This window comes from Micromonospora sp. NPDC049559 (genome assembly GCF_040676675.1).
In the GTDB taxonomy this organism is placed as follows: domain Bacteria; phylum Actinomycetota; class Actinomycetes; order Mycobacteriales; family Micromonosporaceae; genus JBFAPK01.
On sequence record NZ_JBFAPK010000008.1, the window covers coordinates 113,409 to 170,580 of the forward strand.

The 57,172-nt window shown below is 74.0% G+C and carries 51 protein-coding genes and 1 riboswitch (2 of these 52 only partly in view); of the genes, 30 read left to right on the top strand and 21 right to left on the bottom strand.

The window, feature by feature from the left end; translation table 11 throughout:
* From AB0J86_RS12495 to AB0J86_RS12515, 5 genes are all read right to left on the bottom strand, one after another.
* A protein-coding gene (locus AB0J86_RS12495; protein ID WP_363856356.1) for a Clp protease N-terminal domain-containing protein crosses the window boundary here: on the bottom strand, positions 1–142 show its beginning. 425 nt of this gene lie to the left of the window's left edge; only the first 142 of its 567 coding nucleotides appear in the window; it begins with the start codon at positions 140–142; its stop codon lies off the left edge, out of view.
* A gap of 10 nt (positions 143–152) precedes the next feature.
* A complete protein-coding gene (locus AB0J86_RS12500) occupies positions 153–371 on the bottom strand; it encodes a helix-turn-helix domain-containing protein (RefSeq protein ID WP_363856358.1) in 219 nt (72 codons plus the stop codon).
* Positions 372–505: 134 nt separating this feature from the next.
* Positions 506–1,411, bottom strand: a complete 906-nt coding sequence (locus AB0J86_RS12505; protein ID WP_363856360.1) for a carbohydrate ABC transporter permease — start codon at positions 1,409–1,411, stop codon at positions 506–508.
* Positions 1,408–2,319, bottom strand: coding sequence for a sugar ABC transporter permease (locus AB0J86_RS12510; protein WP_363856362.1), 912 nt, complete (start codon positions 2,317–2,319; stop codon positions 1,408–1,410). Before AB0J86_RS12510 ends, AB0J86_RS12505 begins: the two co-directional genes overlap by 4 nt.
* Before the next feature lies 1 nt (position 2,320).
* Positions 2,321–3,604 (bottom strand): extracellular solute-binding protein, encoded by a 1,284-nt coding sequence (locus tag AB0J86_RS12515; protein WP_363856364.1) that lies wholly within the window; start codon positions 3,602–3,604, stop codon positions 2,321–2,323.
* Between the two features lie 236 nt (positions 3,605–3,840).
* Here AB0J86_RS12515 and AB0J86_RS12520 point away from each other — a divergent pair, with 236 nt between their 5' ends.
* From AB0J86_RS12520 to AB0J86_RS12550, 7 genes are all read left to right on the top strand, one after another.
* Positions 3,841–4,542, top strand: a complete 702-nt coding sequence (locus AB0J86_RS12520) for an FCD domain-containing protein (RefSeq protein ID WP_363856366.1) — start codon at positions 3,841–3,843, stop codon at positions 4,540–4,542.
* 229 nt (positions 4,543–4,771) lie between these two features.
* Entirely contained in the window at positions 4,772–6,829 is a 2,058-nt protein-coding gene (locus AB0J86_RS12525; protein ID WP_363856368.1) for a DNA topoisomerase IV subunit B, read from the top strand.
* Positions 6,830–6,896: 67 nt separating this feature from the next.
* A complete protein-coding gene (locus tag AB0J86_RS12530) occupies positions 6,897–9,386 on the top strand; it encodes a DNA topoisomerase (ATP-hydrolyzing) (protein WP_363856370.1) in 2,490 nt (829 codons plus the stop codon).
* 185 nt (positions 9,387–9,571) lie between these two features.
* On the top strand, positions 9,572–10,369 hold the full coding sequence (locus tag AB0J86_RS12535; protein ID WP_363856372.1) for an SAM-dependent methyltransferase: 798 nt from the start codon (positions 9,572–9,574) through the stop codon (positions 10,367–10,369).
* 605 nt (positions 10,370–10,974) lie between these two features.
* Entirely contained in the window at positions 10,975–11,370 is a 396-nt protein-coding gene (locus AB0J86_RS12540) for a DUF4190 domain-containing protein (protein WP_363856374.1), read from the top strand.
* Between the two features lie 105 nt (positions 11,371–11,475).
* Positions 11,476–11,919 (top strand): VOC family protein, encoded by a 444-nt coding sequence (locus AB0J86_RS12545; RefSeq protein ID WP_363856376.1) that lies wholly within the window; start codon positions 11,476–11,478, stop codon positions 11,917–11,919.
* Positions 11,920–12,248: 329 nt separating this feature from the next.
* Positions 12,249–13,883 carry a phosphodiester glycosidase family protein gene (locus AB0J86_RS12550; RefSeq protein ID WP_363856378.1) on the top strand — a complete coding sequence of 545 codons (1,635 nt, stop codon included), beginning with the start codon at positions 12,249–12,251 and terminating at the stop codon, positions 13,881–13,883.
* Positions 13,884–13,960: 77 nt separating this feature from the next.
* Here AB0J86_RS12550 and AB0J86_RS12555 read toward each other — a convergent pair whose 3' ends face one another.
* The 5 genes from AB0J86_RS12555 to AB0J86_RS12575 form a co-directional block, all read right to left on the bottom strand.
* Positions 13,961–15,541, bottom strand: a complete 1,581-nt coding sequence (locus AB0J86_RS12555; RefSeq protein ID WP_363856500.1) for a Na+/H+ antiporter — start codon at positions 15,539–15,541, stop codon at positions 13,961–13,963.
* Positions 15,542–15,736: 195 nt separating this feature from the next.
* Positions 15,737–16,930: an ABC transporter permease gene (locus AB0J86_RS12560; protein WP_363856380.1), complete on the bottom strand. Its 1,194-nt coding sequence runs from the start codon at positions 16,928–16,930 to the stop codon at positions 15,737–15,739.
* Entirely contained in the window at positions 16,927–17,613 is a 687-nt protein-coding gene (locus tag AB0J86_RS12565; protein ID WP_363856382.1) for an ABC transporter ATP-binding protein, read from the bottom strand. The genes AB0J86_RS12560 and AB0J86_RS12565 overlap by 4 nt, the downstream gene beginning before the upstream one ends.
* On the bottom strand, positions 17,610–18,707 hold the full coding sequence (locus tag AB0J86_RS12570) for a peptidoglycan-binding protein (RefSeq protein ID WP_363856384.1): 1,098 nt from the start codon (positions 18,705–18,707) through the stop codon (positions 17,610–17,612). The genes AB0J86_RS12565 and AB0J86_RS12570 overlap by 4 nt, the downstream gene beginning before the upstream one ends.
* A complete protein-coding gene (locus AB0J86_RS12575) occupies positions 18,704–19,246 on the bottom strand; it encodes a hypothetical protein (protein ID WP_363856386.1) in 543 nt (180 codons plus the stop codon). Before AB0J86_RS12575 ends, AB0J86_RS12570 begins: the two co-directional genes overlap by 4 nt.
* A 141-nt stretch (positions 19,247–19,387) precedes the next feature.
* On the opposite strand from AB0J86_RS12575, the gene AB0J86_RS12580 reads away from it, so the two are divergent.
* Together AB0J86_RS12580 and AB0J86_RS12585 are read left to right on the top strand one after the other, a co-directional pair.
* Entirely contained in the window at positions 19,388–20,746 is a 1,359-nt protein-coding gene (locus tag AB0J86_RS12580) for a histidine kinase (RefSeq protein WP_363856388.1), read from the top strand.
* On the top strand, positions 20,743–21,432 hold the full coding sequence (locus AB0J86_RS12585) for a response regulator transcription factor (protein WP_363856389.1): 690 nt from the start codon (positions 20,743–20,745) through the stop codon (positions 21,430–21,432). Before AB0J86_RS12580 ends, AB0J86_RS12585 begins: the two co-directional genes overlap by 4 nt.
* A gap of 54 nt (positions 21,433–21,486) precedes the next feature.
* Here AB0J86_RS12585 and AB0J86_RS12590 read toward each other — a convergent pair whose 3' ends face one another.
* Positions 21,487–22,527 carry an LLM class flavin-dependent oxidoreductase gene (locus AB0J86_RS12590; RefSeq protein WP_363856391.1) on the bottom strand — a complete coding sequence of 347 codons (1,041 nt, stop codon included), beginning with the start codon at positions 22,525–22,527 and terminating at the stop codon, positions 21,487–21,489.
* A gap of 320 nt (positions 22,528–22,847) precedes the next feature.
* On the opposite strand from AB0J86_RS12590, the gene AB0J86_RS12595 reads away from it, so the two are divergent.
* On the top strand, positions 22,848–23,453 hold the full coding sequence (locus tag AB0J86_RS12595) for a response regulator transcription factor (RefSeq protein ID WP_363856393.1): 606 nt from the start codon (positions 22,848–22,850) through the stop codon (positions 23,451–23,453).
* Between the two features lie 178 nt (positions 23,454–23,631).
* Positions 23,632–24,234, top strand: coding sequence for a response regulator transcription factor (locus tag AB0J86_RS12600; RefSeq protein ID WP_363856394.1), 603 nt, complete (start codon positions 23,632–23,634; stop codon positions 24,232–24,234).
* 69 nt (positions 24,235–24,303) lie between these two features.
* Here the strand turns inward: AB0J86_RS12600 and AB0J86_RS12605 are convergent, their stop codons facing one another.
* Positions 24,304–25,419, bottom strand: a complete 1,116-nt coding sequence (locus AB0J86_RS12605; RefSeq protein ID WP_363856395.1) for a class I SAM-dependent methyltransferase — start codon at positions 25,417–25,419, stop codon at positions 24,304–24,306.
* A 103-nt stretch (positions 25,420–25,522) separates the two neighbouring features.
* Here AB0J86_RS12605 and AB0J86_RS12610 point away from each other — a divergent pair, with 103 nt between their 5' ends.
* The 6 genes from AB0J86_RS12610 (at position 25,523) to AB0J86_RS12635 (ending at position 30,407) form a co-directional block, all read left to right on the top strand.
* The gene (locus AB0J86_RS12610; RefSeq protein ID WP_363856397.1) at positions 25,523–25,948 is read left to right on the top strand and encodes a helix-turn-helix domain-containing protein; all 426 of its coding nucleotides are present in this window, start codon (positions 25,523–25,525) and stop codon (positions 25,946–25,948) included.
* On the top strand, positions 25,945–26,745 hold the full coding sequence (modA, locus tag AB0J86_RS12615; protein ID WP_363856399.1) for a molybdate ABC transporter substrate-binding protein: 801 nt from the start codon (positions 25,945–25,947) through the stop codon (positions 26,743–26,745). The genes AB0J86_RS12610 and modA overlap by 4 nt, the downstream gene beginning before the upstream one ends.
* A 98-nt stretch (positions 26,746–26,843) precedes the next feature.
* Complete coding sequence (locus AB0J86_RS12620) at positions 26,844–27,599, top strand: ABC transporter permease (RefSeq protein ID WP_363856502.1); 756 nt, start codon at positions 26,844–26,846, stop codon at positions 27,597–27,599.
* Positions 27,600–27,700: 101 nt separating this feature from the next.
* A complete protein-coding gene (locus AB0J86_RS12625; RefSeq protein WP_363856504.1) occupies positions 27,701–28,768 on the top strand; it encodes an ABC transporter ATP-binding protein in 1,068 nt (355 codons plus the stop codon).
* 332 nt (positions 28,769–29,100) lie between these two features.
* The gene (locus AB0J86_RS12630; RefSeq protein WP_363856401.1) at positions 29,101–29,241 is read left to right on the top strand and encodes a hypothetical protein; all 141 of its coding nucleotides are present in this window, start codon (positions 29,101–29,103) and stop codon (positions 29,239–29,241) included.
* The gene (locus AB0J86_RS12635; protein WP_363856403.1) at positions 29,241–30,407 is read left to right on the top strand and encodes a putative sulfate exporter family transporter; all 1,167 of its coding nucleotides are present in this window, start codon (positions 29,241–29,243) and stop codon (positions 30,405–30,407) included. The genes AB0J86_RS12630 and AB0J86_RS12635 overlap by 1 nt, the downstream gene beginning before the upstream one ends.
* A 172-nt stretch (positions 30,408–30,579) precedes the next feature.
* On the opposite strand, the gene AB0J86_RS12640 is transcribed toward AB0J86_RS12635, so the two are convergent.
* Together AB0J86_RS12640 and AB0J86_RS12645 are read right to left on the bottom strand one after the other, a co-directional pair.
* Entirely contained in the window at positions 30,580–31,329 is a 750-nt protein-coding gene (locus AB0J86_RS12640; RefSeq protein WP_363856405.1) for a CbtA family protein, read from the bottom strand.
* 21 nt (positions 31,330–31,350) lie between these two features.
* Positions 31,351–31,575 (bottom strand): CbtB domain-containing protein, encoded by a 225-nt coding sequence (locus AB0J86_RS12645; protein WP_363856406.1) that lies wholly within the window; start codon positions 31,573–31,575, stop codon positions 31,351–31,353.
* Positions 31,576–31,629: 54 nt separating this feature from the next.
* Positions 31,630–31,709, bottom strand: a riboswitch (cobalamin riboswitch).
* A gap of 130 nt (positions 31,710–31,839) precedes the next feature.
* On the opposite strand from AB0J86_RS12645, the gene AB0J86_RS12650 reads away from it, so the two are divergent.
* On the top strand, positions 31,840–32,409 hold the full coding sequence (locus tag AB0J86_RS12650) for a histidine phosphatase family protein (protein WP_363856408.1): 570 nt from the start codon (positions 31,840–31,842) through the stop codon (positions 32,407–32,409).
* Between the two features lie 65 nt (positions 32,410–32,474).
* Here AB0J86_RS12650 and AB0J86_RS12655 read toward each other — a convergent pair whose 3' ends face one another.
* The 6 genes from AB0J86_RS12655 to AB0J86_RS12680 form a co-directional block, all read right to left on the bottom strand.
* The gene (locus AB0J86_RS12655) at positions 32,475–33,212 is read right to left on the bottom strand and encodes a helical backbone metal receptor (protein WP_363856410.1); all 738 of its coding nucleotides are present in this window, start codon (positions 33,210–33,212) and stop codon (positions 32,475–32,477) included.
* A 113-nt stretch (positions 33,213–33,325) separates the two neighbouring features.
* On the bottom strand, positions 33,326–35,371 hold the full coding sequence (locus AB0J86_RS12660; RefSeq protein WP_363856412.1) for an ATP-binding cassette domain-containing protein: 2,046 nt from the start codon (positions 35,369–35,371) through the stop codon (positions 33,326–33,328).
* Positions 35,368–37,125: an ABC transporter ATP-binding protein gene (locus tag AB0J86_RS12665; protein WP_363856414.1), complete on the bottom strand. Its 1,758-nt coding sequence runs from the start codon at positions 37,123–37,125 to the stop codon at positions 35,368–35,370. Before AB0J86_RS12665 ends, AB0J86_RS12660 begins: the two co-directional genes overlap by 4 nt.
* Before the next feature lie 77 nt (positions 37,126–37,202).
* Entirely contained in the window at positions 37,203–37,334 is a 132-nt protein-coding gene (locus AB0J86_RS12670) for a SapB/AmfS family lanthipeptide (protein WP_363856416.1), read from the bottom strand.
* Between the two features lie 36 nt (positions 37,335–37,370).
* The gene (lanKC, locus tag AB0J86_RS12675) at positions 37,371–40,061 is read right to left on the bottom strand and encodes a class III lanthionine synthetase LanKC (protein ID WP_363856418.1); all 2,691 of its coding nucleotides are present in this window, start codon (positions 40,059–40,061) and stop codon (positions 37,371–37,373) included.
* A 275-nt stretch (positions 40,062–40,336) separates the two neighbouring features.
* Positions 40,337–41,866, bottom strand: coding sequence for a hypothetical protein (locus tag AB0J86_RS12680; RefSeq protein ID WP_363856420.1), 1,530 nt, complete (start codon positions 41,864–41,866; stop codon positions 40,337–40,339).
* Between the two features lie 137 nt (positions 41,867–42,003).
* Between AB0J86_RS12680 and AB0J86_RS12685 the strand changes: the two genes are divergently transcribed.
* The 11 genes from AB0J86_RS12685 (at position 42,004) to AB0J86_RS12735 (ending at position 55,523) form a co-directional block, all read left to right on the top strand.
* Positions 42,004–42,702, top strand: a complete 699-nt coding sequence (locus AB0J86_RS12685; protein WP_363856422.1) for a DUF305 domain-containing protein — start codon at positions 42,004–42,006, stop codon at positions 42,700–42,702.
* 158 nt (positions 42,703–42,860) lie between these two features.
* Complete coding sequence (locus tag AB0J86_RS12690) at positions 42,861–43,598, top strand: GntR family transcriptional regulator (RefSeq protein WP_363856424.1); 738 nt, start codon at positions 42,861–42,863, stop codon at positions 43,596–43,598.
* 130 nt (positions 43,599–43,728) lie between these two features.
* Positions 43,729–45,126, top strand: coding sequence for an extracellular solute-binding protein (locus AB0J86_RS12695; protein WP_363856426.1), 1,398 nt, complete (start codon positions 43,729–43,731; stop codon positions 45,124–45,126).
* Positions 45,101–46,057: a sugar ABC transporter permease gene (locus tag AB0J86_RS12700; protein ID WP_363856428.1), complete on the top strand. Its 957-nt coding sequence runs from the start codon at positions 45,101–45,103 to the stop codon at positions 46,055–46,057. The genes AB0J86_RS12695 and AB0J86_RS12700 overlap by 26 nt, the downstream gene beginning before the upstream one ends.
* A complete protein-coding gene (locus AB0J86_RS12705) occupies positions 46,054–46,890 on the top strand; it encodes a carbohydrate ABC transporter permease (RefSeq protein ID WP_363856430.1) in 837 nt (278 codons plus the stop codon). Before AB0J86_RS12700 ends, AB0J86_RS12705 begins: the two co-directional genes overlap by 4 nt.
* Entirely contained in the window at positions 46,891–48,018 is a 1,128-nt protein-coding gene (locus AB0J86_RS12710) for an ABC transporter ATP-binding protein (protein WP_363856432.1), read from the top strand. It abuts the gene before it with no gap.
* Positions 48,015–49,316: a CehA/McbA family metallohydrolase gene (locus AB0J86_RS12715; RefSeq protein WP_363856434.1), complete on the top strand. Its 1,302-nt coding sequence runs from the start codon at positions 48,015–48,017 to the stop codon at positions 49,314–49,316. The genes AB0J86_RS12710 and AB0J86_RS12715 overlap by 4 nt, the downstream gene beginning before the upstream one ends.
* Complete coding sequence (locus AB0J86_RS12720) at positions 49,307–50,317, top strand: sugar phosphate isomerase/epimerase (protein WP_363856436.1); 1,011 nt, start codon at positions 49,307–49,309, stop codon at positions 50,315–50,317. Before AB0J86_RS12715 ends, AB0J86_RS12720 begins: the two co-directional genes overlap by 10 nt.
* Positions 50,318–50,408: 91 nt before the next feature.
* Positions 50,409–51,551 carry a Gfo/Idh/MocA family oxidoreductase gene (locus tag AB0J86_RS12725; RefSeq protein ID WP_363856438.1) on the top strand — a complete coding sequence of 381 codons (1,143 nt, stop codon included), beginning with the start codon at positions 50,409–50,411 and terminating at the stop codon, positions 51,549–51,551.
* Positions 51,548–54,436, top strand: coding sequence for a hypothetical protein (locus AB0J86_RS12730; RefSeq protein ID WP_363856440.1), 2,889 nt, complete (start codon positions 51,548–51,550; stop codon positions 54,434–54,436). The genes AB0J86_RS12725 and AB0J86_RS12730 overlap by 4 nt, the downstream gene beginning before the upstream one ends.
* 208 nt (positions 54,437–54,644) lie before the next feature.
* Positions 54,645–55,523 carry a bacteriocin fulvocin C-related protein gene (locus AB0J86_RS12735; RefSeq protein WP_363856441.1) on the top strand — a complete coding sequence of 293 codons (879 nt, stop codon included), beginning with the start codon at positions 54,645–54,647 and terminating at the stop codon, positions 55,521–55,523.
* Positions 55,524–55,804: 281 nt separating this feature from the next.
* On the opposite strand, the gene AB0J86_RS12740 is transcribed toward AB0J86_RS12735, so the two are convergent.
* Positions 55,805–56,011, bottom strand: a complete 207-nt coding sequence (locus AB0J86_RS12740) for a hypothetical protein (RefSeq protein WP_363856443.1) — start codon at positions 56,009–56,011, stop codon at positions 55,805–55,807.
* Between the two features lie 297 nt (positions 56,012–56,308).
* Between AB0J86_RS12740 and AB0J86_RS12745 the strand changes: the two genes are divergently transcribed.
* On the top strand, positions 56,309–57,172 hold the 5' portion of the coding sequence (locus AB0J86_RS12745) for a phospholipase D-like domain-containing protein (protein ID WP_363856445.1). The gene runs 276 nt beyond the window's last position; only the first 864 of its 1,140 coding nucleotides appear in the window; the start codon lies at positions 56,309–56,311; the stop codon falls past the right edge of the window.

A 57,172-nucleotide genomic window follows, 5' to 3' on the forward strand; every position in this document is an offset into this window, starting at 1 on the left:
TCTGCTCGCCGCCGCCCTGCCCGCCGTCGGCGAGCGCGAGCAGCAGGTGTTCCGGGGCGACCTTCGCCGCGCCGGCGCCGCCGGCGATCTCGACGCTGTCGGTGACGACCTGGCGGACCTCTCTGGTGAACCGTTCGAACATGGCCTGCTCCCTACTCGCTCGTCCGGTGGGCGTGCTTCTGGTGGACGGCCTGGCGCGTGACGCCCAGCGCGTCGGCGATCGCCTGCCAGGACCAGCCGTTGGCGCGGGCGTGGCGGACCTGGAGGGCTTCCAGGTGTTCGACCAGCTTGCGCAGTGCGGCGACGGCCCGTAGCCCGGTGGTCGGATCGGCGGCGCTGACGGCGTTGGTGAGGTCCCGGTTGTCGTCCACGCTGTCAATTAAAGTTGACGCGCCGCCCGGTTGTCAACCTTTATTGACACCGCCGCCGGGTGCCGGCGGCAACGGAAACGGGCCGGCCCCTCCGCGTGGGAGGGACCGGCCCGAGCGCCGACCGAGGGGCGGTGCTACTTCACGGCGCCCAGGGTCAGGCCGGCGATGAAGTGGCGCTGGAACCGCAGGAAGACCGCCACCGTCGGGATCGCCGCGATGACCGAGCCGGCCGCGATCAGGTTCCACTGCGAGACGTACAGGCCCTGCAGGCCGATCAGCGCGGCGGTGACCGGCATCTTGCTGCCGGTACGCAGCACCGTGATGGACCAGAGCAGGTCGTTGAAGACCCAGGTGAACGCCAGTGCCCCCAACGCGGCGAGCGCGGGCCGGGTGAGCGGGAGGATCACCCGCAGGAAGACCTGTACGACGTTCGCGCCGTCGACCACGGCGGCCTGCTGGATCTCGTTCGGGATGGCGCGCATGAAGCCGTACAGCACGAAGGTGTAGAAGCCCAGCCCGAACCCGACCTGCACGGCGATCAGCGCCGGCAGGGTGTCGAAGACGCCGAGCACCTCGCTGAGCTTGGCCACCGGTACCAGCAGGATCTGCGGGGGCAGGAGGTTGCCGGCCAGCATCACCAGCAGGATCGTCCGGCGTAGCGGCAGCCGGTACCGGCTCAGCGCGAACGCCGCCATGGCCGCGAGCGCGAGCGAGAGCAGCACGGTCGGGATCGTGACGACCAGGCTGTTGATCATCGCGTGCATCTCGCCGCCGTCGGTCCACGCGTCGGCGAAGTTGCCGAGGGTGAAGGAGTGGGGCAGGCTGCCCATGCCGTTGGCCGAGATGTCGTCGAACGAGCGGAAGCTGGTGACGACGACCAGGGCGATCGGCAGCAGCCACAGCACCGAGAGCCCGCCGGCGCCGAGGTGGTACAGGCCGGTGCGCAGCGGATGGCCCCGGCGCGAGCGCCGGGTCGGTGCCGCGGGCGCCGGGCGGGTCGGGGCGGCGGCGGTGCTGGTACGGGCGTCGGTGGCGGTCACGCGTCACTCTCCCGGAAGGCGCGGACGAGGTAGGTGACGATCACCCCGAAGGCGAGGACGAAGATCGCCACGGCCAGCGCCGCGCCGTAGCCCAGGCGCAGCGACTGGAACGCGGTGCTGTACATGTACGTGCTGAGCAGCTCGGAGGAGTGGTACGGGCCGCCGCGGGTCAGCGCCCAGGCCACGTCGAACGAGCGCAGCGAGTCGATCACGATCACCGAGAGGACCACCGAGTTCACGCTCTTGAGCTGGGGCAGGGTGATCCTGGTGAACTGCTGCCACCACGAGGCGCCGTCGACCCGGGCCGCCTCGTAGAGCGCCGGGTCGATCCCCTTGAGACCGGCCAGGTAGAGCACCATGACGTACCCGATCTGCCGCCACAGGGCGGGCACGATGACCGCGTAGAGCGCGGTGCTCGGGTCGGCCAGCCAGGCGTGCTGCCAGCCGGCCAATCCGACCGCCCCGAGGAACTTGTTGATCATCCCGCTCGGCTGGTACATCCCCTGCCAGATCAGCGACGTCGCGACCAGGGAGAAGACCACCGGGAGGAACAGGGCGGCGCGGTAGAAGCCGACGCCCCGCCGCTCGCGTTGCAGCAGCAGCGCCGCACCGAGGCCGCCGACGGCCGAGAGCCCCCCGAAGAGGACCAGCCAGATGGCGGTGTTGCGCAGCGCCAGGTGGAACGTCCCGTCGCCGAGCATCTCGCGGTAGTTGCCGAGCCCGATCTGCTCGGGCGGCGAGATGCCGTCCCACTTCGTCAACGACAGGTAGAAGCCCTGCAGCGCGGGCCAGAAGACCCAGAACGCCTCGACCGCCAGCGGTACGAGGACGAGGGCCAGCAGCAGCGGGGAGACCCGGTGCTCGGCCGAGCGGCGGGGCCTGCGGCGAGCGGCGGTGAGCGTCGTCATGTCAGGCGGACCAGACCTTCTCGGCCGCCTTCTGCCAGTCGGTGAGGATCGAGTCGACCTGGTTCGGCTGCTGCAGGAACTTGATCAGCGCGGTGTCGGCGGTGGGCTGGAGCGCGTCGCTGGAGTCCCGGTTGAAGAACTGGGTCAGGTCGGCGGCCTTGCTCAGCATCTCCTTGCCCTTGGCCACCAGCGGCGTGCCGGCGTCCTTCGCGGCCGGGTTCGCCGGCAGCACCGTACCGGAGGAGCTCTTGATGTAGATCTCCTGCGCCTCGGGGGTGGCCATGTAGGTCAGGAACTCCTTCGCGCCGGCCACGTGCGACGAGCGGGCGCTGGCGAAGAACCCGTCCGTGGGCGCCTCCTCGGCGACCGGTACCGCCGGGTCGATCACCGGGAACTGGAAGAAGTCGATGTCGTCGAGGACGTCCTTGGGGGCCGCGTCGGCGAAGAAGGTACCGATCAACATCATGCCGGTACGCCCCTGGAGCAGCGAGGTCGTCGCGTCCTGGAACGGGATGGCCGTGCCCTGCGGGTCGAAGTACGGCAGGACCGTCTTCCACTGCTCGAAGACCTTGTGCACCTGCGGGTCGTCGAACCGCTTGTGCCCGGCGAGCAGGTCCCGGTGGTACTGGGCGCCGTTGATCCGGATGTTCAGGTAGTCGAACCAGGCCGAGGCGACCCAGGGGGTGTTGCCGCCCGCGCCGAGCCCGATCGGGGCCACGCCCTTGCCCTTGAGGGTCTGCGCGAGCGTGACGAACTCCGCCCAACTCGTCGGCGGTCGCACGCCCCACTTGGCGAAGTTCGACTTCCGGTAGAAGACGCCCCACCAGTAGTAGTTGGTGGGCAGGAAGATCTGCTTGCCCTTGCCGTCGCCGCTCAGCTTGCGCAGCGCGTCGGAGTAGCCGCCCATGCCCTGCCACACGTCGCTGACGTCGAGCAGGAGCCCCTTGTCCGCGTAGGTCAGCGCCACCGACCCGGCGTACCAGGTGTAGATGTCCGGCGGCGTGGCCGAGGTCAGGTACGTCGGCAACTGGGTGCGGAAGGTCTCGGCGGCGACGGTGTTCAGCGAGGACTGCGCGCCGCCACGCTTGTTGAAGGCGGCGGTCAGCGCCTCCATCGCCGTCTTGGCCTGCGGCGAGGAGAGGTTCGACTGGATCGTGACCGCGCCGCTCTTCTGGTCGGCGCTCTTGGGCGTGGCCGAGGTCGCGCAGCCGCCGAGCGCGGCCGCGGCTCCTACGGCCCCGAGCCCGGCGAGGAAGCTGCGGCGAGTGAGGTCCTCGTTACCCATCGGCTGGTCCCCTATCTATGTCGGGCCGCGGGGCGCCTGCCAGGGGGTGGCAACCCGCACGGGTGGATGACACCGAGGTTGCGTCCCTGATAAGCGCCTGTCAAGATATATTCCTAAATTATTATCGGATGACTTTGAGTGACGGACGGCTCACCGCCGTCGGCGAACAGTCGCGGCCAACGACGACCGTGATCGTCACTTCACGCCGGAGACCCCGGCGACGAAGGAGAGGTTCCGTGGCTGGCTACCAGCTCCGCGGCGTACACGGACAGACCGTGGAGACGCTCGCCCGACGCATCCTGTCCGGCCAGATCCCCGAGGGCGGCACGCTGGACCTGCTCGCCCTGCGCGCCGAACTGGAGGTCAGCCAGACCGCCCTGCGCGAGGCGCTGAAGGTGCTCACCGCCAAGGGGATCATCGAGGCCCGGCAGAAGCGGGGCACCTTCGTACGTCCCCGGGCCGCGTGGAACATGCTCGACGGCGACGTGATGCGCTGGCAGGCCGACGGCCCGCCCGACCTCGACCTGCTGGAGAAGCTGACCGAGGTGCGTACCATCGTCGAGCCGGCGGCGGCCCGGCTCGCCGCCGAGCGGGCCGGCGACGACGACCTGGCCGCGCTCGACGCCGCGCTGGCCCGGATGGCCGCCGCCAGCGGCCACGCCGCCGACGCGGTCGAGGCCGACCTCGACTTCCACCGGGCCCTGCTCGACGCCACCCACAACGAGCTGCTGATGCAAATGGAGCGGGTCATCGCCGCCGGGCTGGCCCAGCGCGACAACGTGGTGCACAGCGCCGACCCCGCCGACGACCCGGTCCCCAGCCACCGCCGCGTCCTGGACGCCATCCGCGCCCGCGACGCCGCCGCGGCCGAGCGGGCCATGCGGCAGCTCGTCGAGAAGGCCAGCGCCGACCTGCGGCGCATCGCCCGGCGGGGATAGCCGACCTGCGGCGCATCGCCCGGCGGGAATAGCCGGGCCGGCCGCTGGCGGGGCGGGTGTGGGGCGCGCCGCAGGTGACGGGGGCGGGCCGTACCGCCATGTTGTCGGGGCGGCGGGCTACGCTTCGCTGCGGCGTCCCGAGGGGGCGCCGTGTGGCGGATCATGTCCGGGGCGGGGAAATGCCCGCCCATGGGCGGTTCCGCCCGCCGAGACCGGGGAGTTCTACCAGGTGACTGCGCAGCCCGACACCCTCTACGGGGCCGACGACCTCACGCACCTCGAGGGGCTCGACGCGGTGCGCAAGCGACCCGGCATGTACATCGGGTCGACCGACAGCCGTGGCGTGGGTCACCTGGTCAACGAGATCCTGGACAACTCCACCGACGAGGGTGTGGCCGGCCATGCCACCCGGATCGAGGTCACCCTCCACGCCGACGGCTCGGTGCAGGTGGACGACGACGGGCGCGGCATCCCCACCGACATCCACGCCCGCTCCGGCCTCTCCGGCGTCGAACTGGTGCTGACCCGGCTGCACGCCGGCGGCAAGTTCGGCGGCTCCGGCTACAAGGCCTCCGGCGGCCTGCACGGCGTCGGCGCCTCCGCCGTGAACGCGCTGTCCCACCGCTACGACGTACGGGTCAAGCGGGGCGGGAAGGTCTTCGAGATGTCGTTCCAGCGCGGCGTACCCGGCGTCTTCGACGGGCCGGGCCCGGACGCGCCCTTCACCGAGGAACCCGGCCTGCGGCTCGTCGGGAAGATGAAGCGCAACGAGTCCACCGGCACCTCCACCCGCTACTGGTACGACGCCCGCTACTTCGAGACCGGCGCCAGCCTCGACGTCGAGGCGGTACGCCTCAAGCTGCGCAGCACCGCGTTCCTCGTCCCCGGGGTCACCTACGTGCTGCGCGACCTCACCGACGGCGAGCCGCGGGAGGAGGTCTTCCACTACCCGAACGGCCTGGCCGACATGGTCGACTACCTCGCGCCGGCGGCCGACCGCGCCGTCTCCGGCACCCTGGTCATCAGGGGCGAGGGGACCTACAAGGAGAACGCCGCCGACGAGAACGGCGTCATGCAGTCCGATGTGGTCCGCCGGGCCGAACTGGAGATCGCGTTCCGCTGGGGGACCGGCTACGACCGGACGGTGGAGTGCTTCACCAACACCATCCGCAACGTGCACGGCGGGACCCACCGCAAGGGCTTCGAGCGCGGCGCGGTACGGGCCCTGACCGAGGCGATCCGCAACACCCGTGGCCTGCTCAAGCCCAAGGAGGACGCGCCCGTCCTGGACGACGTCCTGGAGGGCATGACCGCCGTCATCCACGTCCGGATCCCCGAGCCGCAGTTCACCTCGCAGACCAAGGACGAGCTCTCCACCGCCGGCATCACCCGGGTGGTCCAGGGCACCGTGGAGCGCTTCCTCAAGTCCTGGGTGGAGGACCGCAAGACCCGCACCGAGGCCCGTACCGTCCTTCAGAAAATCGTGGACGCGGCCCGGGTGCGGCTGACCCAGAAGCAGCAGAAGGACGCGGCCCGGCGCAAGACGGCGCTGGAGGGCGCCGCCATGCCGCCGAAGCTGGTGGACTGCCGCTCGACCGGCATCGACCGCAGTGAGATCTTCATCGTGGAGGGAGACAGCGCCCTCGGCTCGGCCCGTTTGGCCCGAGTCGCGGAGTACCAGGCGCTTCTGCCGATTCGAGGCAAGATCCTCAACGTGCAGAAGGCGAACCTGGCCGACACGCTCAAGAACACCGAGGTGGCGGCGATCGTGCAGGTGCTGGGCGCCGGTACGGGGCGCACCTTCGACGTCTCGGCGATGCGGTACGGCCGGGTCATCCTGATGGCCGACGCGGACGTGGACGGCTCCCACATCCGGACCCTGCTGATCACGCTCTTCGCCAAGTACATGCGACCGGTGATCGAGGCGGGTCGGCTCTACGCGGCGATGCCCCCGCTCCACAAGATCACGACGAAGGGGCGCAACTCCGAGACCATTTTCACCTTCACCCAGGCGGAGATGGAGCAGACCGTCCGGCGGCTGGAGAAGGCCGGCCGACAGGTGATCACCCCGGTACCGCGGTTCAAGGGCCTCGGCGAGATGGACGCCGACGAGCTGTGGGACACCACGATGAACCCGGCCACCCGGTCGGTGCGGCGGATCACGCTGGACGACGTCGAGGCGGCCGAGCGCACGCTGGAACTGCTGATGGGGGAGAAGGTCGAGCCCCGCAAGAACTGGCTGATCGAGTCGGCGAACCGGGTCGACCAGGAGAACATCGATGCCTGACAGCGCCGGGCGGCGGATCCGCCCGCAGCGGTCGGGGCGTCGGTACCGTCGAGGAGAGCACTGAACGATGGCACGTGGCAAGAACACCGGGTCCAAGGTCGACCTGTCCGCCTTCGACCAGGCGGGCGCGCGCGTGCTCGACAACCCGCTCACCACGGAGGTCGAGGACTCCTACCTGGAGTACGCGTACTCGGTCATCCACTCCCGGGCGCTGCCGGACGCGCGGGACGGCCTCAAGCCGGTCCACCGCCGGATCCTGTACTCGATGATCGAGCAGGGCTACCGTCCGGACCGGGCGTACGTGAAGTCCTCCCGCGTCGTCGGCGACGTGATGGGCAAGTACCACCCGCACGGTGACCTGGCCATCTACGACGCGATGGTGCGGATGGCGCAGGGCTTCTCGCTGAACGTGCCGCTGATCGACGGGCACGGCAACTTCGGTTCGCCCGACGACGGGCCGGCCGCGAGCCGGTACACCGAGGCGCGGCTGTCGCGGGAGGCGATGCTGCTCGTCGGCGAGTTGGGCGAGGACACCATCGACCTCAAGCCGAACTACGACGGTTCGCTGCGGGAGCCGACGGTGCTGCCCGCGGCCTTCCCGAACCTGCTGGTCAACGGGACCTCGGGCATCGCGGTCGGGATGGCCACGAACATGATCCCGCACAACCTCGGCGAGGTGGTCGCGGCGGCCCGCTGGTTGATCCGGCACCCGGACGCCAGCCTGGACAAGCTGATGGAGTTCGTGCCCGGCCCGGACCTGCCCACCGGCGGTCTGCTGCTCGGCCTGGACGAGGTGCGCAAGGCGTACGAGACGGGTCGCGGCGTGGTCCGGATGCGCGGGCGGGTGGAGATCGGCCCGCTGGAGGGGAGCCGGGGCCGGCAGGCGATCACGGTGGTCGAGCTGCCGTACGGGGTGGGCGCCGAGAAGGTGATCGAGAAGATCACCGACGAGGTGAACAAGACCAAGCGGTTGCAGGGCATCGCGGACGTCAAGGACCTGACCGACCGGGAGAACGGCACCCGGTTGGTGATCGAGTGCAAGGTCGGGGTGAACCCGCAGGCGCTGCTGGCGGACCTGTACCGGCTCACCCCGCTGGAGCAGTCGTTCGGGGTGAACAACCTGGTCCTGGTGGACGGGCAGCCCCGTACGCTCGGGCTCAAGGCGCTGCTGGAGGTCTTCCTCCAGCACCGGTACACGGTGGTCACCCGGCGCAGCGAGTACCGCCGGCGCCGGCGCCAGGAGCGGCTGCACCTGGTTGAGGGTCTGCTGATCGCGCTGCTCGACATCGACGAGGTGGTCCGGCTGATCCGGGGCAGCGAGGACGCGCAGGCGGCCAAGGAGGGGCTGATGCGCACCTTTGACCTCTCCGAGATCCAGGCGAACTACATCCTGGACACCCCGTTGCGGCGGCTGACCCGCTACGACCGCATCGAGCTGGAGGTGGAGCGGGACCGGCTCAGCGAGGAGATCGCGGAGCTGTCGCGGATCCTCGACGACCCCAGCGTGCTCCGGAAGGTGGTCTCCGACGAGCTGGCGGCGGTGGTGAAGCAGTCGGCCACGGCGCGGCGCACCACGCTGGTCGACGGCGACCTCAAGGAGGTGCTCGCGGCCTCCGCGCCGGCCGGGCCACTGGAGGTGGCCGACGACCCGTGCCAGGTGATTCTCTCGGCGACCGGCCTCGTTGCCCGTACGGCGGCCGAGTCGGAGGAGTCGACCGAGGGGCACCGCCGCAACGGCCGGGTGAAGCACGACAGCGTCCGGGCGGTGGTCTCCTCGACGGCGCGCGGTCAGGTGCTGCTGGTGACGAACACCGGGCGGGCGTTCAAGACGGACGTGCTGCCGCTGCCGGTGCTGCCGGAGCGGGCCGGGACGGTGTCGCTGCGCGGCGGGATGTCCGCGCAGGAGCTGGTGCCGCTGCGGCCGGGGGAGCGGGTGGTCGGGCTCGCGCCGCTGGGCCAGCGGGACACCGACTCGCCGGGGCTCGCGCTCGGTACCCGCCAGGGCGTGGTGAAGATCTGCGCGCCGGAGTGGCCGGTACGCGCCGACGAGTTCGAGGTGATCGGGCTGCGCGACGGGGACGAGGTGGTCGGGGCGACCTGGCTCACCGACGGTGCCGAGACGCTCGCCTTCGTCAGCTCGGACGCGTCGCTGCTGCGCTTCGCCGCGAAGGCGGTGCGCCCGCAGGGGCTCAAGGGCGGCGGCATGGCCGGGATCAACCTGACGGACGGCGCGGAGGTGCTCTTCTTCGGCGCGGTCCGCACCGACGACCCGGAGCACGGCGAACCGATGGTGGTGACGTCGACGGGCCGGCAGGTGAAGGTCACCCCGTTCGCGGAGTACCCGGCCAAGGGGCGGGCCACCGGCGGCGTACGCGCGCAGCGGTTCCTCAAGGGCGACACGACCCTGGCCGTCGCCTGGGTGGGGGCGCGGCCGGTCGGGGCGACCGCGACCGGGGATCCGGTGGATCTGCCCGATGTGGACGGTCGCCGGGACGGCTCCGGTACGGCCGTGATGCTCGGGCCGGAGGTCGTGGGCCATCTGCTGGAGCGCGACTGACGGCGCCCGCCGGACGCCGCTGACGGGTCCGGCCCGGCGCCTCGGGCCGGACCGCGCGGCGGCAGTGCGGCCCGGCGGCGGAACGGTTCGACGACGGCGCGCCGTTGCGGCGGGGCGTGATGGATCTTCGTTCGCGGGGTCTATTACGCTTTGTCCGGCACCGGCGAACAGGGGAGGGCCGTCGAGTGGTTGAGGCGCGGGTACCGTCCGGGATCGACATCAGTCGCCCGAGCGTGGCGCGGATGTACGACTACTACCTGGACGGCAAGGACAACTTCGCCGTGGACCGGGCGGCGGTCGCGCAGGTCGAGGCGGCGATGCCGGAGGTACGGCAGCTGGCGCGCGAGAACCGCGCGTTCCTGCGCCGGGCGGTGCGGCACATGGTCGCGGCCGGGATCCGCCAGTTCATCGACATCGGGGCGGGGCTGCCGACCGCCGGGAACACCCACGAGGTGGCGCAGCAGGCGGCCCCGGACGCGCGGGTGGTCTACGTCGACAACGACCCGATCGTGCTCGCGCACGGGCGGGCGTTGCTCGCCACCGACCAGCGGACCACGGTGGTCTCGGCGGACCTGCGGCGACCGGCCGACGTGCTGGAGAACCCGGAGGTGCGACGGCTGATCGACTTCGACCAGCCGGTGGGGATCCTGTTGATCGCCATGACGCACTTCCTCACCGACGACGAGCGGGCGCCGGTGCTGGGGGCGCTGCGCGACGCGCTGGCGCCGGGCAGCTACCTGACCACCACGCACGTGACGGTGGACGGGCATCCCGCGGAGGCGGTGCGGGGGGTCGAGGACGCGTACCGGGCCACCCCGACGCCGATCTTCTTCCGTACGCACGCCGAGATCCTGCGCCTCTTCGACGGGTTCGAGCTGGTCGAGCCGGGGCTGGTCACGCTCGACGCGTGGCGGCCGGACCCCGCCGATCCGGCCCCGGAGGCGACCCGCTGGCTGTACGGGGGCGTCGCCCGCAAGCCCTGACCGGCGGTCTCTTCGCCCGTCCCGTTCCGCGCCCCCGTGCCCCGGTCGGCCGACAGGCTCCGCCGCCTTCTCGGCCGATCCGGGCAGGATAGCCGGGACCGGCGGCCGGTCGCATCCGAATGCCCATACCGGTCTGGGACCGGCCGGTGGTGGCCCAGACTCGGGTTGTTGGACCAATCGGCATCTCGGAGGCGTCTGAAGGAGCGGCCATGACCTCGATGACGCAGCGGATCAGGGGCTTTCTGAGCGGACCGCAGGGTCGCAGTCTGATGGAGCGCGGCCGACGACAGTTGCGGAAGCCGAGTACGCAGCAGAAACTGCGCCAGTTCGCGGAGCGGATGCGTGGCCGTTCGGGGCGCCGTCGCTGACGTTGCCGGCGGGCCGTGGCCGGGTGATTGCCGGGGACGGTCCGCTGACCCGTCAGGCGGCCCGGGTGTCCGCTGGTCCGGTGGGCCTGGGCGTTCGCTGACCCGTCGGGCCCGGGTGTCCACTGATCCGGTGGGCCCGGACCGGGGCCGCTCGCTGGTTCGGGGTGTCTCCGTCGGCGCCGGGCCGGATCCGACGGTGCCGTTGACCGGTTGACGCCAGCGACAAGGGGGAGAGGTATGTCTGCTTCCGGCCAGTCGATGCCCGGGGCGGCCGGCTATCCGGCCGGTCGTGGCGGTACCGCCGAGACGGCGGCAAAGACGAGTAGCGCGGCGACGTTCGCGCTGGTGTTCGGCGTAGCCGGTCTGATCAGCGCGCTCACGGTGATCCTGTCGGTACTGGGTCTGGTGCTCGGGATCATCGGAGTCGTGCTCGGCATCGTCGGGCTGCGGATGGCCCGCCGCCCCGGCGTGACCGGTCGCGGGGTCGCTACCGGTGGCCTGGTGCTGAGCATCCTGGCCGTTCTGGTCGGGGCCACGTTCGTGGCGGGGGCGACCACGTTCCTCAACGACCGGGGCGCGGTGGACCGGTTGCAGCGTGAGGTGGACCAGATGCGCGACGAGCTGCCCAGCTGACGCGGTTCGGTCGGTGCCGTGTCGGGTGTTGCTCCGGTTCGCCCGGCGGTGTCGCGCGTGCGGTTGGAACCGGGGACGGGGCAGCCGCCCGACCAAGGAGGCGTGATGGGTGCCGAAGCCGACTACTTCCAGCCGCCGGGCGGTGTGATCCTCACCCACCTGCTGATCGTGCGGGACGTCGACCGGTCCCGAGAGTTCTACGAGCGGGTGCTGGGCGCCGAGTGCGTCCGGGAGCGCATGCCCGCGGTGCTGCGGTTCCACAACAGCTACATCGTGATCAACACCGAGGGTGGCCCGACGGACGACAAGCCGGACGTGCAGGCGCGGGCGCCGCGCGACGCCGGCACGCTCAGCTCGGCGATGAACATCCGGGTCACCGACGTGCGCGCGGTGTACGAGCAGTGGCGCGCCCGGGGTGGGGAGTTCCTGACCGAACCGAAGGACCACGGGGTCGAGATCCGCTGCTACCTGCGGGATCCGGACGGGTACCTGATCGAGCTGGGCCAGGGCACCGGCATCCTCGCCGAGATGGGGCTGGCCGGGGCCTGACCGGGATCCGGCCGACCGGCGGCCCCACCCGCCGGCAGCGGTACGTCCGCGACCGACCCGGATCGACCTACTCCGATCAAGTGTGGTCCAATTGAGCCCTGTTGCCCGGCTTCGCGGTCACCTCGTTCCAGGGCCGGCTCGCCGCGCGGTGGCGGGAGCGAGTGTCCACTTCCACCATTCCGCCGACGAGCCGATCCCGGCTGAATTTGTACGACCGGCGCCGATATCGGTCATGGTTCCCCCGTGCACCGGCGCCGGCCAGGGGAGCGGTCGTGGGCCGATCCGGTCGCGGCCGCTCCCCCCGACCACTGACGAGAGAGGTGGAACTCGTGCGACGACCACGAGCGCACGTACTGGCCGGCGCGGCACTGGTGCTGGTGGCCGCCGTCACCGCACCGGCCGGTGTCGGCCACGCACGGCCCCCGACCGCCGGCGCGCAGCTACGCCTCGCGCTCGACCCCGGCACGACCGGCACCGCCACGACGACCGGCATCGCCACGACCGCTGCCGCGCCGCTCGCGACCACGGCGATCGCCCCCGGCCTCACCCTCAGCGACGTCAGCCTGAGCGGGCCGGTGAAGGGCAAGCTGCTCACCGCCGACCTCGCCGAATCGACGCTCAAGCCCAAATACCTCAACCCCGGTACCGTCGCCGCGACCACGGCGCTGACCACCCAGGCCGGCCGGGCCGGCGTCGTCGCCGCGGTCAACGGCGACTTCTTCGACATCGGCGCCACCGGCGCGCCGCGCGGCATCGGCATCGACGGCGGCAACCTGCTCAACGGGCCCGCCGCCGGCTGGAACGACGTCGCCGCCTTCTACGCCGACGGCCGCGCCGGCCTCGCGCAGATCTTCCTCGACGGGGTGATCACGCTGCCGGGCGGGCGGACGCTGACCGCCACCAACCTCAACTCCCCGAACATCGCCCACGACGGCATCGGCATCTACAACCCGCTCTGGGGCAGCCAGGCCCGCAGCCAGGCGCTGGACGGCGCCGCCCGGGCCCGCGAGGTCGAGGTGAGCCAGGGAAAGGTGATCCGGGTCAGCACCAGCGCCGGCGGCAAGGTGGCCGAGGGGAGCGTCGCGCTGCTCGGCGTGGACGCCGGCGCGGACGCGCTCTCCGGGCTGGCCGTCGGCGACGCGGTCTCGGTCGACTACCGGCCGCGCGGCGGCGACGGGGCGCAGGTCGCCATCGGCGGCAACCTCGTGCTGTTGCGCGACGGGGTGGTGACCACGCAGTCGCACCCGCTCAACCCGCGTACCGCGATCGCCTTCTCCGCCGATGGCCTGAAGGTGTGGCTGCTCGCCATCGACGGGCGCACCAGCGCCAGCGTCGGCATGACCTACGTTCAGCTCGGCAACTACCTGAAGTCGATCGGGGCGGACGACGCGCTGAACCTGGACGGCGGCGGCTCCACCACGATGGTCGCCCGGCTGCCGGGCAGCACCTCCCTCTCGGTGGTGAACACCCCGTCCGACGGCGCCCAGCGGCCGGTGCCGAACGGCATCGGCTTCGTCTCCACCTCGCCCTGCCTCGCCACCAGCTACGACCTCGGCGCGTACCCGCAGCTCGCCGCCGGTGCCACCGGCGTCGCGGTCACCATCGCGCAGTGCCTGCTCGGCGGCGGCGCGGCCAGCGGCACCCTCGACCCGGCGACGGTGGCGGCCGTCCGACAGTTCCAGACCGACCGGGGGCTGCCGGTCACCGGGGTGGTCGACGCGCACACCTGGACCGCGCTGCTCTCCGCCGGTGACCGGCCCACCCTGCAGAGCGGGTCGACCGGGGAGGCGGTACGCCGGTTGCAGCGGGCGCTGACCGCCGCGCTGGGCCGTACCGTCGGCATCGACGGCCAGTTCGGTACGCAGACCAAGACCGCGGTGACGGACTACCAGCGCTCGCGGGGCCTCGACCCCGACGGCCTGGTCGGCCCGCTGACCTGGGCGGCGTTGCAGGCCGGGCGCTGACCGGCACCGCCGCGCGACCCCGGTGGAGCGGACCCGCCGGGGTCGCACGGCTCGGGCCGCCGCAGAGCGACGGCGGGTCACTCCACCGGTTCGCGGCGGGCCAGGCGTACCTCCTCGATGTCCAGCCGGGCCTGTATCTGCCGCAGCACCACGTCGTCGATCCGCCGCTCGTGGCGCAGCCGCAGCAGGGTGGCCCGCTTGCGGCCGAGCAGTTCCAACCGGAGCGCGGCGTAGTCGGCGGCGTGCCGGACCCGCTCGTCCTCGGTACCCTCCTGCGCGCGCAGCAGTTGGAGATGCTCCTCGTACTCGGCCCGGATCCGCTCCAGCGGCTCTCCGGCGACGCCGAGCCGCGCCGCCACCTCCGGCAGCGCCGCCAGCGCCTCCTCGGTCGCCGCGGTCTCGGCCAGCCGGCGCTCCCGCTCGACCGAGGTGTCGGCGGGCAGCCGCGCCCAGCGCAGCACGGCCGGCAGGGCCAGGCCCTGCGCCACCAGGGTGACCACGATGACCCCCGAGACCACGAAGATGATCGTGTCCCGGGCGGGGAACGGGGCGCCCGTGCGCAGCGTCTCCGGCACGGCGAGCGCGGCGGCCAGCGAGACCGCGCCGCGGAAGCCGGCGGTGGCGCTGACCACCCGGGTACGGGCCGGGACCCGGCGCAGCCGCTGCTGCGGCCGGCGGTCCAGCGCCCGCAGCAGGTACGGCGTGGTGAAGTTCCACGCGAAGCGGGTACCGATCACCGTGGCCGAGATCAGCGCGACGGCGACCAGCGCCCGGGTCAGGCCGACGCTGGTCAGCTCCCGGACCGAGGCCGGCAGCTGGAGCCCGACCAGGACGAAGAGCGCGCCGTTGAGCAGGAACGTGGTCAGCGTCCAGAACCCCTGCGCCTGCTGGCGGGTCTCCGCGCCGATGACCCGCGGCCCCAGCTGGCTCAGGGCGAGCCCGGCGACGACCACCGCGACCACCCCGGAGGCGTGCGCGAGCTCGGCGAGGAGGAAGGCGCTGAACGGGGTCAGCACGCTCACCACGTTCTCGTGGGTCGGCTCGCGCAGGTGCCGCCGGGCCAGCACCGCCAGTCCGGCCACCGCCAGCCCGGCCAGCGCGCCGCCGCCGTACGCGAGGACGAAGAGCCAGGTCACGTGGAGGCCGCCGAGGTGCTCCTCGCCCACCGTGATGCCGACGGCGAGACCGTAGATCACCAGGGCGGTACCGTCGTTGACCAGGCTCTCCGCCCGCAGAATGGTGACGATGCGGCGCGGCAGCAGCCGGGCGAGCACGGCCACGGCGGTGGCGTCGGTCGGCGCCACCGCCGCGCCGAGGACCCACGCCGGGCCCCAGGCCAGCCCGAGGGCGTGCGCCACCGCCGCCACGGCCGCCGCCGTCGCGATGACCAGTACCGTGCTGAGCAGCACGATCACGCGCAGGTTGGTGCGGATCTCCCGCAGCGAGGTGGTGAGACTCTCCCAGTAGAGCAGGGCGGGCAGGAAGAGCAGCAGCACCGCCTCGGGCGGCAGGCCGACCCCGCGCAGCGCGGGCAGCAGCCCCAGCAGCGAGCCGACCGCCAGCAGCAGCACGGGCGGCACGACCCGCCACCGCCGCGCGGCGACGCTGGAGACCAGCACGGCGACGCCGAGGATGACGACGATCTCTAGCGCGAGCAGGAGCTTCCTCCGGGTGCGGCAGGCGGCTTACCGGGGCCACATGCTGCCAGAACGGCCGGGGGAGAGCCACCCGCCGCACGGGATCGCGGGGCGGGACCGTCCGGGCGGCGCCGGGCGCCCGCCGGAACCGCGCCGGCTATCTCGCGGGGCGGGACCGCCGGGGCGGGGCCGGACGACCGCGGGGGACCGCGCCGGCTACCCGGTACGCAGCGCGTCGGTCGGGGTGAGCCGGGCGGCGCGCAGCGCGGGATAGAGGCCGGCGACCGCGCCGACCAGGCACGCGGCGGCGAGCGCGAGACCGACCGCCGACGGCGGTACCAGGGGTTGCCAGCCGCGCTGGACGGCCAGCGCGTAGGTGGCGGCGGCGCCGAGCAGCGCACCGGTGACGCCTCCGGCGGCGCCGAGCAGCAGCGATTCGAGGAGGAACTGCCCGGCGACGTGCCGGCGGCCCGCGCCGAGCGCGCGGCGCAGCCCGATCTCGGTCCGTCGCTCCAGGACCGCGATGACCATCATGTTCGCGATGCCGACCCCGCCGACGAGCAGGGCCACCGCGCCGAGCCCGAGGAAGAGCGCCGTGCCGGAGTCGGCGACGGCCAGGCGGGCGGTGAGCGCGTCCGACGGCCGGCTCACCGCCACCTCGTCGGGTCGCTCCGGATTCGCCGCGCGGGCCAGCATGGTGGCGACCTCGACGGTACGGTCCTGCCGGGCGCGGACGTAGATCCGGCTGGCGGCGCCGTCGTGGCCGAAGTCCCGGACCGCGGCGGCGAACCCGACCAGCGCGGACCGGTCCACCTCGGGCGCGAGGTCGAGCGGGGCGAGGACGCCGATGACGGTGTACCAGTGCCCGGCGACGAAGACGCGCGGATCGCCGGAGAGATCCTCGACGCCGAGCCGCTGGGCGGCCGTGTGCCCGAGGACGGTGACCGGGAACCGGGCGGTCCCCTCGGTGAGGAACGTACCGTGGGTGAGCCGCCCGTCCAGGACCGCCAGCAGCGACGCGTCGGCGGCGCGTACCGCCAGCCCGCCGGACTGGGCCGGCGGCACCCGGTCGGTGCGGCGTACGGTCACCCCGGGCAGCTCCGCGGTCGGCGCGCTGGCCAGCACCCCCGTGGTGAGGCTGACGCCGCCGGCGGCGGTCGCCGGCAGCGGCTGCTCCTCCCCGCCCGGGCCCTGCCCGTCGGCCACGGTCAGCAGGTTGGTGCCGAGCCGGTCGATCCGGGCGAGCAGGTCGGACTGGCTGGATCGGGTGATGCCGAGCACCGCGACGAGCGCGGCGATGCCGATCCCGACGCCGAGCACCGACAGGGCGGCGCGGGCCGGTCGGGTGCGCAGCCCGACCGTGGCGACCGTCAGCAGGTCGGTGACGCGCAGGCGAGGCAGCAGGCTCATGCGGTGCTCCCGGTGTCGTGCGCGACGAGCCCGTCGCGCAAGGTGATCTTCCGGCGGGCGGCCCCGGCGACCTCGTCGCTGTGGGTGATGACCACGATCGTGGTGCCCTCGACGTTCAGCCGGCGCAGCAACCCGAGGACCTCGGCGCCGTTGGCGGAGTCGAGGTTGCCGGTGGGCTCGTCGGCGAAGAGGATCGGCGGCCGGCCGACCAGGGCCCGGGCGATGGCCACCCGCTGCTGCTCGCCGCCGGAGAGCGTGCGTGCCCGCTGGTGCGCCCGGTGGGCCAGCCCCACGCGGGACAGCGCCTCGGCGGCGTCGGCGCGGCGCCGCCCGGCGGGTACGCCCCGGTAGAGCAGGCCGGTCGCGACGTTGTCCAGCGCGCTGAGCTGCGGCAGAAGGTGGAACTGCTGGAACACCACCCCGATCCGGTACGCGCGCAGGCCGGCCAGCCGCCGGTCGGAGAGGCGCTCGATCGGCTCGCCGGCGATCCGGACCGAGCCGCTGGTCGGCCGGTCCAGCCCGGTGGCCAGGTTGAGCAGGGTGGACTTGCCGGAGCCGGAGGGGCCCACCACGGCCGCCAGCTCCCCGCCGCGTACGGCGAGGCTGACGCCGCGGATCGACTCGACCGGCGGGCTGCCCGGATAGGTCTTGCGCGCGTCGCGCAGTTCCAGCACGGCGTTCACCGGACGGGAACCTTCACCCGCTGGCCGGCGGTCAGCTCGCCGGTCACCTCGACCCGTCCGGTGGCACCGTCGAACAGGCCCGGCTCGACCGGCACGTACCGGTCCGAGTCCAGCCGTACCTGGTAGCCGCCGCCCGGCCGGGCGAGCAGCGCGGTGATCGGCACCTGCAGCACGTTCTCGCGGGTCTGCCGGGTGAGGGCCACCGTCACCGGCGCCCGGTCGAGGTCGCCCGCCCCGGACGGTGGGGTCGCGCCGATCGTCACCTGGAACGGGGCGGGCGTGGCGGCGTCCCCCGGCCCGCCCGACTGCTCCGGCGCGGCGGGCGCCCGCCCGACCGCCAGGACGGTGCCGGGAAACGGCGGCGTGCCGCCCATGGTGATCGTGACCGGGGCGCCGACCTCGACCAGGCGTCGCCGTTCCGCGGTGACCTGCGCGGAGACCACCGGCTTCGTCGGGGTCACCGTCACCACCGGCTGGTCCGGGCGTACCGGGGCGCCGAGCGCGACCCGCGCCTCGTCGATCCGCAGCGCCCCGGGCTGGAACACCACCCGGCCCAGCGGCAGTGTGCCGGTGCGCCGGCCGGCCGGCACGCCCCAGGCGGCCTGCCAGCGGCGGATCGCCGCGGCGGTGGCCCGGGAGAAGTGCCCGTCCACCGTCAGCCGGTGGTCGGGGTCGTGGCCCAGCGCGACCAGGTTCTGCTCCAGTTGCCGCACGTCCGGACCGTCGGTCATGCCGTACGCGAGGTCGCGGTAGGCCGGCGTGGCGCCGTACAGCAGCCGGACGGGCTGGTCGGCCACCGCGTACAGCCGCGCCCCGCGGGCCACCACGGTCTCCGGCGCGGCCAGCGCGGTCACCACGCCGGACCCGCCCAGGTGGACCACCGGGTACGCGACGCCGTACCCGAACGTGCCGTTGACCAGGACCCGCTCCGAGACGGTGCCGCGGGTCACCTCGGCGGTCTCCGTCGGCACCGGAGCCGCCGCCGGGCCCTCGCGCCCGGGCCGCGCCGCGTCGGCCAGCCACGCCGCGCCGGCCGCGCCGCCGGTCACCACGGCCACGAGCGCGCCGCCGAGCACCTGCCGCCGGCGGGTCACTGCGGCTCCGTCATGCCGAAGCCGACCTCGTACTGGCGGCACGCGTCGAACGCGTCCCGCCCGCTGTCGCCCTTCACGGCCTGCTCCATCGGGGTGCCCCTGATCGCGAACCTGCCCCGGGCGTCCGGGTCGGGCCAGTCCGGGAACCCGTGCTGTCGCAGGCAGGCGGCGAGCTGCCGCAGCTTGTCGAGGTCCGCCGCGGTCGGATCCGGTTTCCGCCACAGGCTCTGAGGCAGCCGCCTGGCGATCGCGTCGCACGCGTCCAGGGCCGCCATCACCGCCTCCTGGTCGGCGCCGGCCGGCGCCTCGCCCTTGCCCTGGATCCGGCCGTCAGCCAACCTGGGTGGCTGGAAGCCGGCGACGCCGTGGTCCCGGACGCACTGGGCGTGCTCCTCGAGGATCGCCACGATCTGTGCCTCGCCGAGCCCGCTGGCGGCCGGCGACGGGGTTGCGGCCGGGGACTCGGCCCGGCATCCGGTGAGCCCGGCGAGAGCCGCGACGACGACGGCCGCGACGCCGAGTCGAATGCATCTGGTCATGCCGTCGAGCCTCGCGCCGGCCGATGCCGTTGTCGTCGGAGCCGGATCGGATCCGGCCCGCCGGCCGGTACGAGCGAGCGCGGAGCCGGCGTACGAGCGGAGTCTGATGTGTCCGGTCGGCCCGCTGCCTACCCTGGATGCGTGCCGCCGCTCACCGACCTCTACCGCCGCCTCCCCGCCTGGCGCGGCCACCTGTTCGACGCCCTGTTGGCGGCGACGATGGTGGCGCTGTCCAACCCGGCGCCGGGCAAGCCGGGGCAGGCGGTGGCGGCGCAGCCCTGGGCGTTCGCGCTGTGGTGGACGTTCACGGCGCTGCTCGTCCTGGGCCTGGCGGTGCGGCGCCGCTGGCCCGTGGCCGCGCTCGTCCTTGCCGGCGTGGGCGCCGCCGCGCACCAGGTCGTCGCGGAGGCGTGCCACCGGCGCGTCCCGTTCCCGACCCTGATCGACCTGGCCGTGCTGGTCGTCCTCTACACCGTGGCCAGCCGGAGCCGGTCCCGCTGGCGGTCGCTGGCGGCGCTCGCCGCGACGGCGGGCGTCGAGGTGGCGGTGAGCCTGGGCAGCGCGCTGGCCGCCGGGGCCCGGCCGGCGGCGTCGGCCGGCGACTCGGCGGTCGGCGACGACCCGGTCGTGGACCCCGGGTCGGTGCTCGGCGGCGACCGGATGACGGAGGTCAAGCCGGCGGGCGGCGACGAGCGGATGCTGGCGTTCGTCCAGCAGCAGATCGTCGAGTTGGCGGGGATCGTGCTGCTGGCGCTGGCCCTCGCGTACGCGCTGGGCGAGGCCGCCCGCAGTCGCCACGCCCACCTCCGGATCCTCGAGGAGCGCGCCGCCGACCTGGAGCGCGAGCAGCAGCAGCGGCTCGCGCTCGCGGCGGCGGCCGAGCGCGCCCGGATCGGCCGCGACCTGCACGACGTGCTCGCGCACAGCCTGTCGGTGATGGTGGCCCAGGCGCAGGCCGCGCTCGCCGCCCAGCACCGACATCCGCAGCGCGCGACCCGGGCGGTCCGGGAGGTGATCACGGTCGGGCGGGACTCGCTGGCCGAACTGCGCCGGCTGGTCGGCACGTTCGGCGCCGAGCCGGACGCGCGGGACGCGCTCGCGCCGATCGGCGTCGCCGCGCTGCCGACCCTCATCGAGCGGGTACGGGCGGCCGGCGTGCCGGTGCTGTACACGCACGACGGCGCCCCCGTCGACCTGCCGCCCGGCGTGGACGTGTCGGTGTACCGGATCGTGCAGGAGGCGCTCACCAACACGCTCAAACACGCCGGCGCCGGTGCCCGGGCCCGGGTCCGCCTGGCCACCGGGCCGGCGTACGTCGACGTGGAGGTCAGCGACGACGGCACCGGACCGTCGGCCGACCCGGACGCGGGGCCCGGCAACGGTCTGCGCGGCATCGCCGAGCGGGTCGGCCTGCTCGGCGGCACGCTGACGGTCGGCCCGAACCCGGACGGCGGCTTCCTGGTCCGCACCCGGCTGCCCGTACCGGCCGGGACGCCGTGACCGACGATCCCACCGCGAACCGGCGCATCCGGGTCGTCCTGGTCGACGACCAGGCGTTGCTGCGCACCGCGTTCCGGGTCATCTTCGACGAGACCGAGGACATCGCCGTGGTGGGTGAGGCCGGCGACGGCGCGGGCGCGGTACGCGTCGTCGAACGCACCCGACCGGACGTGGTGCTGATGGACATCCGCATGCCGGGGATGGACGGCATCGAGGCGACCCGGCGGATCGTGGCTGCCGCCCCGCGGATCGCCGTGCTCGTCCTGACCACGTTCGACCTCGACGAGTACGTGTACGGCGCGCTGCGCGGCGGGGCGAGCGGCTTCCTGCTCAAGGACGCGCTCGCCGACGACCTGCTGGGCGCGGTCCGCGCGGTCGCCGCCGGGGAGTCGGTCGCCGCGCCGAGCGTCACCCGGCGGCTGATCGCCCACTTCGTGCGCACCACGCCGGCCCCCGCCCGGCCGGACGACCGGCTCGGCCCGCTCACCGCGCGCGAGCGCGAGGTGCTCACGCTGATCGGCCGCGGCCGGTCCAACACCGAGATCGCCCAGGAGCTCCGGCTCGCCCCGGGCACCGTCCGGACGCACATCGGACGGATCTTCGCCAAGCTCGGCCTGCGCGACCGGGTACAGGCGGTGATCCTCGCGTACGAGCTGGGGCTGGTCCGGCTCGGGGAGAACGCCTGAGCCCGCCGCGACCCGCCCCACCACCGCCGGCCCGTGCCGGACCAGCGGCTCCGCTCAGCCGTGCGTCGGCGCCAGGTCGTCGATCACCTCGGCGCCGAGGCGCGCGATGTTCTCCAGCGTGGCCGCCCGGTCGCCCGCACCCTCCACCATCAGCAGCAGGTGCCGTACGCCGGTGGCCGCGACCGTCGCGGCGAGCCGCTCCCGGCACAGCCGTGGGCCGCCGACCGGATGCAGCTCCAGCAGTCTGCGCAGGTAGCCCTCCGGATCGGGGGTCCTCGGTGCCGAGCCGTCGATCCGCACGTACGCGCCGACGCCGGCGAGCAGGCCAGGCAGCGCGGCGCGGACCGCGTCCCGGGCCGCCTCGTCGGTGTCGGCGACGTGCGCCAGGTGCGCGCTGGCGTGCGCCACCCCGGCCGGGTCGTGGCCGTGGCGCGCGGCGACGGCGGCGTACTCGGTCAGCAGGGCGGCCTTCTCCGCGTCGTCGGCGTGCAGGCCGAGCAGCAGGGGGAGCCCGTGCCGGGCGGCCAGCGCGACGCTGGGGGACGAGGTCGCCGCGATCCAGACGGGCACCCGACGCCGGGGTCGGGGCACCACCGGTACGTCCCGGAAGGCGAAGCGCGCGCCCGTGGCGCCGACGGTCGACGCGCCCGAGAGCCAGCGGCAGAGCAACTCGACGGACTCGCCGAAGCCGTGCTCGTACCGGTCCAGCCCGGTGCCGAAGACCTCCAGGTCGACCCAGGGCCCGCCGCGGGCCACGCCGAGGGCGAACCGGCCGCCCGACAGCTCGTCGAGCAGCACCGCCTCCTCGGCGAGCGCGACCGGGTGCCGGTTGGAGAGGATGGCCGCCGCCGTGCCGACGGTGATCCGCGAGGTGGCGCCGAGCAGGTGCCCGGCGAACGCCAGCGCCGAGGGGCAGACCCCGTACGGGATGAAGTGGTGCTCGGCGATCCACACCCCGTCGAAGCCGGATCGCTCGGCCGCGAGGCCGTACCGGTGCGCCGAGGCGAGCGCGTCGGCGTGCGTCGTACCCGGGAACTGCCCGGCGAGCAGGAACAGGTGTGCCCGTACCGCCCGGGTGGGGACGCTGGTCCGCATGCTCCTCCGAGGTCCGCCCGCCGCCGGCCCGGGCGCCGGGACCGCTGAGCCGTCCGTGGTGAGAGCAGAGCACGCTCCACCCGGGCCGGTCAACGCCGCCGCGCGGCGTGTCCGCCGACCGGTGGGACGGACGCGGAGGCGGGTGGCGGGGGCGCGGCCCGAGGAAGTGCGACTTCCTCGGGTCGGCAGTACGATGTTGCGCAGTCTTCCGATACGGAGGGTCGCATCGGTGCTGAAGTCGCGCCTGCTGTCACCGATCCGGCCGGGCCTTTCGACCCCCTCGGGCGGTGCTCCCGGGCACCGAGATCGGAGACAGCTCCGTGATCCGCATCGTGATCGTCGAAGAGATGGGTCTGCTGCGCGGGGCGCTGCGGGCCGTCCTGTCCGGCGAGGACGACCTGGAGGTGGTGGCGGACCTGCCGGAGTCGGGTGACGTGCTCGCGGTGATCCGCACCAAACGGCCGGACGTCGTGCTGGTCGACGTGGAGCTGCGCGGGCTCGACATGCTCGCGACGGTGCAGAAACTGCTGGTGGAGGCGCCGCGTACGGCGGTGCTGGCGCTGGGCGCGCAGGACAGCCCGCGGATCCTCTCGGAGGCGCTGCGCGCCGGGGTACGCGGCTTCGTCGGCAAGGACCTCCAGCCCGCCGAGCTGGCCCGGCTGCTGCGCGCCGTCGCGGCCGGCGAGGTCGTGCTCGACCCGGCTGCCGCGGTGGCCGCCCTGAGTCCGCCGGAGAACCCGCTCACCCGGCGCGAGCGCGAGGTGTTGCACGTGGCCGCCGAGGGACTGCCGCTCAAGGAGATCGCCCGTCGGCTGTACCTGGCGCACGGCACCGTCCGCAACCACCTCTCGGCGATCCTGCGCAAGACCGGCTCGCGTACCCGGCTGGAGGCGATCCGGCGCGCCCAGCGCGCCGGCTGGCTCTGAGGCGTAACAGTTCGTTCGGTCCGGAGGACGGTCGGTGACCCCTCCGGGGCGCCCCGTCCGGGGCTGACTCGCAGCTCAGGTGCCTTGTCGTGCCGCTCGCCCGACGGGCGATCACGGGACGCCCATGCTTAAATGTTTACGCATCGTGATCTCGTCGTTACCAGCAGCAGGGGGTATTTTGATCCGGACACTGCTCGCCCTCGATGGCGCACTGGTGCGCGGCGCGCTGGCCTACGTCCTGACCGTACAGGGCGACATCGACGTCGTGGCGGAACTCGACCGGTTCGACGAACTCGGGCCGGCGGTGCGCGAGACCCGCCCGGACGTCGCCGTGGTCGACCTCGGACTCTTCGGCGCCGACGGACCGCTGGAGTACGCCGGGCGCCACGAACTCCGCTGTCCGCTGCTCGTACTGGCCGATCCGCGGCGCTGCCGGACCCTCGGCGAGGCGCTGCGTACCCGGATCGGGACCGTGGGTTTCCTCGGGCACGACGTGGACCCGCAACGGGTCGTCGAGGGGGTGCGCCAACTCGCCCGGGGCGAGCCGGTGATCGACGCCGGCCTGGTCGTCGCCGCGCTGACCGCGGAGAGCCCGCTGACCAACCGCGAGACGGAGATCCTGGAGATCGCCGCCGAGGGCTGGCCGATCGGGGAGATCGCCGCCAAGCTCGCGCTCTCACCGGGAACCGTGCGCAACCACCTGTCCCGCATCGCCGGCAAGGTCGGGGCGCGTACCCGGATCGAGGCGGTACGGATCGCCCGCGAGTCCGGCTGGATCTGAGCGCGGCCGGGCCCGTCGGGGCGGCCGATGACCGGCGCGGCCGGTCATCGCCGCGCGGCGTTCCGCCCGTCATCCCCGGGCATGTCCGCCGGCCGGTCGCGGGCGGGCGCCCGACGACGGGTACGGCCGGCGGGTGGCGATCGCGAGGAACCGGTGCGGCGCGTCGTCGTAGCTGGCGAGGTGCCAACCGGAGCGGGAGGTCGACCGGTCCAGCGGGGCTTCGGCGAGCGGTTCGTCGGGGCCCAGGGTGCGGCCGTGCCGGGCGGCGAGGGCGGCGCGGCCGGACGGGTGGAAGAGCACGAGACGGCCGCCCGGCCGGGTGACCCGGGCGAGTTCGCGCAGGCCGGCCTCGGCGTCGGGCAGGTGGGTGAGCAGGCCGGCCGCGAAGATCGCGTCGACGGTGCCGGACCCGAAGGGTAGGCGTCGCGCGTCGCCGAGGACCAGCGTGGCCGCCGCGTCGTGGCGGTGCCGCCGGGCGGCGGTCAGCATCTCCGGGGTGAGGTCGAGGCCGACGACGGTACCGGTGGGTCCGACGGCGCGCCGCAGGGCGGGCAGGGCGCGGCCGGTGCCGCAGCCGACGTCGACGGCGACCCCGCCGGGCGGCAACCGGGCCTCGACGACGGCGGCCGTGTAGGCGGGCAGGTCGTCGCCGAACTTGGTGTCCCAGGTCGCGGCGCGGACGGCGAAGAAGGCCCGGGACTCGCCGACGTACCAGCGCTCCCAGGGGGCGAGCCGCTCGGCGAGGCGACGGATCACCGGCCAGTCGGGATCGCGCAGGTCGATGACGACGTCGCCGCCGCGACCCCGGTCCCCGTCCGCGGGTGGGCCGGTCGGCGGGGTGCGCAGCCAGACGACCACGTCCCACGCGCCGGCGGGCGGGTGGGCGCGCCAGCGCGGCCCGTCGGCGACGGCGACGGACCCCGGGGTTCCGCCGGCCCGCCAGGTGTCCTCGTCGGCCAGCGGCGTGGCGTCGGTGAGGCGGGCGCAGGGACGGCCGGCGGCGGCCAGCGTTTCGGCGAGGCGGTCGGCGACGACCGCCGGGTACGGGCCGGCGCCGTCGACCACGACGGTGACGGCGCCGGGGGGAAGGGCGGCGGCGAGGTGGTCGAGGACCTCGGTCCATCGGCGCGCCCGCTCGTCGCCCAGGGTCTGCCATGCCGGTACGGTCACCGGTTCACCAGCCATGGCCCCATCATGCAGATTCGAGCCTGAATAGGCCAGTGTGCCGGGCGGATGCGAGCTGAACCGGCGGCTTTCCTTGGTGATTGCGGCCGGCTAACGTGTCCGCGTGACGATGTTTCGGATCGGTGAGGCCGCCGAGCTGCTCGGGGTCAGCGTGGACACGGTGCGGCGCTGGGTCGACGCCGGACGCCTGCCGGCCGTCCGGGACGAGCACGGGCACCGGGTGATCGACGGGGTGGCGCTCGCCGAGTTCGTCCGGGCCCAGGGCGGCGACCCGGAGGACCGCGCGGAGGAGTCGTCGGCGCGGAACCGGTTGCGCGGCATCGTCACCGCCGTGGTGAAGGACACGGTGATGGCGCAGGTGGACATCCAGGCCGGACCGTTCCGGCTGGTGTCGCTGATGAGTAGGGAGGCCGTCGAGGACCTCGGTCTGCGGGTCGGCTCGGTGGCGGTCGCAGTGATCAAGTCGACCACGGTCGTGGTGGAGAAACCCGCGACGACCGCCGGTAGCAGAGGGAGGAACAGCTCGTGACGACACGACGATTCCGTACCGCCGTGGTCGCGTTCGCCGCGCTGACGGCCGTGGGGCTGGCCGGCTGCGGTGGTGGCGACGGCACCGCCGAACCCGGTGCGCAAGGGAGCGGTACGGGTGTCTCCGGAACGCTCACGGTGCTCGCGGCGGCCTCGCTGACCGGGTCGTTCACCACCATCGGCAAGGACTTCGAGGCGGCCAACCCGGGTGTGCGCGTCACCTTCAGCTTCGCCGGCAGCTCCGCGCTGGCGACCCAGGTCAACCAGGGCGCGCCGGCTGACGTCTTCGCCTCCGCCGCGCCGGCGAACATGAAGACCGTCACCGACGCCGGCAACGGCGAGGGCAGCCCGACCACCTTCGTCCGCAACCAACTCGTCATCGCCGTACCGAAGGGCAACCCCGACGGGGTGACCGGGCTGACCGACCTGACCAGACCCGGCGCCAAGGTCGCGCTCTGCGCCGAGCAGGTGCCCTGCGGCGCGGCGGCGAAGAAGGCGCTCGACGCCGCCGGGGTGAAGCTCACCCCGGTCACCCTCGAACAGGACGTCAAGGCCGCGCTGGCGAAGGTCAAGCTCGGCGAGGTCGACGCGGCGCTGGTCTACCGCACCGACGTGAAGGCCGCCGCGGCCGACGTCGACGGCGTGGAGTTCCCGGAGTCGGCCGGGGCGGTCAACGACTACCCGATCATCGTGCTCAGGCAGGCTCCCAACAAGGCGGCGGCGCGGGCGTTCGTCGCCTACGTGCTCTCCGAACCCGGAAAGAACGTGCTCGCCGCGGCCGGCTTCCAGGCACCGTGAGCGCGTCCCGACCCGACGGCCCGGGTACGGCGGTCCGACCGGCACCCGGCCGGCCCGCGTACCCGCGCCGACGGACCGGCCGGGTCCCGGTCGCGCTCCTGGTGCCGGCCGCCCTGGGCCTGCTCTTCCTGGTGCTGCCGCTGGTCGGGCTGCTGGTCCGCACCCCCTGGACGACGCTGCCGCGACGGCTGGTCGAACCGGGCGTGCTCACCGCGCTGCGGCTGTCGTTGCAGACCGCCACCCTGGCCACGCTGCTCTGCCTGGCCCTCGGCGTACCGCTGGCGTGGCTGCTGGCCCGCGTCGAGTTCGCCGGCCGGCGCCTCGTACGCGCCCTGGTCACCGTTCCGCTCGTGCTGCCGCCGGTGGTCGGCGGCGTCGCCCTGCTGCTGGTCTTCGGCCGCCGGGGGCTGCTCGGCGGCTGGCTGGACTCGACCTTCGGCGTCACCCTGCCGTTCACCACCGCCGGGGTCGTCGTCGCCGAGGCGTTCGTCGCCATGCCGTTCCTGGTCATCGCGGTGGAGGGGGCGCTGCGCGGCGCCGACGCCCGGTACGAGGAGGCCGCCGCCACCCTCGGCGCCGGCCGCTGGACCACTTTCACCCACGTCACGCTGCCGCTGGTCGCCCCCGGCATCGCCGCCGGGGCGGTGCTCTGCTGGGCCCGGGCGCTCGGCGAGTTCGGCGCCACCATCACCTTCGCGGGCAACTTCCCGGGCCGTACCCAGACCATGCCGCTCGCCGTCTACCTCGCCCTGGAGACCGACCTGCAGGCCGCGATCGTGCTCAGCCTCGTCCTGCTCACCGTCTCGGTGGCCATCCTCGCCAGCCTCCGCGACCGTTGGCTCACCAGCGCATGACCGCCCCCGACCACCGGCGCACGACCGCCCCGGACCACGGGCGGACGACCGCGCCCGACCACCGGGCCGTCACCACGGACGAACCCGTCGCCGATACCCCCATGCTCGACGCCCACCTCGTCGTGCAGCGCGGCGGGTTCCGGCTCGACCTCGCCCTGCGGATCGGCGCCGGCGAGGTCGTCGCGCTGCTCGGCCCGAACGGCGCGGGCAAGACCACCGCGCTGCGGACGCTCGCCGGCCTGACCCCGTTGCACGCCGGACACGTGACCCTGGGCGGTCGGGACCTCGACCGGCCCGGCGCGCGACGGTGGATGCCGCCCGAGCGGCGCCCGATCGGCGTGGTCTTCCAGGACTACCTGCTCTTTCCCCACCTGAGCGCGCTGGACAACGTCGCCTTCGGACCGCGCCGGCACGGTCTCGGCCGCCAGCGCGCCCGCGAGGTCGCCGCCGCCTGGCTCGCCCGGATGGGGCTGGCCGACCACGCCCGCCGCAGGCCGCGGCAGCTCTCCGGCGGGCAGGCCCAGCGGGTGGCGCTGGCCCGCGCCCTCGCGGTCGAGCCGGCGCTGCTGCTCCTCGACGAGCCGCTCGCCGCCCTCGACGCCAGCACCCGCCTCGACACCCGCGCCCAGCTGCAACGGCATCTCGGCGCGCATCCGGGGGCGACCCTGCTGGTCACCCACGACCCGCTCGACGCGCTCGTCCTCGCCGACCGGCTCGTCATCGTCGAGAACGGCCGGGTCGTCCAGGAGGGCGACGCCGCCACCATCACCGCGCAACCCCGTACCGACTACGTGGCCCGACTCGTCGGGCTCAACCTGCACCGGGGCCACGCCGACGGCCACACCGTACGGATCGGGGCCGGCTTCGCCCTCACCACCGCCGGCCGGTACCGGGACGAGGTCTTCGTCGCGTACCCGCCCTCGGCCGTCGCCCTCTATCCGCGCCGCCCGGACGGCAGCCCGCGCAACGTCTGGCCGGCGACCATCGCGGGCATCCAACGGCACGGGGACAACCTGCGCATCCAGCTCGATGGCGCGGTCGACGTGGCCGCCGACGTCACCCCGGCCGCCGCCGCACAGCTGCGGCTCGCCCCGGGGCAGCCGCTCTGGGCCTCGGTGAAGGCGACCGAGGTCCGGGTCTATCCGGCGGCGCCGGAGGCGCGGGCCTGACGCCGTACCTACTATTCCTATTCAAATACTGGGATATGCGGGTCGGTGGATTGACGGCCGGTCGGGGCGCTGGTGCACTGATCACATGCCCGCCCTCCCGCTGCTGACGCGACGTCGGTACGTGGACTACGGGCGGCTCGCGGCCACCGCGTGTCGGTGACCGCCTGACGACGCGAGCCGGCCACGCCAGCGGCCGGCCGCCGTACCGCGCCCGCCCCGGCGTGCGCGGGCCTCGCCGGCCCCGTCCGGCCCTGTGATCTCCCACTTTCCAGCGGCGCCGGCCGTACCGTGCCGGCGCCGCTGTCCCCGCACGGCCTGAGAAGGAGCCGGCAATGAGCGACGAGACCCCCACCCCCGCACCGCCGCCCGGACGCGCCGCGTGGATCAGCGAGGACTGGGCCGCCACCGTGGTGGGCCTGGTGCTGCTGGTGCTGATCCTCACCGGCGTCGTCTCGAAGGGGGTGCTCCAGTAGTGACGACCTCCTCCACCGACGACGTCCGTCCCGCCCCGACACCCGTCAACGAGACCGACGCGCTGGCCCCCGAACCCGACCGCCCCGGCGCCGTCTCCTGGCCCGCGGTCGCCGCCGCGCTCGCCGTCGTCCTCGCCCTGGCGTACCTGACGAAGTACCTGGACAAGAACGTCCCCGAGTGGCTCGCCGACACGAGCCTCGCCCGGATCGCCAAGTCCGTCGAGTACCCCGTGTACGCGATCGCGATCGGGCTGCTCGGCAACCTCGTGCTCACCGCCACCGGCGTACGCGACCGCCTGGCGTCGGCGTTCCGCACCGAGTTCTTCATCAAGACCGGCCTCGTCCTGCTCGGGGTTTCGATCAACCTCTCGCTGCTCGTCACCGCCGCCGGACCGGCGATCGTCCAGGCGCTCCTGCTCATCAGCGGCGTCTTCCTGTTCGCCTGGTGGATCGGCGGCCGGCTCGGCCTCGACGACCGGCTCCGGGCGCTGCTCGCGTCGGCCGTGTCGATCTGCGGGGTCAGCGCGGCCATCGCCGCCGCCGGGGCGGTCCGCGCCCGCCGCGAGCAGCTGGCGTACGCGGCCAGCCTGGTGATCCTGTTCGCCCTGCCGTCCATCTTCCTGCTGCCGTGGCTGGCGGACGTCCTGGGCCTCGGTGACGCGGTCGCGGGCGCCTGGATCGGCGGCAACATCGACACCACCGCGGCGGTGACCGCCGCCGGCGCGCTCGCCGGCGAGGACGCGTTGAGGATCGCCACCATCGTGAAGGTCACCCAGAACGCGCTCATCGGCGTGGTCGCCGTGGCGCTCACCGCCTACTTCGCCTACCGCGTCGAGCGCCGTACGGACGCCGCGCGACCCCGGCCGGTCGAGCTGTGGCACCGGTTCCCGAAGTTCGTGCTCGGGTTCGTCGCCGCCTCGATCATCGGCACGGTCTACGCGAACTCGGTCCCCGCCGCCGAGAACACCGCGACCCAGGCGGTCGCGGCGAACTTCCGTACCTGGTTCCTCATCCTGGCGTTCGTCTCCATCGGACTCGAGTTCCGGCTCACCGCGCTGCGCGAGGCGGGGTGGCGCCCGATCGCGGTCTTCGCCAGCGCCACCGTCGCGAACATCCTCCTGGCCCTGGCGTTGGCCGCCGTGCTCTTCCGGGGCTTCACCGTCTGACCGGTGCCCCGCGGGTCACGCCGTCCGTGCCGGACGGTGTGACCCGCGGACCGCGCGGTGTTCCCGGCCGTGCACGGGTGGTCCGGACCCCGCGCGGTGAATCGAGGTCGCGCGGGCGGTGCCTTGCGGGCCGGCGGTGCTCCGTCGGGTGGCGGTGCCTTGCGGGCGGCTGTCAGACGGGCGTGCTCGCCCGGGTGGCCGGGGCCGACCGGAGCCGGAGGTGCCGTTCGGTGAGCGCACCGAAGAGCAGTCCGAGGGTGGCCCAGGTGACGAACTGGGTGCCGAGCGACGCCAGCCGGAACTTCCAGAGCACGAGGGCGGGGAAACCGTCGGGCACCTCGCCGATCGTCGGCAGCGCCAGCTGGACGACGGCGACGAGGACCGCGTACGCCCCGACGGCCAGGATGGTCGCGTTCCACGCGCCGTACCGCCCGTGCAGCCAGCGCCCCAGCTGCAGGGCGAGGAGCCCGACGGCCACCGCGATCACGATCATGAGGAAGTAGAGGCCGGTCCGCTGGTCGAGGGTGTCCGGGTCACCGGTCGCGGGCGGGTTGGCCGGGTACTTGAGGAAGGGTACGAACGCGACGGTCAGGAAGCCGCCGAGCCCGACGAGCGCGGCGGTCGCTCGGGCGTCGAACCGGCCGATCCGCCCGTACGCGACCGCGAAGGCGAGCGCGAACAGGCCGCCGAGCGCGACCCCGTACACCAGGGTCGCGGTGGCCAGGCCGAGCGTGCTCTGCACCGCGCGGCCGACCAGTTCCGGCTCGCCGGCCTCGCCGTGCGAATGGCCGTGGGCGGACTCGAAGCCGATGGCCTGGCCGAGCGGACCCTCGCCGAAGAGCGTGGCGAACAGGTACGCGGCGACGCCGGCGACCAGGCCGACGAGCATGCCCCGGACCAGCAGTGAGCGTGCGGACAGCATGGGAGATGCCTTCCGCCGCGCTCAGTGGCAGGGGAAGCCGAGCAGGTGACGGCCGTCGTGCACGAACTCGTGCACCGTCTCGCCGGCGAAGACCGAGAGCACGCCCTGCTCGACGCCGACGAAGTAGAGCAGCACGAGGGCGAGGACCGCGCCGAAGACGGCCCAGGGCAGGACCTGCCGCAGCGGAATCGCGGTCGGTACCGGGACCGGTACGGCGGTGGGGGCGGGCAGCGACACGTCGGCCATGGTGGGAACCTCCTGGGATCACGCGTCCCGTAGCGGTGTCCGTGACGGCGGAGGGTCTGACTCCCGGACCGCCGGATGGTGTCTCCGGTGACCGGTTACAGTGGCGCGACCGTGCCGGGATCTCACCGGCTTCCTTCCACCGTCACGCTGTGCCCCGGACGCTACGGCCGGTGGCGCCGGGTGTCAACGTCGGGGCACGTGGCGTGTTATTGATCTCCCCGACCGGTGCGGGGGCCGCGGTCCGGATCGGAGGAGGTCGACCGGGTGAGCACCCGTCTGATGCTGATCAGCCACGCGGCCACGGCGGCGACCCGGTCCGCCGCCTTCCCGACCGACGAGCCGCTCGACGCGCACGGGCTGGCCGACGCCGCCGCGCTCGCCGGTGTCCTGCCCCGCGCCGACGACGTACGCTGCGGCCCGGCGCTGCGCTGCACGCAGACCGCCGCCGCGCTCGGCCTCGCCACCACCGTCGACGAGGGGCTGCGCGACGGTGACCTCGGCCGCTGGGCCGGCCGTACCCTCGACGAGGTCGCGGCCGGCGAGCCCGAGGCGGTCGCCGCCTGGCTGACCGACCCGTCGGCCGCCCCGCACGGCGGCGAGTCCCTGCACGACCTGCTCGACCGTGCGGCGGGTTGGCTGCGCGCGCTGCCGGAGGGCGCCCGTACCGTCGTCGCCGTCACGCACCCGATGGTGATCCGCGCGCTCGTCGTCGACGCCATCGCCGCCACCCCCGCGTCGTTCTGGCGGATCGACATCGCCCCGCTCACCCGGACCGTCCTGCGCGGCGGCGCCGGACGCTGGACCCTGCGCGCGACCGCCGCCCCGCTAGGCTGACCTTCCGCCGCGCTCACCCGTACCGTTGCGCTGGCCCCCGGCCGTGCGTCCACGACTTCGCGCGATCACGACGGTGCCGGCCCGGGGACCGGGTGGGCGAGCTGGGCGGCCAGCAGCGCCGGCGCCTCGGCCAGCGAGGGCCCGTACCAGGTCAGATGCCGCCCGGAGACCAGCGCGCAGGGGGTACCCGGGAACGCCTCGGGACCGTCGGTGGCCGTGAACGGGTACGGCTCGTCGGGGAGCACGACCAGGTCGGGGGCGAGTCCGCGTACCTCGTCGAGGCTCGGGCGGGGATACCGGTCGGCGGCGTGGCCGTACAGGTTGCGCAGGCCGAGGCGGCGCAGCACGTCCGAGGCGAAGGTGTCGCCGCCGGCCACGATCCACGGCCGCCGCCAGATCGGTACGACGGCCCCGCGTGCCGGCCCGCTCGGCGGCGCGGCGGCCCAGGCGGCCCGGGCGGCGCGCAGCCAGTCCGGTTCGGCGCCCGCACCGAGGTCGCGCAGCAGGCCGGCCAGCTCGTCGAGGGCCGCGTCGACGGTGCGGGGATACGTGAGCCGGATCCGTACGCCCGCGGCCGCCAGCGCGTCGGCGTCGGCGCGGCGGTTCTCCTCGACGTTCATCAGCACCACGTCGGGGCGCAGGGCCAGGACCCGGGCGAGGTCGGGGTACTTGCTGCCGCCGACGCGGGCCACGTCCAGGCCGGTCGGGTGGGTGCAGTAGTCGGTGGCGCCGACGAGCAGGCCGGGCAGGGTGACCGCGACCGCCTCGGTCAACGACGGTACGAGCGACACCACCCGCCGCACCCGTGCCTCCTCACCCCGTGGCTGGGAAGACGTCTGGGGCGCGGGACCGGCCCGGTCCCGCGCCCCAACCGACGGTACGACGTCCCGTCGCGCCGCTGATCCGGCGTACCCGGTCAGCGGTCGAAGACGTCCTTGACGTGGTGCGCGGCGTCCTTCACCTTGTCGCCGGCCTGCTTCACGCTGGCGGCGTCCCGGTCGGTCCGCCCCTCGGCCTGCAGCCGCTCGTTGTCGGTGGCGTCGCCGTACCCCTCCTTGACGGCGCCCTTGATCTCCTCGGCCTTGTGCTCGATCTTGTCCTCGACGCTCATCATCGCCTCCTTGGCAGCTCTGGGTGTGCGACGGATGGATGCCCGGACGGCGGCGCGGCGAAACCCGGCGGGCGGGCCGTGCTGTTCGGGCGCACCGGTCCAGTGGCCGACGAGTTCGCGGTACGCCGCCGAGCGCCGCAGCAGCGCGTCGTGGCGGTCCAGCCGCGGCGCGCCGCCGTCGAGCAGGAGCACCCGCCGGGCGCGCAGGGCCGAACTGATCCGGTGCGCGATCACCACCAGCGTCCCGTCGCGGGCGGCGAAGCAGCTCTCCACCCGCGCCTCGGCCGCCGGGTCGAGGTGGCAGGTCGCCTCGTCGAGGATCGCCAGCGGGGCGGGGGAGAGGTACGCCCGGACCAGCGCGACGAGCTGCCGCTCACCGGCCGAGAGGGTGGCCGGGTCGAGCGGGGCCGCGAGCCCGCCGAGCCGGTCGACCAGCGGCCCGAGCCCGAGCCGACCGGCCACCTCCATGATCTCGGCGTCACCGGCGGTGGGGCGCAGGTAGCGCAGGTTGGCCGCGAGCGGGCCGGTGAAGACGTACGCCTCCTGCGGGATGAGCACCCGGCGACCGGCCAGCACCGCCGGGTCCACCCCGTCGACCGGGGCGCCCGCGAGCCGGACCGTACCGGCCTGCGGCGCCAGCAGCCCCGCGATCACGGCGGCGAGCGTCGACTTCCCGGCGCCGCTGGGCCCGACCACGGCGAGGTGCTCCCCGGCGGGCAGGTCCAGGTCGAGGCTCTCCAGCACCGGCCGGGCGTGCGGCCCGTACCGGAAGGTCACCCCGCGCAGCCGCACCGCTGGCGCCTGCCCACGACCCGGCGCCTCCCCACGGCTCGGCGTTCCCGCGCCGCGCGGCGCCTCCGCGTGGTCCCGCGTTCCCGCGCCGGCCGGCGTCTCCGCCCCCGGGCCGGCCGCGGCCCGCAGGATCCGATCCAGCGTCACCACGAAGCGCAGCCCGCCGCCGGCGATCCCCTGCACCAGCGTGTGCAGCGCCGGCTGGAGCCCGGTGGCGACGTAGACCAGCGCCCCGAGTACGGCCCCGGCGGTCAGGCCGCGCCGGACCAGCCACGGCGCCGCGAGCAGCAGTACCCCGAGCGGCAGCCAGCCGCCGATCGCCAGGCTCAGCCCGCGTACCGCGGTCGCCCGCGCCACCGCCCGCTCCGCCGCGGCCTGCGCGTCGACGCGTACGCCGATCCCGGCCGTCACCTCGTCCTGCGCCCCGCACGCCACCACGTCCCGGTGCCCGGCCAGGGCCGTGCCCGCCGCCGCGCCGAGCCGCTCGCCCGCGCGGACGTACTCGCGCTGCCGGCGCACCATCCCCGGCAGGCCGGCGGCGAAGACCCCCAGCCCGACCAGGAGCGGTACGGCCACCAGGGCGGCGACGACCGGCGCCAGGGAGGCGAGTCCCAGCAGGGCGGCGCCGGCGGCGAAGAGGAAGCCCCGCACCACCATGACCAGGCCGGCGAAGGTGTCCCGGACGATCTCGACCTGGTGGGTCAGCCGGGCCGCCGCGCCGGTGTCCGGGCGCCCGCCCGGCGCGGTCGCCGCCCGCAGCGCACCACCAACCACCCGCCGCGCCAGCTCGTCCCGGAACGGCTCCACAATCTCGCCGAGGCAGCCGTAGGCCCGCCCGCTGCCGACCGCGCCGACCGCGATCGCCGCCGCCAGCGACCCCAGCCAGGCCAGTCCGGTGACCGGACGGCCGGCGAGGAAACCGTCGTCGACCGCGCGGGCCGTGGCGTAGCCGCCGAGCAGCGTGGGCAGCGCCTCGGCCAGCGACCAGAGTGCCAGCCGGCCGAGCGGCCGGGGCGCGGCGCGGCGCAGGAAGTCGGCCGTGAACCGGGCGGGGCTCACCCCGACCGCCCCGCCGGGACGGCCGTCGACCGGGCCGCCGCGCGCTCCTCGGCGGGCGGCTGGAAGACCGCCCGGTAGGCGGGGTCGGCCCAGAGGTCCGCGTGGCGGCCCACCGCCCGCAGCCGGCCACCGTCCAGCCAGGCCACCCGGTCGGCCGCGGCGGCGGTACCGGCCCGGTGGGTCACGATCAGCCGGGTACGTCCGTCCGCCGGCCCGGCCAGCGCCCGCGTGATCCGGCGCTCGGTGACCGTGTCCAGGCTGGAGGTGGCGTCGTCCAGGACGAGCAGCCGCCGCGCGTGCAGCGCCCGGGCCAGCCCGATCCGCTGGGCCTCGCCGCCGGACATCGGGGCCTGCGCGAGCGGGGTGTGCCAGCGCCCGGGCAGCCGCTCGACGACCCCGTCCACCGCCGCGGCGCGCGCCGCCCGCCGGATCTCGGCGAGCGCCGGCCGCGCGCCGCCGAGGCCGATCGCGTCGGCGACGGTGTCGCCGACCAGCACCGGCCGTTCGAAGCCGTAGCCGACGGCGGCCCGCAGCGCGGCGCGGTCGAGCCGGCGCAGCGGTACGCCGTCGAGCAGCACCTCGCCCGCGTCCGGATCGCGCAGCCGGCCGGCCACCGCCGCCAGGGTCGACTTGCCGGCGCCCGAGGCACCCACCACCGCCGTCGAGGCACCGGCCGGCAGGTGCAGGTCGATCCGGTCCAGGATCGGCGGGCCGGCGTCGGGGCCGGTCGCGTCGTCGCGGTAGACCGTGACCCCGCGCAGCGTCACCGCGCCGGGCCCGGCGGGCAGCGGCTCGCTGCCGTACGTCCGGACCGGCTCGGCCAGCACCTCGGCGGCGCGCCGGGCCCCGGCCCGGGTACGCACCAGCCGGTTGACGGTGGAGAGCACCGCGCCGAGGCCGGCGCCGAGCGCGGCGTACCGGGTGGCCGCGAAGAGTTCGCCCGGGGTGAGCCAGCCCGCCGAGACCGACCATCCCCCCACGGCCAGCACCGCGACCGGGAGCAGCGGCGCCACCGTGGCGTTGCGGGCCGTCGCGCGGGCCAGCGCCCGCCAGGTGGCCAGCCCGTGCCGGTGCAGTTCGGGGAGGGCGTCGAGCACGCGCGCCCGCTCGGCCGCGACCGTACCGGCGGCGGCCACCGAGCGGGCCCCGCCGAGCGACTCCAGCAGCCGCCCGGCCATGCTTCCGAGGCAGCGCTGGTAGCCGGCGACCGCGGCCGAGGCGTCGGCGACGAACGCCCGCATGAGCAGCCCGAGCAGGGCCAGCCCGGCCAGGAACACCGCGCCGAGCAGCGGTTCCAGCAGCAGCAGGGCGACGGTGCCGCCGATCGGCGGCAGCAGCGCGGCGACCCCCAGCACGGCGGCGGTCCCGGCCTGACCGGCGTCGGCGGCCTGCGCGACGAGCCGGCCGACCAGGTCACCCACCGGCCACCGGCCGGCGGCGCGGGGATCGAGCGCGAACAGGTGCCGGACCAGCCGGTGCCGCAGCCGGGCGGTCGCGCGGGCGTCGGCGTGGCCGCCGGCCAGCGCGCCGAGCGTGTCGGTGGCGGCCACCACGGCGACGAGCCCGGCGGCCGCGAGGGGCCACCAGGTGCCGCCACCGGCGAGGGCGGCGTCCACGGCGAGGCCGAGCGCCGCCGGCAGGAGCAGTTCGGCGGCGGCGCCGGCCACCGCCAGCGCCGCGAGGGCGGGGACCCAGCCGCCGGCGTACCGGACGGCCCGCAGCAGCGGCCGGTCGCCGCCCCCGGTCGGATCCATCGTCCCTCCGGTACGCCGGGCCGGGTTGCCCTGGGCGGGTACGTCTACCCGCCCAGGGCAACCCGACGGTGCCTGGCTCAGTTGCAGGTCGTCACGGAGAGCGAGCTGTCGCCGCAGAGCAGCAGGCTCGCCCGGCTGCCGCCGCCGTCGCCACCACCACCGCGCTCGGCCGGGGTCAGCTCCAGGCCCTGGAGGTCCAGAAGCGTCATGTCGTGCCACCTCCCTTCTCGACTGTCGATGGGGTTTCACCCTCGCGGCCGCGAGGGGAGCTGGTTGGCGCCGGTGAGCGGCGCGAGGAAGGGCAGCGTGACCGGCTCCGGGTGCCGGGCCGCGCCCACGGCGAGCAGTACGCCCGCGGTGCCGGTGGCCAGGTCCATCGAGAGCCGCAGCAGCTGCTCGCCGGGGAACGCGAGCCCGTCGGCGTACGGGAGCGCGTGCCAGGCCAGCCGGCGCAGCTGGGCGCTCAGCTCGTCCCGCTCGTCGTGCACCCGGGCGGCGAGGTAGGCGATGATCCCGGCGCGACCGGCGAAGAGGCCGGACTGGGCGTAGAACGGCGACCGCGCGGCGCGGCGGATCCCGGCGGCGGCCTCGACGAGGTCCTCCTCCCGCGGGCGGTGCCCGAGGTACTGGTCGAGCACCATCCCGATGCCGACGCTGCCGTGCGCGAGGTACGGCATGGTGCGCCAGCCCTCGTCGACCTCCAGTGCCCCGTCCGGGCGCACCACGCAGCGGCGCAGGTCCTGGCGGAGCGCGGCGGCGGCGTGGTCGAGCAGGGCCGGCTCGCCGGTCAGCTCGTGCAGCCGCAGGAACATCAGCGCCACGCCGGCGCGTCCCCGGGTGAGCCCGGCGTACCGGTGCGCGCCGCCGCTGGTCTCGACCTCGGTGTCCTCGGGGTAGCGGGCCGTCACCAGGTCGGCCGCGTGGAAGGCCGCCTCGCGCAGGGCCGGCTCGCCGGTCCGCCCGGCCAGCTCGGCCAGGTTCAGCGCGATGCCGGGCAGGCCGCTGACCAGGTCGAGCCCCAACTCCCGCCAGGGTTCGCGCAGGCAGACGTCGACCAGATCGAGGGCGGGCTGACGGTGGCCGAGCCGCTCCAGCGCGAAGGCCACCCCGTGCAGCCCGTCGTAGAGGCCGCAGCGGGCGCCCGAGGGGAGGCGGCGTACCCGGTCGAGCAGCCACCGTTCGTGTTCGGGCCGCGGTTCGACGCCGGTCGCCCGCAGCGCGTAGAGCACGCCCGCCGCGCCGTGGCCGAGGCTCAGCCCGCCGGTGCGGAACTGTTCGATGTCGCCGGGGAAGAGCCGGTCGTCGCGGTCGGGCGTGGCGCTGGCGAGGATCGCGCGGGCCAGGGCGGCCCGCAGCGCCGGCCAGTTCGCCGCCTCCGCGAAGTCGAGCGGGCCGGGCCGCCCGGTCGCGGCGCCGACCGGGGCGGGGCGGGGCGCCGCGACCGGGGTGCGCGGGGCCGGTGCGGCGCCGCGCACCCCGGCCGGCGCGCCGTCGTCGGTGCGGGCAGGGGCCGGCGGCGCCGCCCGGCCCGGGCCGACGATCTCCGCGACCGCCTCGTCGAGGAAGTCGCGCGGCACCGGGAAGTGCGCCGCCACGATGTCGGCCAGGTGCGCGGCCTTGCCCGGGTCGAGCCGGACCAGCTGCGTCACCGGCAGGAAGAGCGCCAGCCGCAGGCAGGCGAGGGCGTACCGGTCGACGGCCGGGCCGGTACGGTCCCGGGGCGCGGCGAAGCCCTGGTTGCGCAGGCCGGGCCGGCGCTCCTCGGTCACCGGCGCGGCCACCTCGAAGTCGACCAGCGCCACGCTGTCGTCCGGCCGGACCATGACGTTGAACAGGTGCAGGTCCCCGTAGACCAGCCCGCGTTCGTGTATCGCGTCGACGGCGGCCTCGACCTGGGCGTACACGTGCCGGGCCCAGGCGGCGTACCCGGCCCGGTCGGCCGGGGTCGCGTCGGCGTCGGTCAGCGGGTAGCGCTGCACGAGGACCTTGTTCAACGCCCGGCCGTCGACGAACTCGCAGGCGAGGAAGTGGTGGTCGCCGAGGACGAACTCGTCGTGCAGCCGCGGTACCTGCGGCACGTCGGCCAGCCGCCGCAGCGCGTCGGCCTCGCGGCGCAGCCGGGTGGTGGCGTCCTCGCCCGCGGCGTCGAGCCCGGCGTACGGGCGCGCCTCCTTGAGCACCACCGTCTCGTCGGTACGGGTGTCCCGGGCGACGTAGAGCCCGCCCGCGTTCGAGAAGTGGATCACCCGTTCGATCCGGTACGGCAGCTCGGCGGTGGTGGTCGCGTTCCGGGCCGCCAGGTGCGGGGCGAGGAACGGCGGCAGCGTGACCCACTCCGGTACCCGGAAGACGGGCTCCCGGCGGTCGGGTACCAGGGTGCCGCTCGCGTCGGCGACGGCCGGCACCACCTGTCCCTCGGGGGAGAGGCAGTACCGCGCGGCGAAGCCGCCGTAGCGGACGTAGACCGGTCCGGCGCCGTAGCGCAGGTCGCTGAGGATGTAGGGGCCGGGCTCCCCGTCGAGGAGCTCGGCCAGCTCCTTGCAGGCCAGCTCCAGCTCGGCCTCGTCGCGGGGGTAGACGGTGACGAACTTGCCGCTGGAGCCGCGCGGGGCGTACTTGGCGTTGCGCAGCAGCAGCATCCGCGGTCCACGGAGGAACTTGAACGACAGCCCGCGCGGTACGCAGTACTCGAAGACGGCGTCCAGCACGCGCTCGGCGTTCTCCAGGCAGGCCGAGACGTGGATCTTCCAGCCCTGGGGCGGCAGGTCGCCGCCGCGCGGGCCGTAGATCAGCCAGTCGTCCTTCGGCTCGCGTTCCCAGCCCGGCGGCACCGGGCGGTCGGCGGCGGCGAAGCCCGGCGTACGGGCGCCGGTGCTGGCGAGGGAGTCGTAGAACAGCGGGTCGACCGCGCAGTACGCGTCGTAGCGCTCGTCCATCTCTGCCGACTCCTCCGGGTCAACCCGTGCGGGGCATCCCTGATCCGTCCGTCGGCATCGAGTCTGCGGGGCGCGCTGGAGTCACCTCTAGTGCGTTGTGTCACCACGCTCCGTGCATGGTGCACGGCTACCCATGACAAATGTCAGCCCGCCCCGCGTCCGCCGAACAGGCCCGCCCCGCGTCCGCCGAACACCGCCGGGCCGTGGCGGTACGGCGAAGGGCCCGGCCCCGCGCGAGGCGGGACCGGGCCCTTCGTCAGGTGGAGCGTGGAGCGTTACCGCTGACCCCAGTAGCCCGGCTGCGTCTGGACGTTGAGGTCCTTCGACTTGACCAGGTCGGCCGTCAAGGTACGCCAGTCGCTGAGCTTCAGGACGTCCAGGCCCTTCTGGATGTCGTTGGAGTAGATGTATCCGTTGTAGTAGTACGTGGACCAGGCGCCACCGGTGATGAGCCGCTCCGTGGAGAGCGGGCCGCGCTCCCAGTAGGCGATCTCGACCGGGCGGGCCGAGTTGGTGAAGTCCCAGACGGAGACGCCACCCTGGTACCACGCCTGGACCATGATGTCGCGACCGAGGACCGGGATCAGCGAGCCGTTGTGCGCCACGCAGTTCTCGGTGTCGGCGTTGGTCCGGGGAATCTTGTAGTAGCTCTTGAAGACGAGCTTGCGGCCGTCGCCCCGGCCGGTGATGTCGTAGATGCCGTCGGCGCCGCGGTTCGGACCGACGGTCGGGTTGCAGGTCGGGCCACCGCCGCCACCCAGTTCGTCGGTGAAGACGACCTTCGTGCCGTTGTTGTTGAACGTGGCCGAGTGCCAGAACGCGAAGTTCGTGGTGTCCCGGACCCGGTCGATGATCCGCGGCGACTCCCGGTTGGAGATGTCGAAGAGCAGACCGTCGCCCATGCACGCGCCCGCCGCGAGATCCTTCCCGGGGTAGACGGTGATGTCGTGGCAGCCGGTGGTGGTCGAGCTGCCGTTGTTGCCCGGGTTACCGCCGTCCGGGAAGAGGTTCGGCGTGGAGATCACGGCCGCGTCGGTGGGCTTCTTCAGCGGCACCTTGACGATCGAGATCGAGTCGTGCGGCGGCTGGCAGTCCGGGAAGCTCGCGCTCGGGCTGTACGAGGATACGTACAGGTAGACCGTCTTGTGGTCCTTCCCCGGCACCAGCGTGTGGGTGTGCGACCCGCACTCGGTCTCGACCGACTTGATGTACCGCGGGCTGTCCTTCTTGCTGATGTCGAAGATCTTGATGCCCTCCCAGGCGTTCTTCTGCGACGCCGGGAGCGAGGTGCTGTTGCACGAGTCGTCGCTGCGGGACGAGTCGGTCGAGAGGAAGAGCAGGTCCTCGTAGACCGTCACGTCGTTCTGCGAGCCCGGGCAGAGCACCTGGGAGACGACCTTCGGACGGCTCGGGTTCTTGATGTCGTAGACGACGAACCCGTTGTAGTTGCCCGCGAACGCGTACCGGCCCTGGAAGGCCAGGTCCGAGTTGAGCGCCGACTCGCTGTTGAAGTCGCCCTGCTTGGGGATGTTCGCGACCTGGCGCAGGTTCGGGCTGCTGGAGATCTCATCGACGCCGAGGTCGGCGCCGGTGACGTCCAGCGTGGTGAGTCGCTCCTCGTCGGCGCAGGCCGCGGCGAAGTTGTCGCCGAGGGACGCCAGCGCGGCGCAGTCCTCCGTGGACTTGGCGGTCGCGGTCTGCGCGCTGCTCGGCGGAGCGGCGGCTACCCCCAGGAGGATGAGGGCGGAGGCGGCCACTCCGATGGTGCGGAGTCGCCGCGGCCCTTGAGGGGTGGATCTGATCATCTGGTGGCACCCTTCGAAAGGGGTTGACGATTGTCGACACCTTACTCGTCGATATGCTACAGGGGTGTGACCATGGTCACATCGAGGAACTTGTCGGGTGGCTACGATCCCGGAGACCCTCGACCCGGAGGTACACAATGGCCAACGCCCGCCGGCGCGCACTCGTACTCGCCGTGGTGGTGGTGACCGCGCTGCTGGTCGCGGGCGCCGCCGTACGCGCGCGGACGAGAGGGGCGGAGCGCACCGCGACCCGCCCCGTCGCCGTCGCCACCACGCCGGCCGGCGATGCCGGGGCGGCACCCGTGATCGCGCCCGGTCGCCCCGGGGAACCGGCCGTGATCAATCCGACCGGTACCCCGGCGGGGCAGTCGGACCGGTACAACGATCTCGACGCGTACTTCGTCCGGATGATGATCCCGCACCACACGCAGGCACTGCAGATGGCCGAGTTGGCGCCGGACCGGGCCGCCGACCCGCGGATCAAGGTGCTCGCCGACCGGATCCGGGCCAGCCAGGTGCCGGAGGTGCTGCGGATGCGGGGCTGGCTGGACGCCCGCCACCTCGACGCCGACGCCGACGTGCGCGGCGGCCACGACCACGGGACCATGCGCGGCATGCAGACGCCCGACGCGATGCGGCGGCTGACCGACGCCAGGGGCGCCGACTTCGACCGCCTCTTCGTCCAGATGATGATCGATCACCACGAGGGCGCGATCGAGATGGCGACCAACGTACTGAAGGTCGGCATCGACGTCACGGTGGAGGAGATGGCCACCAGCATCGCCGCCGAGCAGGCGATCGAGATCACCCGGATGCGCGAGTTGTTCCCCGCCTGACCCGGCGTACGCCGGGACGGTCCACTTCGGACGTGCTGGCCTCGGGTGCTAACGGTCGGACGGTGAGTTGTGTCAACCTGTTGTCAGTACATCTTGCCGTCCCTCGGCGCGCGCGGGCGAGGTGCATCCGCGCGCGACCGCGCCTTCGAGGAGGGCCCGTGGCCGGACCTGAGATCGCCGTCGACCGGAACAGCCCGGTTCCGCTCTACTTCCAGGTCGCGGAGCAGTTCGCCGCCGCGATCCAGCGTGGCGACCTCACCCCGGGGCAGCGGCTGGACAGCGAGATCCAGATCGCGGACCAGCTCGGCCTCTCCCGCCCGACCGTGCGCCAGGCCATCGCGCACCTGGTCGACCGGGGGCTGATCGTCCGCCGCCGCGGGGTCGGTACCGAGGTGGTGCGCGGCGAGGTCCGCCGCGCGGTCGAGCTGACCAGCCTCTACGACGACCTGCGCCGCAGCGGCCAGGAGCCGACCACCTCCGTGCTCGAACTGCGGGCGGTGCCGGCCGGCTCCGACGTGGCCCGCGCCCTGGACGTACCGGAGGGCGCGCCCGTACAGCACGTGCGGCGCCTGCGCTTCGCCAACGGCGAGCCGCTGGCCATCATGCAGAACTGGCTCCCCGCCGACCTGGTTCCGCTCAGCGTCGAGCGCCTCCAGGAGCAGGGCCTGTACGGAATCCTGCGCGCGGCCGGGATGCGCGTGCGCGGCGCGCACCAGCGGATCGGCGCGCGGGCGGCGACCGCGGCGGAGGCGCGCATGCTCGACGAGCGGCGCGGGTCGCCGCTGCTGACGATGACCCGTACCGCGTACGACGACGGCGGCCGGTACGTCGAACACGGCTCGCACATCTACCGCGCCGGGCGGTACTCCCTTGAGGTCACGGTGGCCGAGCGGTAACCGGCGGTGGTTGGCGAAAATCTTGTTACCGGATCATTTCCTTGGCATGTATTTACGTCGTCAGGCTGTCATGACATCCTGCCTCCACTGAGCTCTCTTCGAAGCCCCACCTTGCGAAGGGAATACCGACATGTCAGCTACGCGTACCAGGGCCGCCGGCGCGATCGCCGTACTGGCGACGGCCCTCGTGGCCGCGAGCGCCTGCGGCGGCTCGTCGGGGCCGGCCGGCAAGGACGCCAAGAACATCACCCTCACCATCTCCGACAACGCGATCGCCGGCGGGAAGAACTCCGCCAGCGCCGAGTGGATCCAGAACTGGGTCATCCCCCGCTTCGTCGAGCAGCAGAAGGCCAAGGGCGTCACCGCGAAGGTGGCCTTCGTGGCCAGCGGCGTCGACGACGAGCAGTACAAGACCAAGCTCGCGCTGGACCTGCGGGCCCGGGGCGGGGCCGACGTGGTGTCGATCGACGGCATCTGGGTCGGCGAGTTCGCCCAGGCCGGCTACATCAAGCCGCTCGCCGACGTCGCCGGTGCCGAGACCGACCAGTGGGAGGGCTGGGCGCAGATCCCCAAGGCGGTCCAGGGCCTGGGCAGCTTCGAGGAGAAGCGGTACGGCATCCCGAACGGCACCGACGGCCGGGTGCTCTTCTACAACAAGAAGCTCTTCGCGCAGGCGGGCCTCCCCGCCGACTGGCAGCCCAAGAGCTGGCCGGAGTTGCTCGACGCCGGTACGAAGCTCAAGGCGCTGCCCGGGGTCACCCCGATCCAGCTCAACGCCGGTACCGCGATGGGCGAGGCGACCACCATGCAGGGCGCGCTGCCGTTGCTCGCCGGGGCGGGCGGGCAGATCTACGACGGCGGCAAGTGGACCGGCGCGAGCGCGGCCACCCGCGACATGCTCGACCTCTACTCCAAGATCTACCGCGGCGGCCTCGGCGACCCGAAGTTGCAGCAGGAGGCGAAGGGGCGGGACAAGTCCTTCCAGGAGTTCGCGGCCGGCAAGATCGGAATTCTCGGCGAGGGCGACTACTTCTGGCGCAGCGTGGTCGAGCCGAAGAACGGCATCGCCCCGATGGCCGACCGGGACAGCAGCGTCGGCTTCGCGCTGATCCCCGCCAAGGCTCCCGGCGCCGGCCTGCGCGGGCAGGACTACGTGAGCATGTCCGGCGGCAGCGTCCGGGTGCTCAACCCCAACTCGAAGTACCCGTCGCAGGCCTGGGAACTGCTCACCTTCATGCAGTCGGCCGAGGCGGTCAAGGCCGAGCTGAACGGCAAGCCGCGGATCACCGCCCGCACCGACGTCAACACCGAGGTGCTGGCGAACGACCCGATGCTCAAGTTCGTCGCCGAGAAGGTACTGCCGATCACCGCCTCCCGCCCGCCGCTGGCCATCTACCCGCAGGTCTCGGTCGCGCTCCAGGAGGCGACCGCCGCGGTGGTCTCCGGCAAGTCGGTCGACGAGGCCGCGACGGCGTACCAGAAGAAGCTGGAGGGCCTGGTCGGTGGTCCAGGTAACGTCACCTCCTGACCAGAGCGCCACGGCGGCGCGCCCGGAGACGGGCGCGCCGCTCGCCGCCCGCGCCGACGCCGCCGGCCTCGGCCGGCTGCGCGCGGCGGGCTTCCTGGCGCCGAGCATGGCGCTCATCGCGCTCTTCCTGGTCGTACCGGCGCTCTGGACCATCTGGCTCGGCGTCACCAACTACCGGCTCACCGGCATCGCCGCCGCCGCGCCCCAGGTGGTGGGCCTCGACAACTTCACCACCGCGCTCGGCGACGAGCGGTTCCGCGGCTCGCTGCTGCTGACCCTGGAGTTCGTGCTCGGCTCCGCGGTGATCGGCCAGGCCGGGCTCGGCTTCGCGATCGCCTGGGTGCTGCGCGACCGGCACGGCGCGCTGCGCCGGATCGTCGAGGCGTTCGTTCTGCTCGCCTGGATCCTGCCCAGCTCGGTGGTGGCCTTCCTCTGGATCGCCCTGCTCGACCGCGACGGCGGCACCCTCAACGCGCTGCTCGGCATCCCCGGCACCGCCTGGCTGCTCGACCACCCGATGCTGTCGATCATCGCGTTCAACACCTGGCGCGGGGCCGCCTTCTCGATGATGCTCTACGGCGCCGCGCTGCAGAACGTCCCGCCGTCGCACCTGGAGACCGCCCGGCTGGCCGGCGCGTCCGGGTGGCAGCAGCTGCGGGACGTGGTCTTCCCGCGCATCCGCGGCCACGTGCTGACCAACCTGCTGCTGATCAGCCTCTGGACGTTCAACGACTTCACCCCCTTTCTGATCACGGCGGGCGGGCCGGAGCAGCGGTCGGAGACGCTGCCCGTCTACGTCTACAAGATCGCCCTCTCCGGCGGGGAACTCGGCTTCGGGGCGGCGATCTCGTTCATCATGCTGCTGATCAACCTCGTCATCGCCCTGGTGTACCTGCGTACCCTCGGGCAGCGCCAGGAGTCGCGCCCATGACCGGATCCGCGCCGCTGTGGCGCCTCGCGCTCGGCCGGATCGGCCGCTACACCTTCGTCTCCGCGGTGCTCGGCTTCTTCGCCCTGCCGCTGCTCTGGCTGGCCACCGCGCCGTTCGACCGCGAGCCGACCATCACCGCGTCGCTGCCGCGGTTCACCCTCGACAACTTCCGGCTGCTGCTGGACAACCCGTACGCGATCCAGTCCCTGGTCAACTCGGTCTACCTGGCGGCCGGTACCGCCGCGCTGGTGGTCGTCTTCGCCGCGCTGGCCGCGTACGCGCTCAGCCGGGTACGCCTGCCCGGGCGGGACGCGCTGCTCTACGGGCTGCTGCTGCTCTCCTCCATCGTCACCGGTACCGCCACCATGGTGCCGCTGTTCGAGCTGGCCTTCCGGCTGACCCTGATCGACTCCCGGCTCGGCGTGGTGCTCGTCATGACCGGCGGCCTGCTACCGGCGGCGATCTTCATCCTGAAGGACTTCATGGACGCCACCCCGACCTCGTACGAGGAGTCGGCGCGCGTCTTCGGGGCGAGCCCGCTGCAGATCGTGCGGCACATCGTCGTACCGGTGGTCCGCCCCGGGCTCGCCACCGTGGCGGTCTGGGCGGTCGCCAACGTCTGGGGCAACTTCCTCGTACCGTTCCTGCTGCTGCGCGGCCCGGACAAGGCGCCGGCAGCGGTGATCATGTACACCCTCTACACCGAGGGCGGCCAGGCGGACCTCGCCCTGCTCTCCACCTTCTCCCTGCTCTACTCGCTGCCGGTGGTGCTCATGTTCGTCTTCGTCAGCACCCGGTACGGCTTCCGCTTCCACGGAGGGATCAAGCGCTAAATGGCCGCCATCACCATGAGCGGGCTCACCAAGGTGTATCCCGGCGGGGTCCGCGCCCTCGACGCCCTCGACCTGACCATCGCCGACGGCGAGTTCTTCGCGCTGCTCGGCCCCTCCGGCTGCGGCAAGACCACGCTGCTGCGCACCATCGCCGGGCTGGAGGTCGCCACCGGCGGTACCGTCGCCATCGGCGAGCGCGATGTGACCACCCTGCAACCCGGCCGCCGCGACGTCGCCATGGTCTTCCAGGACTACGCGCTCTTCCCGCACATGAGCGTGCGCGACAACATCGCCTATCCGCTGCGGATCAAGAAGGTGGGCCGCTCGGCGCGCGCCGCCAAGGCCACCGAGACCGCCGAGGAGCTCGGCCTCGCCGCGCTGCTCGAACGCCGGCCGGGGCAGCTCTCCGGCGGCCAGCAGCAGCGGGTGGCGCTGGCCCGCGCCATGGCCTGCCACCCGCAGGTCTTCCTCCTCGACGAGCCGCTGTCCAACCTGGACGCCCGGATGCGGTTGGAGGCGCGTACCTTCCTCAAGCGGCTGCAACGCGAACTCGGCGTCACCACGGTCTTCGTCACCCACGACCAGTCCGAGGCGCTCGCCCTGGCCGACCGGATCGCGGTGATGGAGGGCGGGCGGATCCGCCAGGTCGGCACCCCTGTCGAGGTCTTCCGCCGCCCGGCCAACACCTTCGTCGCCGGCTTCATCGGCTCCACGCCGATGAACCTGCTCGACGCCGAGGTGGTCAACGGCCGGCTCGCCGTCGCCGGGGTCCGGCTGGACCTGCCCGAGTCCGCGCACGGTCAGGTCGCCGACGGCGAGTCGGTGGTGTACGGCGTGCGCCCCGAGTACCTGGACTACTCGGCCGCGCCGGTCGAGGGCGCCCTGAGCGGCCGGGTCGTGGTGGTCGAGCACCTCGGCAGCCACTCGCTGGTCTCGCTCGACCTGCCCGTACCCGACGGCGATGGGCCGGGCGAGGGCCCGGGCGGCGGCCTCCAGGTGGTCGTACCGGAGGGCGAGGAGCCCGCGCCCGGCGACACCGGCTGGGTACGGCCGCGCCCAGGCCGGGCCCTGCTCTACCGGGACGGCGAACTCGTCGGCGCCCCCAGCCCCGCGGCGGTGGCCGCGTGAGCGCCCCGGTCCCCGACGGCGGCGGTCTGAGCACCGGCGGCGCCGGCGGCCCGGTCCCCGGCGGGGTGGGCGCCGGCGGGCGGACCGTGCACCGGGGCCGGTGGAGCATGGACGACCGGGCGGCCGAGGTGATGCGTCCGCTGCCGGTTCCCGTCGGCGCCGGTACCGCCGCGCTGACCGTGCGGCTGGACTACCCCCGCGACGCCGGCGTGCTCGACCTCGGCTGCTGGGGGCCGGCCGGGTTCCGTGGCTGGTCCGGCGGCGCCCGCGACGGCTTCACCATCACCCCGGACTGGGCCACTCCCGGCTACCTCGCCGGCGAGTTGGAACCGGGGGAGTGGCAGGTCATGCTGCGCCTGCACCGGGTTCCGCCGCAGGGGCTGGAGTTCGAGGTCGTCGCCACGACGAGCGGGACCGTACCGCCCCGGCCGGCCGCCCCGCCGGAGCCGCCGCGCCCGCACCGGGCACCCCGGCGCGAGCTGCCGGCCGTGGACGGGTTGCACTGGCTCGCCGGGGACCTGCACGCGCACACCGTGCACAGCGACGGCGCCGCCACGCCGTCCGAACTGGCCGCGCTCGCCGCCGGGCGGGGCCTGGACTTCCTCGCCGTCACCGACCACAACACCGTCAGCCACCACCCCGAGCTGCCCGGCGTCGGCGCCCGGTACGGCATCACGCTGGTACCGGGGCAGGAGGTGACCACCGACCGGGGCCACGCCAACGTCTTCGGCCCGGTCGGCTGGGTCGACTTCCGCCGGCCGGCCGACGAGTGGCTGGCCAGCGCCGAGCGCGACGGCGGGCTCATGTCGGTCAACCATCCGCTCGGCGGCGACTGCGCCTGGCGGCAGCCGCTGCGCCGCCGGCCGCGGCTGGCCGAGGTCTGGCACTCCGGCTGGTGGGACCGGACCTGGGGCGCGCCGCTGGCCTGGGCGCAGGCGTGGCGGCCGGACGTGATCCCGGTCGGCGGCAGCGACTACCACCGGCGCGGCGACGACGCCCCGCCCGGCGCCCCCACCACCTGGGTCCTCGCCGAGGCGGAGCCCGGGGACAGCGCCGCCGTGGCGCCCGTGCTCGACGCGCTGGCCGCCGGCCGTACCGCCATCTCGGCCGGACCGGACGCGGCCCTGCTGCTGCGGCTCGGCGACGAGCTGCTCGCCCTCGACGCCGACGGCGCGGTGCTGGTCTACCCGGACGGCAGCCGGCGGGTGGTGCGGGGCGACCGGCGGCTGCTCCCCGCCCAGGACGGCCTGCACCTGCTGGAATCGCACCGGACCGAGGTGATCGCGCTGTGTCGCTGACCGAGCCCACCGGTAGCGCCGGAGCCGGTCCGCGTGCCGCCGGCGCCGGAGCCGATGCGCGTGCCGCCGGCCCCACCGTGGACGGTCCGCGTGGCGGCGGCGCGTGGCGGGTCGCCAACGCCCCGGTCAACTTCGGCATCTACCGCCCCGACGGTGCGCCGCTGCCCGCCGACGAGCTGCTCGCCGGGCTCGCCGGGGCGGGGTACGCGGGGATCGACAACGGGCCGCCCGGCTACCTCGGTACCCGCGACGACCTCGCCGACCGGCTGGCGCGACACGGGTTGGGGCTCGCCGGCGGCTGGGTCGACCTGCGCTACGACGACCCGGACGGCTTCGCCGCCGATCTGGCCGGCCTCGACGCCGCGCTCGACCTCTTCGCGGCGGTACCGGTCGACGACGCGCGCTTCGCGCCCCGCCCCACCCTGGCCTGCCCGCCGGACCCGGCCCGCTTCGCGCGCCCCGGCATCCCGCTGGACGCGACGCTGGGACTGCCCGCCGAGCGCTGGCCGCAGTTCGCGGACCGGATTCAGCTCGCGGCCGACCGGTGCCGGGAGCGCGGCTTCGAGCCGGCGTTCCACTACCACCTCGGCACGTACGTGGAGACCGAGGCGGAGGTCGACCGGCTGCTCGAACTCACCGACGTCGGCGTCTGCCTGGACACCGGGCACCTGCTGCTCGCCGGGGGTGACCCGGTCGCCGCCGCCCGCCGCTGGGCCGGGCGGATCCGGCAGGTGCACCTCAAGGACGCCGACCCGGCGGTACAGACCCGGGTACGGGCCGACGGCGGCGGGCTGACCGAGATCGTCGCGGCCGGCGGCTTCTGCCGGCTCGGTACCGGCGCGGTCGACCTGCCCGGCGTGCTCTCCGCGCTGGCCGGCACCGGGTACGCCGGCTGGCTCGTCGTCGAGCAGGACGCGGCGGCCGGCCGCCGGGACGCCGACCGGATGCTCGCCGACCAGCGCGCCAACCGGGACGAGCTGGCCCGGCTGGGGGTGCGCTGATGCCCGCGCCGCGACCGACCTCGGCGGTGCGACGAAGGACCCCTGACGGCGCGCCGATGGCGGCGCGGCGACGAAAGGCGGCGGTGCGCTGATGGCGGCGGAACGGATCCGGGTCGCGGTGGCCGGGCTCGGCGTCATCGCCCGCACCGTCCACCTTCCGCTGCTGGAGCGCCGCGCCGACCTCTTCGAGGTGGTCGCCGTCGCCGACCTCTCCGCCACCCGCGCCGCCGAGCTGGGCGCCCGGTACGGCGTCGCACCGGACCGCCGCCACACCGACGTGACCGCGCTGCTCGACGCGGGCGGCTTCGACGCGTTGCTGCTGCTCACCACCGGTTCGCACGGCGAGCTGGCCGCCGCCGCGCTGCGCCGGGGGATCCCGGTGCTGGTCGAGAAGCCGCTGGCGTACACCGTCGCCGAGACCGAGGAACTGGCCCGGCTCGCGGCCGGCGGAGCGCGGCTGATGGTCGGGTACATGAAGCAGTACGACCCGGCCGTGACCGAGCTGCGCCGCCGGCTCGACGAGATCGGCGGCGCGGCGGCGGTACACGCCGTGGACGTGACCGTGCTGCACCCCAGCGGCGACGCGCAGCTCGCCTTCGCGCACCTGCCGCCCGCACCGGCGGACCTGCCCGCCGCCGAGGTGGACCGGCTGCGGCGGGCCGACGACGCGCTGCTGCGCGCGGCGATCGGCGCCGATCCCCGGGCCCGGGCGCTCTACCAGATCCTGGTCAACAGCGTCTCGCACGATCTCTCCCTGCTCCGGCTGCTCACGGGCGCGCCCGCCACCGTCGACCACGTCGCCACCTGGCGGACGCCGGCCGCCGCCGGCGGCGAGCCCTCGGTCGACGCGCGCGGCGGGCTGCCCGGCGGAGCCCGGTACGCCATCGGCTGGCACTACCTGCCGGACTACCCCGGCTACCGGGAGACCGTCGCCGTGCACCACGCGCGCGGCTCGTTCGAGCTGGTCTTCCCCTCGCCGTACCTGCTCGCCGCGCCGACCGTGCTGACCGTGCTCGACGAACGGGGCGGGGTGCGGCGGCGGGCGGAGTTCAGCGCCGGGACGACCGGCTTCGAACGGCAGCTGGTGGCGTTCCACGCCATGGTCACCGACGGCACGCCGCCGCACACCGGGGTTCCGGGCGGTACGGCCGACATCGCGACGAGTCAACGGATGGTCCGCCGCTTCGGCACGCTCGCCGGGGTGGCGGTTGGGGGAGAGGCGGCCCAGGCATGACCGACACCGAGATCGCCGGCACCGGGACCGGCGCCGGATTCGGCGGTACCGAGATCATCGTGGTGCCGCACACGCACTGGGACCGCGAGTGGTACGAGCCGTTCCAGCGGTTCCGGTTCCGCCTGGTGGCGCTCCTGGACGAGGTGCTGGAGCGGATGGACCGCGACCCGCGGCAGCGCTTCACCCTCGACGGTCAGCTCGCCGCCGTCGACGACTACCTCGAGGTACGCCCCGAGCGGCGCCCGCTGGTGGAGTCCCTGGTCCGCTCCGGACGGCTCGCCGTCGGCCCGTGGCAGATCCTGCTCGACGAGTTCCTCTGCTCCGGCGAGAACGTGGTGCGCAACCTGGAGCGGGGAATCCGGCGCTCGGCCGAGCTGGGCGACACCATGCCCGTCGGCTACCTGCCCGACATGTTCGGCCACATCGCGCAGATGCCGCAGATCCTCGCCGGTGCCGGGCTCGCGCACGCCTGCGTCTTCCGCGGCGTCCCCGACCGGGTACGCCGGCACGCGTTCGCCTGGGTCGCCCCGGACGGTACCGCGATCCGCACCGAGTACCTGCCCGGCGGGTACGGCAACGCGGCCGGCCTGGTCGACAACCCGGCGCTGGTCGGCCGCCGCGCCGCCGACCTCGCCGGACGGCTCGCCGCCTGGCGTGACCCCGGCACGTCCGCCGGCCCGATGCTCGCCATGTACGGCACCGACCACGCCGCGCCCGCGCCCGACGCCCCCGACCTGCTCGCCGACGCGGTCGCCGAATCCGGCGTACGGCTGCGGCTCGGCACGCTCACCGACTACTTCGTCACCCAGCCGACCGAGGTGGCCGGGTTGCCGGAGGTGCGGGGCGAACTGCGCTCGCACGCCCGGGCGAACATCCTGCCCGGCGTCTACTCGGTACGCGCGCACCTCAAGCGGGAGATGGGCCGGGCCGAGCGGCGGGTCGAGCGGTACGCCGAGCCGCTCGCGGCCCTCTACCACGACGCGACCGTCCAGCGCTTCCTGGAGATGGCCTGGACCCGGCTGATCGACGCGAGCTGCCACGACTCGGTCACCGGATGCGGCTGCGACGAGACCGCCCAGCAGGTGGCGGTCCGTATCGCGGAGGCCGACCAGCTCGGCCGGGCGGTCTGCGACCTGGTCGGCGCCCGGCTGGCCGGCGCGGTACCGAACGACGGGTACCTGGTGTTCAACCCGACGCCGCTGCCCCGCACCGCGCTGGTGCGGCTCGACGTACCGGTGCCGCCGGCCGCCGGTACGCCCGGCGGGCCCGCCGTCGACGACGAGCCGATCGGGCTGCGCGGCGGCGACGGGCGGATCGTGCCGGCGCAGACCCTCAGCAGCGCCGCGACGCTGCTGGCCGACGACCGGTTCGAGGCGACCGCGCTGAACACCATGCTCGCCCGGGTGCACGGCGTCGAGCTGTACGGGCAGGAGATCACCGCCTGGGAACTCGACGAGGCGGACGCGACGCTGACCTTCCACGTCGCCCGGCACGGCGATCCCGGCTTCGACGTGGCCGAGGTCCGGGCCGCCCTGGCCGACGCGGTGACCCGCGAGCCGTCCCGGCGCTGGCGGGTGCGGATCCTCGCGGCGCCGCGCCGTACCGTCGCGGCCCTGGTCGAGGTGCCCGCGCTCGGGCACGCGAGCCTGCGCCCGGTCCGGCTGCCCGGCACCGCAGAGCCCTCGCTGCCCGACCCCGCCGCGATCTCCGCCTACTCGTCGGCGCTGGTGATCGCCCCGGATCCGGTCACCGCCGACGGGCGCGTCCTCGACAACGGGCTGCTCCGGGTCGAGGTCGGCGACGACGGTACGTTCCGGTTGCGCGGTCGCGACGGCGTCGAGGTCGACGGGCTGGGCCGGATCGTGGACGGCGGCGACGTCGGCGACACCTACAACTACGCGCCGCCCGCCGTGGACCTGCTGGTCGACAAGCCCGTGTCGGTGCGGGCGACGGTACGGCACGCCGGGCCGGCGCTCGCCGTGGTCGAGGTGCACCGGGAGTACCGCTGGCCCGGCGCCGCCGAGGTCGAGGTGGGGGCCCGCTCGGCGCGTACCGAGGCGGTGACCGTGGCGACCCGGCTGGAGCTGCGCGCCGGCGAACCGTTCCTGCGGGTACGCCTCGACTTCGACAACCGCTGCGACGACCACCGGGTGCGGGTGCACCTGCCGCTGCCGTCGCCCGCCACCTCCTCGTACGCCGAGGGGCAGTTCGCGGTGGTCGAGCGCGGCCTGACCGCCGAGGGCGGCTTCACCGAGGTGCCGCTGCCGACCTTCCCCGCCTCGGGGTTCGTGGCGGCCGGCGGCGCCACGGGCTCGCTGGCCGTGCTGCTCACCCAGCCGAGCGAGTACGAGCTGGTCGACGACGGCCGCGAGCTGGCCCTGACCGTGCTGCGCGCGGTCGGCATGCTCTCCCGCAACCGGCACGTGCTGCGGGACGAACCGGCCGGGCCCCAGGTGCCGACCCCGCAGGCGCAGTGCCGCGGCGAGCGTACGGTCGAGTTCGCGCTGCTGCCGTTCGCCGGTGCCTGGCACACGGCCGGCGTACCGGCGGCGGCCGAGGCGTACCGGCACGAACCGCTCGCCTTCCCGGGCACCGCGCCGGTCGACGCGCCGCTGCCGCCGGCCGTGACCGGGGTCGAGGTCACCGGCGAGGGGGTGGCGCTGACCAGCCTGCGCGACCGGGACGGCCTGGTCGAGCTGCGGGTCGTCGCCGAGCACCCGGCACCGACGGTCGCCACCGTCGGTGCCGGCCGTCCGCTGCTCGGCGCGTGGCGGGCCGACCTGCTCGGGCGCCGGGGCGAGGAGCTGTCCATCGTCGACGACGCGGTACGGCTGCCGCTGCGACCGTGGGAGATCGCCACCGTCCAGTTGCGACTCGGCGGGTGACCGGCCACCGGGTACCGACAAACCGGCCTGGCAAATATGCGCACACGTCGACGCACAGGACGCGTTGCCCGTCCGGACGCAGCTGTTAGCGTCAATTTCCGTTGAACGCCTAAGGCGATGACGGGGAGGGCCGCATGCAGGAACGAAAACGCGGTGGGTACTGGCCTTCGATGGTTCGTGTGCGAAGTGCACATCGATTGCCGACGCTGTGGAAAGTGCGAGCGGCGGAAAACTCGAGGTATTGCCGCTGGCTCATCCTGACGTGGAGCGTTGGCGCGCACGACGCCTGGGGCCGGACGCGCCCTGGGCGCCGACCCTGATCCGGGTCGGCGACAGCGCCGTGGGGGCCTGGACCGGGGGTGCGATGGCCGTGCACCTGGTCCGCGCGCTCGGTCCGCGCGCGATGACGCGCGTGCTCCGCGCCCTCGGCGAGCTGCGCGACACGCACGGCGAACGCGCTCAGGGTCAGCCGGGCGGCCCCGTGGTCGGACGGAAGCGGTTCCTCCAGATCGGGGCCGGTATCGCGGTGGCGGCGGGGCTCACGTTCGCCGGCAGGTCACCGGCCTTCGCACAGTCCGAGGCGAGCCGGGCGCGTTCGTGGGCGCAGGCGAACGCGGGCAAGCTGCCGCAGAGCTACGCGGAAATCGTCCGGCAGCCGCTGGAGTACCGCAGGGCGATCTTCACCAAGTCGTCGCCATCCGTGCGCAGTCGGCTCTGGTTGGAACACCTCAGCGAATACCGGCTGAGCCACCCGGACCTGTCGCCGGCGCAACATGAGGCGATCAACAAGGCTGTCGACGTCTTCTCGGACGAGTCGGTGTTCCAGGAGGTCCGAGGGGCCGATGTCGATCGGCGGCTCGCGGAGCTGCTGGATGTGACCGTGGCGGCGTTCGGTAAGGACGAGGCCAAGCTCGTGATCGCCACCCTCGGCCCGGCCGCGTCGGCCAGCACGGCCGCGGCGCCGGTTCCGGATTGCGAGTGCAGCACGTCCAGCTCGCCCTGGTGCTCCTGCTACGCGGCGCGGTGCCCCGGTTGGTTCGGGTGTGGTGCCGGATGGATCTACTGGTGTAACGGGTACTGCCCCTGATCCCGCTTTCGGTCACGCGTACCGGGTCGCTTCCACGTGGAGGCGGCCCGGTACGCGTGTACGGGTGAGCGCCGCGAACCAGCTGACCAGCAGCGGCACCGGACGAGTGGCCCGTAGCCACGCCATTCCCCGATCCCGCACTCTCGGCCGGCTCGATCTCGACGACGCGCGAGCCGCCCGCGTTCAGCGATCTGGCCGGCGTCGGTGTACGGGCGCTCGGATCGCGGGTGCGGCTCGCTGTCCTCCGGCCGCGGCGTCGGTACGGTGGGCGCGTCGAGGGCTTACTCGGAGGGTTGGGGTACCTCGCACTTGACCTTCGGGTTGAGCCCGACGTAGTTCAGCGGACCGGCGACGATGGCCACGAGGGTGGTACCGGCCTCCGCGCAGTTGTCGTTGTCCCGGCTGAAGTAACCGCGCTGCCCCGCGGCCAGTACGCCGATGAGTACCCAGACGAGCAGGATTGCTCCGCCGATCGATCCGCCACGCATCTCCGCCTCCTGGATTCGAGAGCCCGTCCAGGGGCCGGCCGTCGCTGCGCGCTACGCCACCGGCCGTCCACCCGGTACGCCGGCAGTGATACCCGGCGCGACGGCACGCCGAAACGTGCCCGCACGCCGGGCGGCGGCGGCCCCGGTGGCGGGGCGGCTCGACCGCGGCCCCGGGGCGAGGGTCCGGCGTGGACCGCGCGGCGGGCGGGCCGTGCTCTCCGGGCGGGCGGCGACCGCCCCCTGCGGGAGATCGAAGCCGACTATCATCCCATGATCCAACGGGGATAAGGAGCGTCAATGCGTAGAAGTCGAATACTGTCCGGTGCCGTCGCGGCCCTCGCCGTGGCGACCGGCCTGCTGGTGCCCGCCGGGCCCGCGTCGGCCGCCGTGGTCAGCGGCGCCGTCTTCAACAACCCGGAGGTGCCGGCGCAGCAGTACGCCATCCGCGACCACGTGCGGTCGCTGATCCAGGGCGCCGCCGTGGGCTCGACCATCTCGATGGCCCTGTACCACTTCGAGGACACGAGCGTGGCGGCCGATCTGGCGGACGCCAAGACCCGCGGCGTGAGGGTCCGGGTGGTGCTGGACTACAGCTCGGCCAGCACGGCGGCGACCACGTCGCTGACGGCGGCGCTCGGTACCAACCGCGCCAACCCGTCCTGGCTCACGCTCTGCACCGCCAACGCCGCCTGCATCGGCAACCTCGGTACGCCGATCATGCACAACAAGTTCTACCTCTTCTCCAGCACGAACGGCTCGGCCAACGTGGTGGTGCAGAGCTCGGCGAACCTCACCGTCAGCAACGCCACCAAGTACTGGAACAACGCGGTGACGCTGGTCGGCAACACCGGGCTCTACAACGCGTACTTGGACTACTTCGACGACCTCGCCGCCAAGGCGAAGACGAACGACTACTACACCACGGTGGGCAGCGGCAACGCGAAGGCGTACTTCTTCCCCCGGGCCGGTACCACCGCCGACACCGACACGATCTACAACATGCTCAACGAGAACGTGACCTGCGAGGGCAACACCTCGACCGGTACCGAGACCGGCCGGACGATCATCCGGATCGGGATGTGGTACTTCAGCCGGGACGGCATCGCCCGCAAGCTGCGCGAGCTGGCCGACCAGAAGTGCTGGATTGAGGTGGTCTACACG

Bases quoted from the DNA above. Each gene is read 5' to 3' on its own strand.
- AB0J86_RS12510 (WP_363856362.1), bottom strand. From the start codon at position 2,319: ATGACGACGCTCACCGCCGCTCGCCGCAGGCCCCGCCGCTCGGCCGAG.
- AB0J86_RS12515 (WP_363856364.1), bottom strand. From the start codon at position 3,604: ATGGGTAACGAGGACCTCACTCGCCGCAGCTTCCTCGCCGGGCTCGGG.
- AB0J86_RS12530 (WP_363856370.1), top strand. From the start codon at position 6,897: ATGGCACGTGGCAAGAACACCGGGTCCAAGGTCGACCTGTCCGCCTTC.
- AB0J86_RS12540 (WP_363856374.1), top strand. From the start codon at position 10,975: ATGTCTGCTTCCGGCCAGTCGATGCCCGGGGCGGCCGGCTATCCGGCC.
- AB0J86_RS12545 (WP_363856376.1), top strand. From the start codon at position 11,476: ATGGGTGCCGAAGCCGACTACTTCCAGCCGCCGGGCGGTGTGATCCTC.
- AB0J86_RS12560 (WP_363856380.1), bottom strand. From the start codon at position 16,930: ATGAGCCTGCTGCCTCGCCTGCGCGTCACCGACCTGCTGACGGTCGCC.
- AB0J86_RS12575 (WP_363856386.1), bottom strand. From the start codon at position 19,246: ATGACCAGATGCATTCGACTCGGCGTCGCGGCCGTCGTCGTCGCGGCT.
- AB0J86_RS12590 (WP_363856391.1), bottom strand. From the start codon at position 22,527: ATGCGGACCAGCGTCCCCACCCGGGCGGTACGGGCACACCTGTTCCTG.
- AB0J86_RS12605 (WP_363856395.1), bottom strand. From the start codon at position 25,419: ATGGCTGGTGAACCGGTGACCGTACCGGCATGGCAGACCCTGGGCGAC.
- AB0J86_RS12625 (WP_363856504.1), top strand. From the start codon at position 27,701: ATGCTCGACGCCCACCTCGTCGTGCAGCGCGGCGGGTTCCGGCTCGAC.
- AB0J86_RS12630 (WP_363856401.1), top strand. From the start codon at position 29,101: ATGAGCGACGAGACCCCCACCCCCGCACCGCCGCCCGGACGCGCCGCG.
- AB0J86_RS12640 (WP_363856405.1), bottom strand. From the start codon at position 31,329: ATGCTGTCCGCACGCTCACTGCTGGTCCGGGGCATGCTCGTCGGCCTG.
- AB0J86_RS12645 (WP_363856406.1), bottom strand. From the start codon at position 31,575: ATGGCCGACGTGTCGCTGCCCGCCCCCACCGCCGTACCGGTCCCGGTA.
- AB0J86_RS12665 (WP_363856414.1), bottom strand. From the start codon at position 37,125: ATGGATCCGACCGGGGGCGGCGACCGGCCGCTGCTGCGGGCCGTCCGG.
- AB0J86_RS12670 (WP_363856416.1), bottom strand. From the start codon at position 37,334: ATGACGCTTCTGGACCTCCAGGGCCTGGAGCTGACCCCGGCCGAGCGC.
- lanKC (WP_363856418.1), bottom strand. From the start codon at position 40,061: ATGGACGAGCGCTACGACGCGTACTGCGCGGTCGACCCGCTGTTCTAC.
- AB0J86_RS12680 (WP_363856420.1), bottom strand. From the start codon at position 41,866: ATGATCAGATCCACCCCTCAAGGGCCGCGGCGACTCCGCACCATCGGA.
- AB0J86_RS12685 (WP_363856422.1), top strand. From the start codon at position 42,004: ATGGCCAACGCCCGCCGGCGCGCACTCGTACTCGCCGTGGTGGTGGTG.
- AB0J86_RS12695 (WP_363856426.1), top strand. From the start codon at position 43,729: ATGTCAGCTACGCGTACCAGGGCCGCCGGCGCGATCGCCGTACTGGCG.
- AB0J86_RS12705 (WP_363856430.1), top strand. From the start codon at position 46,054: ATGACCGGATCCGCGCCGCTGTGGCGCCTCGCGCTCGGCCGGATCGGC.
- AB0J86_RS12710 (WP_363856432.1), top strand. From the start codon at position 46,891: ATGGCCGCCATCACCATGAGCGGGCTCACCAAGGTGTATCCCGGCGGG.
- AB0J86_RS12725 (WP_363856438.1), top strand. From the start codon at position 50,409: ATGGCGGCGGAACGGATCCGGGTCGCGGTGGCCGGGCTCGGCGTCATC.
- AB0J86_RS12730 (WP_363856440.1), top strand. From the start codon at position 51,548: ATGACCGACACCGAGATCGCCGGCACCGGGACCGGCGCCGGATTCGGC.
- AB0J86_RS12740 (WP_363856443.1), bottom strand. From the start codon at position 56,011: ATGCGTGGCGGATCGATCGGCGGAGCAATCCTGCTCGTCTGGGTACTC.